This is a genomic window from Pedobacter sp. N36a, from assembly GCF_014472395.1.
Classification (GTDB): Bacteria; Bacteroidota; Bacteroidia; order Sphingobacteriales; family Sphingobacteriaceae; genus Pedobacter.
This window is the reverse complement of record NZ_JACSZW010000003.1, coordinates 403699-461369: the sequence shown is the minus strand read 5'-3', so window position 1 is coordinate 461369 and position 57671 is coordinate 403699. Positions and strand designations below refer to the sequence as shown.

Below are 57671 nucleotides of genomic sequence, written 5' to 3'. Positions count from 1 at the left end.
AGATGGTCTGCATTTCGGTCTGTTTTCAGGCGACCAGCTCGTGTCTGTGGTTTCTCTTTTTAATGAAGGCACCGTTTACCAGTTCAGAAAGTTTGCCACTGTTCCCGAATATCAGGGGAAAGGTTACGGCAGTTTTTTACTCCAGCACCTGATTGATTATGTGCGTCCTTTGGGAGCAACCATGCTCTGGTGTAATGCCAGGACTACAGCAGCCTCATTTTACGCGAAATTTGGCTTTTCCGAAACCGATGAACGCTTTGCCAAACAGGGCTTAGAATTTGTCATCATGCAGTTACAACTCAACAATTAACTTGTTGCTTCCACCCTAGTTTATATATTTGTTCGGGTAAAGCAAAATACAGCTTATTATACGTTTTAAAGAAACATCAAATGGCAAAAAAGAAAGACGATAAACAGAAACACGTTTCTGTAGTTACTAAAAAGTCACTCCAATTTTTTGAAGAATATATCAATAATCCATCGCCAACTGGCTTTGAATATCCTGGTCAGAAGCTATGGTTAGACTACCTAAAGCCTTATATCGATGAAAGTTTCATCGACAATTACGGAACAGCAGTCGGTGTAATCAACCCTAAAGCAGAATATAGAGTAGTAATTGAAGCACATGCTGATGAGATTTCCTGGTTTGTAAATTACATTACTGCAGAAGGATTAATCTATGTGATTCGAAATGGTGGTTCTGATCACCAGATCGCCCCCTCAAAAAGAGTCAACATCCATACCGATAAAGGAATGGTGAAAGCAGTATTCGGATGGCCGGCAATTCATACCAGAAGCGGCGAAAAAGAAGAAGCTCCTGCGCTAAAAAACATTTTCCTGGACTGCGGCTGTACTTCTAAAGATGAAGTAGAAGCTTTAGGTATCCATGTAGGTTGTGTGATCACTTACGAAGACGAATTTATGGTATTGAACGACCGTTACTATGTTGGAAGAGCATTAGACAACAGAGCTGGTGGTTTCATGATTGCCGAAGTGGCCCGTCTGTTAAAAGAGAATAATCAAAAACTTCCTTTCGCATTATACATCGTAAACTCAGTACAGGAAGAAATCGGACTACGCGGTGCGGAAATGATCGCTCACAGAATTAAACCTCATGTGGCTATCGTTACAGACGTTACGCACGATACAAGTACCCCAATGATCAATAAAATTACACAGGGTGATTTGGCTTGCGGTAAAGGACCAGTAGTTTCTTATGCACCAGCAGTACAAACCAATCTGAACAAATTACTGATTAAAACTGCAGAAAAGAATGACATTCCATTCCAGCGTCAGGCTTCATCAAGATCTACAGGTACGGATACGGACGCATTTGCGTATTCTAATGGTGGCGTTCCTTCTGCTTTAATCTCCCTTCCATTGCGCTACATGCACACTACGGTAGAAATGATACATAAAGAAGATGTCGACAATGTGATCAGCTTGATTTACCACTCTTTATTAAGCATTGAGAAAGACCAGGATTTCAGGTATACTAAATAATTCCAGTGTCAACACATACGCCTATAAGAAGGGTATCTGCTAAAACAGATACCCTTTTCTTTTGCTTTTAATTTCCTATTTTTAGGAAAGTATCTGAGCATATACAGCTCATAAACCTATAATTTTTCCTTATGAGTGATCAAACCCAAAGTTTTATAGAAAAAGTGAAAGCAGCATATCCACCTAAAGGTGCCTATATTTATCTGGGTGCCGGAATATTGGATGGAGAGGTGCTGGCCGATGCCGAAGTAAACCTGTATTTACACATGATGAACCGCCACGGACTCGTTGCAGGTGCTACCGGAACCGGAAAAACCAGAACCTTGCAATTGCTGGCGGAACAGCTTTCAGATGCCGGTGTCCCAGTGTTTATGCTGGATGTAAAAGGCGACCTTTCCGGGCTATATGAAGCGGGAGATAGCAATGCTAAAATCGAAGAAAGGGCAAAAATGCTGAATAAACCTTTCGCGCCAGCGGGCTACCCTATAGAACCTTATTCACTTTCCGGGAAATTAGGTGCACAAATGCGGGCAACCATCCTTGAGTTCGGTCCAACCCTGCTCGCTAAAATCTTAGACCTCAACGATACACAAACCGGGGTATTGTCTGTGATTTTCAAATATGCAGACGACAACAAACTACCCCTCATCGATCTGAATGACCTGAAAAAGCTCATTTCATACCTCTCTGATGGTCCGGGAAAAGAAGAAATAAAAGCAGATTATGGTAGCATTTCATCTTCCACGTCAGGAACTATTCTAAGAAAGATCGTCACCATAGAACAGCAGGGATTGAGTCCGATGTTTGGGGAACCCTCTTTTGAAATAGAAGATTTGATGCTCAGAACAGATGGAAAAGGCACAATTTCTCTTTTGAATATCTCCGATGTACAAAATCAACCGAAGCTATATTCCACATTTTTACTCAGTTTACTGGTCGAACTATTTTATAACTTGCCAGAAGTAGGTGATTTGGATGAACCAAAACTGGTGTTCTTTATAGATGAGGCACATTTGCTCTTTAAAGACTCCTCTAAGGCGTTTCTGGAACAGATTGAAACCATCATCAGGCTGATCAGGTCTAAGGGCGTAGGCGTCTTCTTTTGCACGCAATCACCCACAGATATTCCCGAAAGCGTACTTTCCCAATTAGGAAATCGAATCCAGCATGCCTTAAGGGTATTTACACCGAATGATGCCGATGCCTTGAAGAAAACAGTCAACACCTACCCCACGTCCAGCTTTTACAAAATCGATAAGGTACTGACTTCCCTGGGAACAGGCCAGGCACTGATCACGGTGTTAAATGAAAAAGGGATTCCTACGGAAGTTACCGCCACCATGCTTACTCCTCCTAAAGCAGTAATGGGCCCTTTAAGTACACCAGATTATGATAAATTGGTGCAATCCAGTCCGATGAACAAAAAATATGGAGCCACTATTGATCCGGAAAGTGCCTATGAAATCTTGACTAAAAGACTCAATGACCAGCTAAATAGGGAAAGTACTGGAACTGAACCGAGTACTCCTCAAATTCAGAAACAAGAAAAGAGCATCATGGAACAAGTGATGGGGGCCACCATCACCCGGCAAATTGGCAAGGAAATTGTACGGGGCCTGTTCGAAATGTTAACCGGCAAGAAAACCCGAAATACTGGCGGAAAAGGAATATTTGGGTTTTAAATCTGGAATATTCTACCTATAATTCGGGATATTGCTGTTTAAATTGCAAAAAACACCTATTATTTTACCTTGAATTTAAACATATTAATTATTTTAGTCCCATGAAACCAACCTTATTAATCTTAGCAGCTGGGATGGCAAGTCGCTACGGCAGCATGAAACAAATTGACGGGTTCGGCCCGAACAACGAAACTATTATTGATTATTCTATATATGATGCCATTAAAGCCGGATTCGGTAAGGTTGTATTTATTATTAAAGAAGAGTTTCTAAAGGATTTCAAAGAAATTTTCGAAGCAAAGTTAAACGGTAAAATAGAGACCGATTACGTTTTCCAAAACTTTGATATTAAACAATTCGGTGTAGACATTGATATTGAGAGAGCAAAACCATGGGGAACTGCACATGCGATTCTTTCAGGTAGAACAGCGATCAATGAGCCTTTCTGTGTGATCAACGCGGATGATTTCTACGGCTTAGATGCTTACCAGAAAATGGTTAAGTTTTTAACTACAGAAGTGAGCGACAGCAACTACTCTATGATAGGGTACGAAATCGGTAAAACATTATCTGAATACGGATCTGTTTCCAGAGGTGTTTGTCAGGTAGATGAAAACGGTGTCCTGCTAGAAGTAGTAGAACGTACTAAGGTATTAAAGAACGGTGACTCGATTGTTTTCGAAGAAGGCGATACTCAGTATCCATTAACACCAGATACACGCGTATCGATGAACTTCTGGGGCTTTACACCTGCTGTATTCCAAATCACAGAACAACTATTCAGAGATTTCGCTGTACAAAATAAAGAAAACCCTAAATCAGAATTTTTCATTCCATTGGTAGCTGAATATTTGGTAAAATCTAGAATTGCTGATTTCCAGGTAATTCCTACAGATAGCCAATGGTTCGGTGTAACTTATAAAGAAGATAAACCTATCGTTCAGGCCAGCATTGATCAATTGATCAAAGACGGTGCTTATCCAGAAAATCTTTGGAACTAAGGTAACTGCATATGATAAACAAGAAAGGGATTCACATTGTGGATCCCTTTTTTGTTTATAGGCCAATTTGAAGCCATTTAAGGCTGAATAACACACTCTACAAACCAAAGCCTGGCCATATAAAAAAAGGTGCTCTGAACGAACAGAACACCTTTTTACTTTCAAATGAGCTTGCGCTTATTTCTTGTCGTCTTTTACTTCTTCGAAGTCTACATCGGTAACGTCGTCACCACCTGCAGGCTGAGCATCTTGAGGAGCACCAGCATTACCTTCTGGTTGTGCACCATCTTGTCCTGCTTTGTACATTTCTTCAGAAGCTTCATTCCATGCATTCTGTAATTCAGCTTGAGCAGCATCGATATCAGCGAAACTTCTTGATGCATGCGCATCTTTCAGTTTTTGTAAACCTGCTTCGATTGGTGCCTTTTTATCAGCTGAAATTTTATCACCGAATTCTTTTAATTGTTTCTCAGTTGAGAAGATTAAAGCATCAGCACCGTTGATTTTTTCCGCTTCTTCTTTAGCGATTCTATCAGCATCTGCATTTTGTTCTGCTTCTTCTTTCATCCTTTTGATTTCTTCGTCAGTTAAGCCTGAAGAAGCTTCAATACGGATTTTTTGCTCTTTACCAGTAGCTTTATCTTTGGCACTTACGTGTAAGATACCGTTTGCATCAATATCAAAGGCTACTTCTACCTGAGGAACTCCGCGTGGAGCTGGTGGAATACCATCTAAGATGAAACGACCAATCGTACGGTTTTGAGCAGCCATTGGACGCTCTCCTTGTAAGATGTGAATCTCTACTGAAGGCTGGTTGTCAGCTGCTGTAGAGAAAGTCTCTGCTTTTTTAGAAGGAATAGTGGTATTGGCTTCAATTAATTTAGTCATTACACCACCCATAGTCTCAATACCTAATGAAAGAGGAGTAACATCTAATAACAATACATCTTTAACTTCACCTGTTAGTACACCACCTTGGATTGCAGCACCGATAGCTACTACCTCATCCGGGTTAACACCTTTCGAAGGCTCTTTACCGAAGAAAGCTTTAACTGCTTCCTGGATAGCAGGCATACGAGTTGAACCACCAACTAAGATAATCTCATCGATATCGCTAGTTTTCAAACCTGCATTTTTCAATGCTGATTTACATGGGTCAATAGTACGTTTGATTAGATCAGCAGCCAATTGCTCAAATTTAGCACGGCTTAAGTTTCTAACTAAGTGTTTAGGGCCAGTTGCATCAGCAGTGATGTAAGGCAAGTTGATCTCTGTAGAAGTCGTGCTTGAAAGCTCAATTTTAGCTTTCTCAGCTGCTTCTTTCAGACGTTGTAAAGCCATTGGATCTTGATTCAAGTCCATGCCATACTCGGTTTTGAATTCAGCTGCTAACCAGTCAATAATCACGTGATCAAAGTCATCACCACCTAAGTGAGTATCACCATCAGTTGATTTTACTTCGAATACACCATCACCTAATTCCAATACTGAAACGTCATGAGTACCACCACCACAGTCAAACACAACGATTTTCATGTCTCTTTGTGATTTATCCAAACCGTAAGCTAATGCAGCGGCAGTTGGCTCGTTGATGATACGTTTCACTGTTAAACCAGCGATTTCACCAGCTTCTTTAGTCGCTTGACGTTGAGCATCATTGAAATAAGCAGGAACAGTAATAACTGCTTCAGTTACCTCATGACCCAAAAAGTCTTCAGCTGTTTTTTTCATTTTCTGCAAAATCATTGCAGAAATTTCTTGTGGAGTGTATTTACGGTCGTCAATTTCTACACGTGGTGTATTGTTGTCGCCCTTAACTACTTTATAAGGTACACGACCAAGTTCTTTAGAAACCTCAGCAAAGCTGCTGCCCATGAAGCGTTTGATCGAATAAATTGTTTTTGTAGGGTTTGTAATTGCCTGGCGTTTTGCCGGCTCACCTACCTTGCGCTCACCATTCTCTGCAAAAGCAACAATGGATGGCGTAGTACGCTTACCCTCACTGTTGGCTATAACTACAGGTTCGTTACCTTCCATTACGGATACGCAAGAGTTTGTTGTTCCTAAGTCTATACCAATAATTTTTGACATGCTATTTATCTCTGTTTATGTTTATGAATCTTATTATTTATTTCTATTATTTCTTGTTTAACAAGCAATGTGCCAATTGAGTTTTGGCAGAAAATTATGTTATTTTAGCGGGATAAAGTAATCTTCTGTCCGAATGTTGTTACAAAAATGTGACAGGATGACAGAATTGTGATACCTTCTATTGATCCAGCTTCAACAAACGTTCTAAATGTTGGTAACCAATTCCAAAATAGGACTTTGTCTCCGCTAACTTTTGTTTAATCTCTCCTTGTTTTACTTCCAAGGCCTTCCCAGAAAGCTTACTGGTCTTCACACCTACTACCAATACATTCTTTGGTGTATGCGCATCTGAGATAAATTCAAACACTTTAGTCTTATAGCCATAATATTCTAAAATCAAGGCACGCATGGCATCAGTTACCATTTCTGCCTGGCGCTCCATGAAAATACCATATTTAGTCAATACGGAAACTTCATTCTTTACTTTAGCCCTATCCATCTCGCGTCTGACCTGTTTATGACAGCAAGGTGCCACCACAATTAAACTGGCATTGGCTTTTATACCTTTGAAAATCGCATCATCAGTTGCCGTATCACAAGCATGCAGGGCGATCAATAAATCAATGGCCTCTACCTGATAATCCTGAATCGTACCCGGTACAAAATCCAGTCCATCAAAAGCTGAACGCTTGGCAATGCCATTACATAACGTCACCAAGTCGTCCCTGAATTCTACCCCAGTTACTTTCGTATCCAGTTTCAGTACTTGCTGTAAGTAATCATATAAAGCAAAGGTCAGGTACCCCTTTCCGGAGCCCATATCCACTACCTTCTTGATACTATTTTCTGGCAGTTCTTTAATCAAAGAACTTAAAATCTCTACATACTGATTAATCTGTTTGTATTTATCCTGTGCGTTTTTGAAAACATTACCTTCAGCATCTGTAATCTTCAGCTCTTGTAAATAAGGTTTTCCGGCAGGCTGAATCAAACGTTTCTTTTCTTTATTATGTGACACTGCAGGTGCTGTTTTACCATCACTATTCAATAGCCTTTCACGAATCGAGATCACATGATTCTTTGCATGCTCTAAAATCACTTCCTTTTCAGTAGTAAACAAGGTACAGGCTTTAAAATCATTACTGATAAAATGCCCCACCACGGTGATGCCTTCAGAAATAGGAAAGTTCTTTACAATATCTCTGGTTTTGTTACGGTAGGTAAAAGAAAGCATATCGGCTCTCTTGATCTTCACCTTGCGGACATAAACATTTTTTAATTCTTTATCATTTCCCTGATAATTACCCAGGGAAACTTTTAGAAAAGTATTCGAAGAAATACTTTCAGCGAGTTGTTCTTGAAAACGCTGTAACTGGAGTTGATTTGACATGAAATTGGATTACGATGCAAAGATACCCTTTTGAAAAAGGAATAGTAAATTAGCTTTATGAAACAGCGTTATTTAATTGCCATTCTTCCACCAGCATCTCAGCTACAAAAGAAATAGAAAATTTATTCAGGCAAATAAAAGCATGTACAAAAGAATTTAGTAAATATTCATTTGGAAGCTTAACCCCTCACCTGACCATTGCTTACAGAGATGTCGCTGCTGATGTTTATACAGAGATATTAGCCCATTATAAAAATGAAAACTTCCATACCGAATTTGCAGTTAATCATTTTAGTTTGTTAAAGCACGACGGCAGTCGTTGGAAAGTCTTAAAACATTATAAAAGCCAACCAGGCCCCGAGCAATTAGAAATACCCATGTAAAGAAAAAACCCCATCCGAAACGGACAGGGTTTTCCTTATAATGATAAGGAAATAAATTATTCGCCTTTATCTTCAGTTTTAGTTTCAACTGGAGCTTCTTCAGTAACTGGAGCAGCTGCAACTGTAGTATCATCAGCTTTCTTAGCTTTAGTTCTACCACGACGTGTAGTTTTCTTCTCAGCAGATTCCACTTCTTTACCGTAAACTTCATTGTAATCAACCAATTCGATTAAAGCCATCTCAGCGTTATCACCTAGACGGTTGTTTAATTTAATGATCCTTGTGTAACCACCTGGACGGTTTGCAATTTTAGCTGCAACATCACGGAACAATTCAGTAACGATTTCTTTGTCTTGTAAATAACTGAAAACGATACGACGTGAGTGCGTAGTATCAGTTTTAGATTTAGTCAAAAGAGGCTCAACATACATACGCAAAGCTTTTGCTTTAGCTAAAGTAGTTTGAATTCTCTTGTGCTTAATTAACGATGAAGCCATGTTAGCCAACATCGCTTTACGATGTGAATCTGTTCTTCCTAAGTGGTTATTTTTTTTACCGTGTCTCATTTTGATTTTATTCAGTGTATACCGTCTCTTTGATGTTTATCTGAGGGAATTATACACGATTAACAATATTGTTATTTAAGGGTAGTATTGATTACTCTTCGTCAAGTTTGAATTTCGATAGATTCATACCGAAAGATAAGCTTTTAGATTTCACCAATTCCTGAATCTCAGTTAGTGATTTTTTACCGAAGTTTCTGAATTTTAACATATCAGCAACATCATAAGAAACCAGGTCAGCTAAAGTACGGATGTCAGCTGCTTTAAGGCAGTTTAATGCACGTACAGAAAGATCTAAATCAACCAATTCAGTTTTAAGGATTTTACGCATATGTAAAATTTCCTCATCTACTTCTTTAGTCTCTTCTTTAGCTTGAGATTCTAATACTAAATTCTCATCAGAGAACAACATAAAGTGCTGGATTAAAATTTTCGCAGCTTCTTTTAGTGCTTCTTCAGGATGGATAGATCCATCTGTAGAGATATCTAATATTAATTTTTCATAATCTGTCTTTTGTTCAACACGATAATTTTCAATCGAGTATTTTACATTTTTCATTGGAGTAAAAATCGAATCGATTGCGATTACACCAACTACAGCATCATTGATTTTATTTTCTTCAGCTGGAACATAACCGCGTCCTTTATTGATAGTTAATTCTACCTCTAAAGTCACTGTTTTTTCCATGTTACAAATAACGAAATCAGGGTTAAGAACCTCGAAGTTGTTAGAGAATTTTGTAATATCTCCAGCGGTAAACTGATCTTGCCCGTTTACTAAAATGAAAACTTTTTCAGAATCACCAGAATCACCAACTTTCTTAAAACGTACTTGTTTCAAGTTAAGGATGATTTCCGTCAAATCTTCTACAACACCTTTCATTGTAGAAAACTCGTGAGATACGCCAGAAAAACGAATACTTGTAATGGCATAACCTTCTAAAGAAGAAAGTAAAATTCTTCTTAGGGCGTTACCAATTGTTACACCGAAACCGGGCTCTAAAGGACGAAATTCAAATATACCATCGAAATCTGTTGATTTCTGCATGATTACCTTATCGGGTTTCTGAAATGCTAAAATTGCCATTTATAATGTTTTTAGATCGTTATTAAAATTATGTAATGAAATAAAGTGAATTGCCCAAAAGGCAATTCACTAAATATATTACTTAGAGTATAACTCTATTATAAGGTTCTCTTTGATATTTTCTGGGATCTCATCACGGTTAGGATAAGTTAAGAACTTACCTGACAATTCACTTGCATTCCAGTCTAACCAATTGAATTTATTGATTACTCTGCCTGCTACTGAATTAGTAATCGCTTCTAAAGTCTTAGACTTTTCGCGAACTGCAACAACATCACCAGCTTTTAATTGATATGAAGGAATGTTTACTACTTCACCGTTAACTGTTACGTGTTTATGGCTAACTAACTGACGGGCAGCTGAACGTGTTGTAGCAATACCTAATCTGTATACTGTGTTATCTAAACGAGCTTCTAATAATTGCAATAAGTTATCACCTGTGATACCTTCACGAGAAGATGCTTTGGTGAATAAGTTACGGAACTGACGTTCTAATACACCATAAGTATATTTAACTTTCTGTTTTTCCATTAACTGTACTGCGTACTCGGATTGTTTTCCTCTTCTTTTGGAAGCACCGTGCTGTCCAGGAGGATAATTTTTTCTATCTAATACCTTATCAGGGCCGAAAATTGGCTCTCTGAATTTACGGGCGATTTTGGACTTTGGTCCTGTATATCTTGCCATTGTTTTTTGTTTAAAGTATCGTGCAGCCTTAAGCTACAGACTCTTAGCTTTAAAATTAATTATTATACTCTTCTCTTTTTAGGAGGACGACATCCGTTGTGCGGAAGCGGAGTGATATCTTTGATAGAGGTTACTTCGATACCTGAAATCTGCAATGTTCTAATTGCTGACTCACGACCTGAACCTGGACCTTTAACAAAAACTTCTACTTTACGAAGACCTAAGTCAAATGCTACTTTACCGCAATCAGATGCTGCTTGACCTGCTGCATAAGGAGTGTTCTTTTTAGAACCCTTGAATCCCATTTTACCTGCAGAAGACCATGAAATAGTTTGACCGTTGTTATTTGTTAAAGTAACAATGATATTGTTAAAAGTAGCATTGATGTGTGCCTGACCAACAGGCTCAATTACAACAATACGCTTTTTGGTAACTTTTTTACTCTTAGCCATAATTCTTATTCAGTACTAATTTTATTTAGTAGCTTTTTTCTTGTTAGCAACTGTTTTTCTCTTGCCTTTACGTGTACGAGAGTTGTTCTTAGTACGTTGTCCACGTACCGGCAAACCTTTTCTGTGACGTAATCCACGGTAACAACCGATATCCATTAAACGTTTAATGTTCAACTGAACTTCTGAACGTAAAGCACCTTCTACTTTTACGCCGTCGTTGATGATGGTACGGATAGCCGATAACTCATCGTCAGACCAATCCTGTACTTTCTTGTTAAAATCGATACCTGCTTCCGTTAAAATACGTTGAGCAGTTGATCTACCTACTCCGAAGATGTATGTTAGACCAATTTCGCCTCTTTTGTTTCTTGGTAAATCAATACCTGATATCCTTGCCATATTTGTACTAAATGTTTGATTAACTGAATGAACGAGATTGAGTATCCTGTACATTCAATCTTCATCACAATCAATAATTTCTTAACCTTGACGTTGCTTATATTTTGGATTTTTCTTGTTAATCACGAAAAGTTTACCTTTACGACGAATAATCTTGCAATCAGCGCTACGTTTTTTAATTGATGACCTAACTTTCATTTTATTTATATCTATAAGTAATCCTGCCTTTTGATAAATCGTAAGGCGACATCTCTAATTTGACTTTGTCTCCAGGTAAAATTTTGATGTAGTGCATCCTCATTTTACCCGAAATATGAGCTATTATCTCATGACCATTCTCTAGTTCCACTCGGAACATGGCATTGGATAGTGCTTCTCTTATTACACCGTCTTGTTCAATTGAGGCTTGTTTAGCCATATAATATTGATATTTACTTAATTAGCTGCTACTAAACAGGGTTGCAAAATTAAATAAAAAAATTTAATAAATTACCTTTTTTTATTTAAAACTTCTTCAATAACTGAAAAAGTCGATAAAACGTCTGCCTTACCCTTTTTAACTGCCACCGTATGCTCAAAATGAGCTGATGGCCTATTGTCCTTACTGGTTACTGTCCAGCCGTCTGACCAGAACTTAACACCCGCTGTACCTGCATTGATCATAGGCTCTATAGCGATCACCATTCCCTCTTCCAGTTTAATTCCAATCCCGCGTTTACCATAATTTGGTACTTCAGGTTTTTCATGTAATTGAACGCCAACTCCGTGACCTACTAATTCCTTCACTACACCAAATCCATTCGCCTCCGCATGCGCCTGTACAGCATAGCCTACATCTCCGATCCTTGATCCTACGACAGCCTTCTCTATGGCAAGTCTTAAACATTCCTTAGTCACCTCTACTAACTTCTGTTTTTCCGCGTCTATTTCCCCGATGGAGAAAGTATAAGCTGAATCACCAAAGTATTTATTTAGAATGACCCCACAGTCGACAGAGATCAAGTCTCCCTCCTGTATCACATATTCACCTGGAAAGCCATGAACAACCTGCTCATTTGGCGAAATACATAGTGAATACGGGAAGCCGTTATAGTTTAAAAAAGCTGGGATTGCTCCGTGGTCTTTGATAAACGTTTCAGCCAGGTCATTCAATTTTTTTGTAGTGATGCCCGGACCAATCACCTTAGCTACTTCAGCTAAAGTTTTAGATACAAGTAAAGAACTTTCTCTTATTAACTCGATCTCCTCTGGAGATTTGTAATAGATCTTAGACATACTATATTTTAGATCACTGCGTTGCTACCTGTGGTTGCAGCAGGAATTCCTGTGCGACCGGTAACTCTACCTGTTTTCATTAAACCATCATAATGACGCATTAACAAATAACTTTCAATTTGTTGCAATGTATCCAATACCACACCTACCAGGATCAATAAAGAAGTTCCACCATAGAAATGGGCAAATTCTGACTTGATACCAAATTTAACAGCTACTGAAGGAAGTACAGCAATGATGGCTAGGAAAACTGCACCTGGGAAGGTGATCTTCGAAATTACATCATCTATGAAGCTTGAGGTAGCCAAACCTGGTTTGATACCAGGAATGAATCCACCGTTCTTCTTCATGTCGTCCGACATTTGAGTAGGGTTAACGGTAATTGCAGTATAAAAGAATGTGAATGCAATAATTAAAAATCCAAAAGTTAAGCTATACGCTAATGAAGTATAGTCACTGAACTGAATCAACCAGGTGTTCTGTAAAGAAGGAAAGAACTGAGGAATGAATCCAGGGATAAACATCAATGCCTGAGCAAAGATGATCGGCATTACACCGGCAGCATTCACTTTTAAAGGAATGTACTGTCTTACCCCACCAAACTGTCTGTTACCAACAATCCTTTTTGCATATTGAACCGGCACTTTACGTACACCCTGAACAATCATGATGGTAAACATCACTACTGCAAATAAAGCCACAATCTCAAGAACAAGGGCAATTAAGCCACCGTCCCCAACAAACCTAGAAGTAATCTCCTGGTATAAAGCAATTGGCAATCTAGCAATAATACCAACCATAATGATTAATGAAATACCATTTCCAATGCCTTTATCGGTGATTTTCTCACCCAACCACATCACAAACAGTGTACCAGCTGCCAACACGAATGTTGCCATCACATAGAACAAAGCATGATCAATAACGATTGCTTCAACAGGAACTTGTGTTTTAACATAACCAACGGCTTGAACAGCAGTAATGGCTACGGTTAGATAACGCGTAATCTGATTTAGTTTCTTCCTGCCACTTTCACCCTCCTTTTGCATTTTCTGGAATGAAGGAACAGCAATACCTAATAGCTGAACTACAATTGAGGCAGAAATATAAGGCATAACACCCAAGGCAAGGATAGATACCCGTGAAAACGAACCTCCGGCAAACATATCCAAGAGACCTAAAAGACCAGACTTTTCATTATTGCCTAAAAGAGTTGCGTCAACACCTGGTAGCACCACATGAGATACAAATCTATAAACCAAAAGAATCATGAGCGTAAATACAATACGCTCTTTCAATTCTTGAATTTTCCAAATATTACTTAAAGTAGTAAACAGCTTCTTCATTAATTACAATTAATTACAATTTTTCGATTGAGCCTCCAACAGCCTCAATAGCTTGTTGTGCGGTAGCAGAAAAAGCATGAGCTTTCACTTCTAACTTAGATTTAACTTCACCACGGCCTAGTACTTTTACCAGGTCATTTTTGTGAGCTAAACCATGGTCTTGCAATGTAGCAAAATCAATTGTAGTTAGATTAAATTTCTCAGCTAATGCTTGAATTACGTCTAAGTTTACACTTACGTACTCTACACGGTTAATAGGTTTGAAACCAACCTTAGGTACGCGACGTTGTAATGGCATTTGACCACCTTCAAAACCGATTTTGGTTTTGTGACCAGAACGAGATCCAGCACCTTTGTGACCACGTGTCGATGTTCCGCCACGTCCAGAACCGGTACCACGACCAATTCTCTTAACATTCTTTGTAGAACCTTTTGCAGGTTTCAGATTACTTAAGTTCATTTTTTGAAACTTATGTTGCCCTTCGCTTTCACTAATCAGGGACAACGGTTAAACATATTTAAAGGTTGCAAATGTAATTATATAAACCACATTTACAACCTTTAAAAATTTATATACTCTCTATAGCAACTAAGTGATTCACTTTTCTCACCATTCCGATGATGGCAGCGTTAGCTTCCACTTCAACACTTTGGTTCATTTTAGTTAAACCTAATGCTTTCATCGTTCTTTTTTGGCGTTCGCTTCTATCGATAATGCTTTTTACCTGGGTTATTTTGATCTTAGCCATAATATTATCCGTTAAAAACTTTATTTAAATCAATACCACGTTGCTGAGCGATGGTATAAGCATCACGCATTTTAGTTAAAGCATCTACTGTTGCTTTTACCACGTTGTGAGGATTTGATGAACCTTTAGACTTCGCCAATACGTTGTGTACACCGGCACTCTCTAATACTGCACGCATTGCACCACCTGCAATAACACCTGTACCTACTGCTGCTGGTTTGATTAAAACAAAACCACCAGAGAATTTACCGATTTGCTCATGAGGAACAGTACCGTTCAATAGAGGAACTTTTACCAAGTTCTTTTTAGCATCATCGATACCTTTAGCAATCGCTTCAGTTACCTCTTTTGCTTTACCTAATCCATAACCTACAATTCCGTTTTCATCTCCAACAACCACGATGGCTGAGAAGCTGAAAGTACGTCCACCTTTGGTTACTTTGGCAACACGTTGTATGCTAACTAAACGATCTTTTAATTCGATCTCGCTAGTCTTTACTCTTTTTATATTGATAGTTGACATTCTTACCTATTTTCAGATTAAAATACTAAACCAGCTTCGCGAGCACCTTCTGCCAACGATTTAACACGTCCATGGTACAAATAACCATTTCTGTCGAAAACTACTTCTTTAATCCCAGCTGCAATAGCTTTTTCAGCTACTAATTTACCAACAGCTACTGATTGTTCAGATTTGTTTCCAGTTCCAGAAAAGTCTTTTGATAAAGACGAAGCTGATACAATTGTATTACCGGTTACGTCGTTAATGATTTGAGCATAAATTCCTTTATTGCTTCTATATACCGATAGACGTGGACGGCTTTCAGAACCTGTTAATCTTTTTCTGATTCCCTTTTTTATACGATCTCTACGAGATAATTTTTTTCCTGCCATTTTGATTATTTTTTAGAAGCTGATTTACCTGCTTTTCTTCTTAACACTTCACCTACAAACTTGATACCTTTACCTTTATATGGCTCAGGAGTACGTAACGAGCGGATTTTTGCTGCTACTTGACCAATCAATTGTTTGTCAATACTTTCTAAAATGATTTTAGGAGTCTGACCTTTTTCTGAGGTAGTTGTTACTTTAATTTCTTCCGGCAATTGGAATACATAGTGGTGAGAATAACCCAGAACTAAGTCTAAAGTGTTTCCTGTGTTTGTCGCACGGTAACCAACACCTACTAATTCCTGAGAAATTTTATATCCTTCTGTAACACCAACAACCATATTGTTTAGCAATGAACGATATAAACCGTGTAAAGCTTTGTGTCTTTTCTGCTCTGAGGGACGAGTTACAGTAACTACGCCATCTTCCTGACTTACAGTGATATCAGAATCAACTGCTTGAGTCAATTCTCCTTTTGGTCCTTTAACAGTTACTACGTTATCGTTAGATACAGTAATTGTTACACCTGAAGGTACATTAATTGGGGCTTTTCCTATTCTTGACATTTTGTTATCCTCCTTTAATTAATAAACGTGACACAAAACTTCGCCACCAATGTTCAGTTTGGCTGCTTCTTTATCTGTCATTACACCTTTAGATGTAGACAAGATGGCAATACCTAAACCGTTTAATACTCTTGGCATATTTTCTACGCCGGCATATTGCCTTAAACCTGGTTTGCTGATACGGGTTAATGTACGGATTGCAGGAATTTTAGTGATCGCATTATATTTCAAAGCGATTTTAATTGTTCCTTGAACCGTAGTATCTTCAAACTTGTAGTTAGCAATGTAACCTTTGTCAAAAAGAACTTTAGTAATTTCTTTTTTAAGATTTGATGCAGGAATTTCTACAATTCTGTGATTTGCCTTGATGGCATTTCTTACTCTTGTAAGGTAATCTGCTATTGGATCTGTATTCATTTTTATTTAATTGTGACGGTGGTTTCCTTCCTATTTCATTCGGGACGACCTTCCATCGGTTAATTTTTTTGTTTCTAGCCGCGGGTCTGAGCCCTTAGCATAAAGAAAGCTGTTTTACCAGCTTGCTTTTCTTACTCCAGGGATTTTACCTGCTAATGCCATATCACGGAACAATACCCTTGATATACCGAAAGTACGCATGTAACCACGAGGACGTCCAGTTAATTTACAACGATTGTGTAAACGTACTGCAGATGAGTTTTTTGGTAACTTATCTAATCCTTCATAATCACCAGCAGCTTTAAGTTCTGCACGTTTGTCAGCATACTTAGCTACCAATTTTTGGCGCTTAATTTCGCGAGCTTTTACACCTTCTTTTGCCATTATGAATTTGTGTTATTTTGGTTTTTAAATGGTAATCCGAATTGTTTTAAAAGTTCTAATGCTTCAACATCAGTAGTAGCACTAGTAACAAATGTAATATCCATACCTAAAATCTTGCTGATTTTGTCGATGTTGATCTCTGGGAAAATGATTTGCTCAGTAACTCCTAATGTGTAGTTACCTTTTCCATCAAAACCTTTATCATTGATACCTTTGAAATCACGGATACGAGGTAAAGCTACAGAAATTAAACGATCTAAAAACTCATACATGTTGTTGTCACGTAAAGTAACACGTACACCTACTGGCATACCTTTACGCAATTTAAAGTTTGAGATATCTTTTTTAGACTTAGCGCCTACTGCTTGCTGACCAGCGATTGTGCTCATCTCTAAAATAGAGGAGTCCATGATCTTCTTATCAGTTACAGAGAAACGTCCAACACCTTGGTTGATCGCGATTTTCTCTAACTTAGGAACTTGCATAACGCTCTTATAGTTGAACTTATCTTTAAGTGCAGCTACGATTTCCTCTTTATATTTACTTTTTAATCTTGGTACGTAAGTCATTATTTGATCTCCTCTCCTGATTTTTTACTAACCCTAACTAATTTCCCATCAGCATTAAGCTTTCTGCCAACGCGAGTAGTTGCACCTGTTTTAGGATCAACTAATGCCACGTTAGAAATATGAAGAGCAGCCTCTTTTTTAATGATACCTCCGTTTGGATTAGCAGCATTTGGTTTTGTATGTTTTGATACAAGGTTCACACCTTCTACAAGAATTCTACTTTTAGTAATTAATACAGAAAGCACTGTGCCTTGTTGGCCTCTTGAATCGCCAGCGATTACCTTTACTAAATCTCCTTTACGGATTTTAATCTTTGGTGTAGTTACTTTATTTTTCATTTTATAATACCTCCGGTGCTAATGACACAATTTTCATGAATTGTTTTTCACGCAGTTCTCTTGCTACCGGGCCGAAAATACGTGTACCACGCGGCTCATCTTGTGCATTTAATAATACTGCTGCATTGTCGTCGAAACGGATGTAAGAACCATCTTTACGTCTGATCTCTTTTCTCGTTCTTACAACTACTGCTTTAGAAACTGTTCCTTTCTTGATGTTACCAGAAGGCAACGCGCTTTTAACGGTTACAACGATTTTGTCACCAATAGAAGCGTATCTCTTTCCAGTACCACCAAGCACACGGATAACCAATACTTCTTTAGCGCCGCTATTGTCGGCTACGTTTAATCTTGATTCCTGTTGTACCATGTTATTTAGCTCTTTCTAAAATTTCCACTAATCTCCAGTTCTTATTCTTACTCAGCGGACGAGTCTCCATGATCAGTACTGTATCACCAATACCGCAATCGTTTTTCTCGTCATGAGCCATAAATTTGGTAGTTTTTTTAACAAACTTACCATAGATCGGGTGTTTCACTTTACGTTCAACCGCTACAACAACAGACTTATCCATTTTGTTGCTTACTACCAACCCGGTTCTTGTTTTTCTTAATTGTCTTTCCATTTCGACTCTAAAGTTATTTTGTTTCAGTAGCAGACTCCGCTAATTTGCGCTTCGTCACTTCAGTGTTTAATCGGGCGATATCTCTTCTTACCTTTTTAATACGGGTAGGATTCTCGATAGCCGAAATTGTATGTGCAAATTTCAACTTTACTAAATTTTCAGTTTCTTCTGCAATCCTGGCTACTAGTTCTTCTTTTGAAAGCCCTGTGATTTCTGAGTTCTTCATTTTATTAATTTTAATGCCTTGGGTCTAGCGGTTGTAATAACAAGTTACTTACAACATTGAACCCAAGAACTTTTTTTATGCTTCTACGTAATCTCTACGTACTACAAATTTTGTTTGAATCGGCAATTTTTGAGCCGCTAATCTCATGGCTTCTTTAGCAATTGCTAATGGAACACCTTCGGCTTCAAAAATAATACGTCCAGGTCTAACAACGGCAACCCAGTATTCTGGAGCACCCTTACCTTTACCCATACGAACTTCAGCTGGTTTCTTAGTTACCGGTTTGTCCGGGAAAATTCTAATCCACACCTGGCCTTCACGTTTCATGAAACGAGTTACCGCAATACGGGCTGCCTCTATCTGGCGACTTGTAATCCAAGTCGACTCTAAAGATTTGATCCCGAAAGACCCGAATGACAATTCAGCACCGCGTGTTGCTAAACCCTTCATTCTGCCTTTTTGCATCTTTCTGAACTTCGTTCTTTTTGGCTGTAACATCTTATTCTAATATTATCGTTAAACGATCTGTTAACTAATTATTTACGAGGACCTCTGTTAGGAGTATTTCCGCCTCTATTATCTCTTCCTGCACCAGGAGCGCCTTGACCTGGACCTCTTCCGCCACGACCTTTATTGTCGTTTCTTCTGTCTCCACCGCCACGGTTATCTCTGTCTCTTCCACCACCGAAAGCACCTTCTGGTCTGCCACCTTTACCTGGAGCATTGCTCACAGAACCGATGTTTGGAGAAAGATCACGTTTACCGTAAACTTCACCTTTACAGATCCATACTTTAACACCTATTTTACCATAAGTAGTCAAAGCTTCTGCTAATGCATAGTCAATGTCAGCACGGAAAGTATGCAAAGGAATTCTTCCTTCTTTATACTGTTCGCTACGAGCCATCTCAGCACCACCTAAACGACCAGAGGTCATAATTTTGATACCTTCAGCACCCATACGCATCGTTGATGCAATAGTAGATTTCATTGCTCTACGGAATGAGATCCTTGCTTCTAATTGTTTTGCAACACCTTCTGCAACTAATTGTGCATCAAGCTCAGGACGTTTGATCTCAAAAATGTTGATTTGAATTTCCTTTTTAGTCAATTTCTTCAACTCTTCTTTGATCTTGTCAACCTCAGCTCCTGCTTTTCCGATCACAATACCCGGACGTGCAGTGTGGATAGTTACCGTGATACGTTTTAACGTACGCTCGATTACTACTTTCGCTACACCGCCTTTTGCGATACGTACAGAAAGGTATTTTCTTATTTTTTCGTCCTCAACTAATTTATCAGCATAGTTGTTGCCACCGAACCAGTTAGAATCCCAACCTTTGATGATTCCTAACCTGTTTCCTATTGGATGTGCTTTTTGTCCCATTTCTGTTAATTAGTTTGAGTTTCAACGTTTTTACTATCTACTACCAAAGTTACATGGTTAGAACGCTTACGGATTCTGTAACCACGTCCTTGAGGTGCTGGTCTAAGTCTTTTTAATTGACGACCACCGCCTACCATTATCGTTTTCACGTATAACTGGTTTTCTTCAGGGCGAGAACCTTCATTTTTAGTTTCCCAGTTTTTGATAGCCGACAATAAAAGTTTCTCAACTCTGATTGCTGCTTCTTTGTTGGTAAACTTTAAAATACTTAAAGCTTTCTCTACACGCTCACCTCTGATAAGATCTACAACCAAACGCATTTTACGTGGTGAGGTTGGACAATTGTTTAATTTCGCTACTGCTTCCATCTCTTAATTATTTTTTCTTTTCAGAGTGACCCCTAAATGTTCTGGTTGGAGCAAACTCTCCCAGCTTGTGACCAACCATGTTTTCTGTTACGTATACCGGAATAAATTTATTTCCGTTATGCACTGCAAATGTATGATTCACAAAATCTGGTGAAATCATTGATCTGCGAGACCAAGTTTTAATTACAGACCTTTTGCCTGAATCATTCATAGATACTACTTTCTTCTCTACGTTATGGTCAATATAAGGTCCTTTTTTTATCGAACGAGCCATTATTTCTTCCTTTTCTCTATGATGAAACGATTTGAGTATTTTTTAAGTGAACGAGTTTTGAATCCTTTCGAATACAATCCGTTTCTTGAACGAGGCTGACCTCCTGATGAGCGACCCTCACCACCACCCATTGGGTGATCCACAGGGTTCATCGCTACCGGACGTGTTCTAGGACGACGTCCTAACCAACGTTTACGACCTGCTTTACCTAATACTTCATTTGCATGATCCGAGTTCGAAACAGCTCCGATTGTTGCTAAACAAGTCACTAAGATTGCTCTTACTTCACCTGATGGCATTTTAACAGTTGCATATTTACCATCACGTGCTGCTAATTGAGCATAAGCGCCTGCGCTACGTGCCATTTGAGCACCACGACCTGGTTGAATTTCAATGTTATGTACAATCGATCCCAATGGGATTTTTGAAAGTGTTAATGCATTTCCAACTTCTGGAGTTGCTGTATCACCCGAAACTACTGTTTGTCCTACTTGCAATCCTTCCGGTGCAATAATGTAACGCTTCTCTCCATCTGCGTAATGCAATAATGCAATACGAGCGGTACGGTTTGGATCGTACTCAACAGTAGCTACTGTTGCAGGAATGTTAAACTTATCACGTTTAAAGTCAATTAAACGGTAAGATTTTTTGTGACCACCACCCATGTAGCGCATAGTCATCTTTCCTGTATTGTTACGTCCTCCTGATTTCTTAGAAGATACAACCAATGATTTTTCGGGCTTGGTTGCTGTAATCTCCGAAAAGCTGGCACCTACTCTAAAGCGGGTTCCCGGAGTGACTGGTTTAAATTTTCTTAAGCCCATAGTTATAAATTATTCACTTTATTAAATATTCGCGTAATAATCAATTGTTTCGCCTGCTGCCAGGGTTACAATCGCTTTTTTGTATTTTGGGCTACGACCCGTAACTAATCCACCTTTAGTGTTTCTAGACTTCACTTTACCATTTACAACCATTGTATTAATGGCTAAAATGTTAACGTTGTACATCTTCTCTATGGCTTGCTTAATCTGCAATTTATTTGCTTTGTGTTCTACTTTAAAAGTAAAGCGATTAGACTTTTCTGTTAATGCAGAAGCTTTTTCGGTTAATATTGGTTTCTTTAAAAATTCCATATTACTTGGCAAATGCCTCCTCGATTGTTTTAAGAGAATCAGCAGTCAACAAAAGTTTGCCACAGTTTAATACATCATATGTATTCAACTGATCTGCAGTAATTACTTTCGCTTTCTGAATGTTTCTGCTTGATAAATAGATATTGTTATTTTGTGAAGGTAAAACCAACAATGTCTTTTCGCCAGCGATGTTTAATGCGCTAACTAAATCTAGGTAGTTTTTAGTTTTGATAGAATCAAAAGCAAAGTCTTCTAAAACAACAACGTTGTTATCCTGAGCTTTGTAGGTCAATGCTGATCTACGAGCCAGTTGCTTTAACTTTTTGTTCAATTTGAAACTATAATCACGTGGTTGAGGACCAAACACACGACCACCACCATTAAACAATGGAGATTTAATACTTCCGGCACGAGCACCACCAGTACCTTTTTGTTTGTAAAGTTTGCGGGTTGAACCTGCAATTTCATTACGTTGCTTAGACTTGTGAGTACCTTGACGTTGATTAGCCAAATACTGTTTTACATCTAAATAGATCGCGTGGTCAACAGGCGTAATGCCAAATACTGACTCAGGAAGTTGCACCTTGGCACCTGTCTCTTTTCCTGAAATGTTTAATACTTTAACTTCCATCTGCTTACTTATCTAAGATTACGTAAGAACCCTTAGCTCCTGGAATGGAACCACTAACTACAACAAGGTTTTGATCAGCATAAACTTTCAAAACTTGTAAGTTCTGAACTTTTACTCTGTCACCACCCATTCTACCCGCCATACGCATACCTTTAAATACACGAGCTGGATAAGAAGCAGCACCCAATGAACCTGGTGCACGCATTCTATTATGCTGTCCGTGAGTTTGTCCACCAACACCAGCGAAACCATGACGTTTTACAACACCCTGGAAACCTTTACCTTTAGAAGTACCAACAACATCCACGAAATCACCTTCATTGAAAATGTTCACAGTTACCGTATCACCTAAGTTCAACGATTCTTCGAACGGTTCAAATTCAACCAATTTACGTTTTGGGGTTGTGCTTGCTTTCGCAAAGTGGCCTTTAAGAGGCTTGGTAGTGTTCTTTTCTTTGGCTTCGTCGAAACCTAACTGAACGGAAACATAACCGTCTTTCTCTTCGGTCTTTACCTGTGTAACCACACAAGGTCCAGCTTCAATCACCGTACATGGAATGTTCTTTCCATCGGCGTCGAATATGCTGGTCATTCCTACTTTTTTTCCAATAATACCTGACATTTTCTTTTTTTAATTTAACACCCATCGAAGCAGTAGGGCTTCGTTCAAGGTGGATACAATTCCCTTTAAGGGAGGGCAAAAATACGAAAGAAATCTTAATTTTCAAATAGTTAGCTAATTATTTTTTCAAATAACCGCTATTTAGTTTTTATCCAACCAACTTGTCACTCAGACTGTACAGGATCACGAGCAAAACAAAAGACCCGATCAAAACATATAAGTAATCCCGCTCGATGAGAAAGCTGAAGATCGAGAAAACGACCCGCGCAACCGGAGTAAAAATCAATAATAAAGTCCCAAACTGGATAATTGCCTTAGGATCTAATTCTCGCAATCCGACAAAAATAGAGGCAATAGAAGATAATCCAGACTTGTTTGGGTTAAAAGTACGGTAATCGATGGGCGCAGCATGATTAGCCAGCAAATAAAGGAAGCCTCCTACCAATACCACAGACATAGATGCGATGACACCAACGCGAAGTAAAGTCCCTAAAATCACCTGAATATCGCGATCCGCAAAGAAGTTTTTTCTTGTCCCGTTCATAGCTTTCCTGATAAACCGTTATAAATCATCTGCAGGGCGAGGAAGGTCACCACTACCGCAAATACTACTTTTAACTTGTCGGTATTAGTACGAACCAGGATTTTTGAACCAATAGTTGCCCCGCTGAGTACCCCTATCGTCACCGGCATCGCAATTCCTGGGTCAATCTGACCCCGGTGTAAGTACACAATTGCACTGGCAGCAGCAGTTACCCCCATCATGAAATTGCTGGTCGTAGTGGACACCTTAAAGGGTATCCGCATGATGTTATCCATCGCAATCACCTTTAAAGCCCCAGAACCAATCCCCAGTAAACCAGAAATGATCCCTGCAAAAAACATCATTACAAAGCCTCCTACTACCCGATGAACCGCATAATTCTTCGGGCCATGTGCTGTAGGATAAGTCCCATTCAGCTTAAAAAATAAGGCCAGCTTTCCGGAAGTATCATTATCCGACCGATCGACCTTCTTAATCACCATCATCGCTGCAGAAAAAAGTAGAATAAGGCCAAAAACCACGGCAATAAAACCAGGATTCAGGTAAACGGTCAGCACAGCACCGATTACGGCACTAATAGTAGTGGCCACTTCCAGGAACATACCAATACGGATATTGGTGATCCCTTCTTTCACATAAGCGGCGGCTGAGCCGGAAGAAGTTGCAATTACAGAAACAATAGAGGCACCGATAGCATAATGAATATCTACCCCCAAAACCAAGGTAAGCAAGGGGATAATAATTACCCCACCACCTAAACCAGTCAGCGATCCAACCAATCCAGCTAAAAAAGCACCTGCTAAAACTATAATTGTAAATAGTAATACCGACATTGCTGCAAATATAGGATCTATACTTAGAACACAATAAATTTGGCAATTGAATGTTAAATTAAACCAGACCTGATCATATCTTAATTAAATCACACTCCTTAACTAAAGATTATTCCTTAAAACCAATCATTTATGAAAAAACTGATATTCGCGATTATAGCTATCCTCTTCTTCCAATTCCATACACAGGCACAATTACCAGCAGACAGTGCAAAGGCCGATCCAAGTTTAAGAGGGCAATACGAGTTCATGTTAGCAAAATCGAAAACCATCAATGGCTACAAACTGATCAACCCAGCCAGGTTAGCTGGATTTTGGAAAAGCGTATCCGATTCCATCAATCAGAACCGCAAACAGCTGAGCGCAGTAAAAGTAAAACTCGCAGAACAGGAAAAAGCAGTAACTGCCTTAAAAGCACAGATCTCTGGTGCAGAAAGCTCCCTGGCCAGCTCAAATGCGAAGTTAGATGAGATCAATTTTCTGGGCATGTCGTTTACAAAAGGCAAATACAATACCATCGTATGGTCGCTCATCCTGATCTTGGCTGCGGCACTGGCCATTGTCATCATCCGTTCCGCAAAGTACATTCATGAAGCCAAATACAGAAGCTCACTATATGAAGAAATTGCTCAGGAATACCAGAACTATAAGACAAAAGCAAACGATAAAGAAAAGAAACTAGCCCGTGAATTGCAAGACGAACGCAATAAACTGGAGGAGTATAAAAACAAAGGGAATTAATTCCCTCGTTTTTTTCGAGACTTCTGCTAAAACAAAAAAGCCTTCCGAAATAAATTCGGAAGGCTTTTTTGTTAATCGTATAAAAAGTTAAACTTTGATTTCAACTTCAACACCGCTAGGTAGTTCAAGTTTCATTAAAGCGTCAACCGTTTTAGAGTTAGAGCTATAAATGTCTAACAAACGTTTGTAAGCGCACAATTGAAACTGCTCACGTGCTTTTTTGTTAACGTGTGGAGAACGCAAAACAGTGAAGATTTTCTTTTCTGTAGGCAATGGAATTGGACCACTAACTACTGCACCCGTAGGTTTAACAGTCTTAACAATTTTCTCAGCAGATTTGTCTACCAAGTTGTAATCGTAAGATTTTAATTTAATTCTGATTCTTTGGCTCATCTTATTTATGTATTAAGGCTGCCGGTTAGAGCTATTAATAACCGGCTGCCGATGTATTATTATTCTGCAGATTTAATTCTACCTTTTGATTTAGCAACTACTTCATCCTGTACGTTTTTCGGTGCTGGTGCGTAGTGATCAAACTCCATAGTTGAAGTTGCACGACCAGAAGTGATGGTACGTAACTGAGTTACATAACCAAACATCTCAGAAAGAGGTACAGTAGCTTTAATTACTTGAGAACCATTACGTGTGTCCATACCTAAAAGCTGACCACGACGACGGTTCATGTCACCGATAACATCACCCATGTTTTCTTCAGGGGTTAAGATTTCGATTTTCATGATTGGCTCCATCAATACTGGGCTACATTTTGGTAATGCTTCACGGTAAGCCATTTTAGCTGCAAGTTCAAATGATAAAGCATCTGAATCGACTGCGTGGAATGAACCATCAATTAAGCGAACTTTCATGTCTGGTAGTGGGTAACCAGCCAATACTCCATTAGCCATAGATGCTGCGAAACCTTTCTCAACTGAAGGGATAAACTCACGAGGGATTGAACCACCTGTGATTTCATTCACAAATTGTAAACCACCTTTTTCGTAATCCGAATCGATTGGAGAAATAACAACCTGGATATCCGCGAATTTACCACGACCACCTGATTGTTTTTTGTAAGTCTCACGGTGTTGAACCGAACCATTAATCGCTTCTTTGTAAGCAACTTGTGGCGCACCTTGGTTAACCTCTACTTTAAACTCGCGTCTTAAGCGGTCAATCAAGATATCTAAGTGAAGCTCACCCATACCAGAGATTACAGTTTGGCCAGTTTCCTGATCAGTCTGAACTCTAAATGTAGGATCTTCTTCCGCTAATTTAGATAAACCAATACCTAATTTATCAATGTCAGCCTGAGTTTTAGGCTCGATTGCTAAACCGATAACTGGCTCTGGGAAATCCATTGATTCTAAAATAATTGGATTTTTCTCATCACAAAGTGTATCACCTGTTTTGATATCCTTAAAGCCTACTACTGCAGCAATATCACCAGCGCCTACTTTAGGAATTGGGTTTTGCTTGTTCGCATGCATTTGGAAGATACGAGAGATACGCTCTTTGTTCTCAGAACGTGCGTTGTAAACGTATGAACCAGCGTCTAAATTACCTGAGTATACACGGATAAAGCACAAACGACCTACGAAAGGATCGGTTGCAATTTTAAACGCTAATGCTGCAAATGGCTCATTAACATCTGGTTGACGAATTACTTCCTCACCTGTTTCTGGGTTGGTACCAGTGATACCTTCCACATCCATTGGCGATGGTAATAATTCCATTACTAAATCCAACATGGTTTGAACACCTTTGTTTTTGAAAGATGAACCACAAACCATAGGAACGATTTTAGCATCTAAAGTCGCTTTACGCAATGCATCAAGAATCTCACGCTCAGTGATTGAATTTGGATCCTCAAAGAATTTCTCCATTAGGGACTCATCATAATCAGCAACCGCTTCTAATAAATTCTCTCTCCATTCCGCAACTTCTTCAAGCATATCTTCTGGAATTGGAACTTCAGTAAAGGTCATCCCTTTATCTTCTTCATTCCAAACGATACCACGGTTGTTGATTAAATCAACTACACCTCTAAAGCTATCTTCACCTCCGATTGGCAATTGTAAAGGAACCGCATGGCTACCCAACATTTCTCTTACTTGCTTCACAACTTTTAAGAAGTCAGCTCCTGAACGGTCCATTTTGTTAACGAAACCAATACGTGGAACTGCATAGTTATTAGCTAAACGCCAGTTAGTTTCAGATTGAGGCTCAACACCATCAACTGCTGAAAATAAGAATACCAATCCGTCTAAAACACGAAGTGAACGGTTTACCTCTACGGTAAAATCCACGTGTCCAGGAGTATCGATAACGTTTACCTGATATTTATTGCCACGGTAAGGCCAGAATACAGTCGTAGCTGCAGACGTAATCGTAATACCACGTTCTGCCTCTTGTATCATCCAGTCCATCGTAGATGCACCTTCGTGTACCTCACCAATTTTGTGATTTACTCCGGCGTAATAAAGGATACGCTCAGTTGTTGTGGTTTTACCCGCATCAATGTGAGCCGCGATTCCAATATTTCTTGTAAATTTTAAATCTCTTGACATTTTATAATCTTCTATAAATTAGAAACGGAAGTGAGAGAACGCTTTGTTAGCCTCAGCCATTTTATGCGTATCTTCTTTTTTCTTAACTGCTGCACCCTCACCTTTAGCTGCTGAAACGATTTCACCTGCTAATTTTTCTTTCATGGTTTTTTCACCACGTTTACGAGCGTAAGAAATTAACCATTTCATGCCTAAAGCAATCTTACGGTCAGGTCTTACCTCTGTAGGTACCTGGAAGTTTGCACCACCTACACGACGAGATTTAACCTCTACTGCAGGCATTACATTTGTTAAAGCACGTTTCCACACTTCTAGACCGTTCTCACCTGCTTTTTTCTCAGCAAGTTCAACAGCGTCATAAAAAATACTATATGCAATGGATTTTTTTCCATCATACATCATATTGTTTACGAAACGGGTCACCTGAACATCGTTAAATTTTGGATCAGGAAGGATAATTCTTTTCTTTGGTTTTGACTTTCTCATTTGTTTTTCCTCCTAATTATTTCTTTTTACCTTTTGTTGGTGCCGCTACTACTTGACCTGGTTTAGGACGTTTAGTACCGTATTTTGAACGACGTTGGTTACGACCAGCAACTCCTGAAGTATCTAAAGCTCCACGGATGATGTGGTAACGTACTCCAGGTAAATCTTTAACACGACCACCACGGATCAATACAATGGAGTGCTCCTGTAAATTGTGACCTTCACCTGGAATATAGGCATTCACCTCTTTACCATTGGTTAAACGTACACGGGCAACTTTACGCATTGCTGAGTTTGGTTTTTTAGGGGTAGTGGTATATACACGTGTACATACACCTCTTCGCTGTGGACAGCTGTCCAACGCAGGAGACTTACTCTTGAACTCCAGTGCTACTCTACCTTTTCTAACTAATTGTTGAATGGTTGGCATTGTTCTTTTTGTTTTCTATTAATATTTAAAAACTTTACCCCTATAATAAGGGACTGCAAAGGTAGGATATTAGAATTTATAAATCAAGGGCTTAACACAAAAATAATTCTAAGTTCAGATTGCCTAAAATCAATAGAATCAGAAGGGTTAGCCATAGACCATTGCCCTTGAATTTACAGTATACACTAGGTGTAGTGTCCGTCCCTGAAAGAACTTACTGATATTAATGGAAGGTGTCTAAGTAAAGCTTCTCTACCTTCTTCCGCGCCCAATCTGTTTTACGTAGAAATTTCAAACTGGACTTTAAACTCGGATTATTTAAAAAACAATCAATACGGATCAATCTGCCCATTTCCGGCCAATCGTAATGCCACACCAATTGTTTCACAATAAATTCCAGTGTTTTACCATGTAAAGGATTATTTGGCTGTCCTGATTCTGTCATACTGCAAAAATAATAAGAATTTCCGGCTCCTAAATGTCATCGGAATAAAAAGACTCTAATTAGTAATGACTAAATTTGTCGTATTCAGTTTTACTTAATCCCTGCCTCATGAAATTTAAATTAGGAGAGTTTGTTCGTTTCGTTGACGAAAATATAGAAGGTTACATCACCAGAATCATTGATAAAGATACCATTGGCGTAACCGATTCCAATGATTTTGAGATTCCAGTGCTCGCTTCAAAGGTAACTTTGGTTCATGACGAAATCCCTGAAAGTGACATCGTTTCCAACCGCCCGGCGATCGTGATTCCTGAAGCACAGTTTATTAAAGATGGCGTTTATCTAGGTCTGATCACCGATCAGCACAGCACTTCTGTAGCCCATTTTCACCTGCTGAACGAAACTTCATTCCAATTGTTAGCCAGCTTAACCACACAAAAAGGCGACCATTATAAAGGAGAATTTGCAGCTGTGATCCCTGCCCACTCTACTAAAAAGATTTACTCTGCACAATTAGCGGACATTCAGATCTGGCCAAAATTTAAACTGGAAATCCTATTCCATACGCCGGCAAATGTGGAGCCTAAAGCGCCTATTGTTTATCATGAACGCATCAAAGGCAAAGACCTTTCTGTTGCCAAAGAAGACATCGCCCTGCTGAAACAAAAAGGATGGCTGATCCGATTAGACGCCGCAGAAGCACTGATTGACGCTGAAAAATTAAAAGAAAGCTTTTTTAAAGCACCATAAAATTCCGCATTAGGCCGCTAACCTATATAATTACCAAACAATTACAGGAATTCAGGCGTTATTCATACTCACCATTCCCTGATCAGATGAAATACTTATTCCCTGTTTTCGGCCTAATGCTATGCATTCCACTGCTGGCGGTTACCTGTAACCGCCCCATGGAAAAACTAGATGAACCCAGACTTAATGACATCAAACTACCTGAAGGCTTCAAAATTGAAGTTTTTGCAAAAGTAGACAATCCAAGATCCATGGCGATGGGGGCCAACGGAACCGTATTTGTAGGCAATCGCAGTGGCGATAAAGTCTATGCCCTCGTAGATGAAAATAAAGACGGCATTGCCGATAAAACCTATATCATTGCACAAGGCTTAAAAGACATGCCCAATGGCGTAGCCTTTAAAGATGGCAGCTTATATGTAGCAGAAATCAGTAAGATCTGGCGCTACGACCATATTGAAGATCATCTAGCCAACCCTCCGAAACCTGTCCTTATATATGATAAACTCCCAACAGATACCCACCATGGCTGGAAATACATCGCCTTCGGGCCTGATGGAAAACTATATGTACCCATTGGTGCACCCTGCAATATTTGCGACAATACAGATAAAGATAAAAGATATGCTTCCATTACCAGGATGAATCCTGATGGAACTGGCTTCGAGATTTTTGCCAATGGTGTCAGGAATTCTGTTGGTTTCGACTGGAATCCTCTAACTAAAGATCTTTGGTTTACCGAAAACGGAAGGGACATGCTGGGAGAAGACATTCCCGCAGATGAACTCAATCGTGCAGAAAAACCAGGAATGCACTTCGGTTACCCTTTTGTTCATGCCGGAGATATTTTAGACCCGGAGTTTGGCAAAGGGAAAAACCCTAAAGACTATACCCCTCCTCAAGCAAAACTTGCTGCACATACTGCGTCATTGGGTATGAAATTCTATACCGGTGATCAGTTTCCTAAAACCTATAAAAATCAAATCTTCATTGCCGAACATGGGTCATGGAACAGAAAGGAACCAATGGGGTACCGGATTACCCTGCTGAAACTTGATGGCAATAAAGTGATCAGCTATGAACCATTTGCAAGCGGCTGGCTTAAAAATGGAAAAGCCTGGGGAAGGCCGGTAGATGTATTGCAGCAAAAAGATGGCTCCCTATTGGTTTCTGACGACTTTGCCAATCTCGTTTACCGTATTTCCTATGATAAATAATTTTAGCACCCTCGATAATTGTCTTTCCGATATTTTTTTTGTAACCTGCCAAAATCAGTAAAAACATCGGAAATGAACTTTAAAGATTACGAATTTGACCTTGATGATATTAGCCGCAGTACCTACAAGATTCTTGTAAAATGGGGCGTACCACAAAGCCTTGCGACTTTTGTGAACCTGTTTGCTCTGCTGACTGTGCTGATCATCGCGGTATATTTATTACATAACGTACTCAGGCGCCTATTGAGGATTGCATTAATACGCATCGTAAAAACCACAAGAATTGACTTTTTCCTGCACCTGCTGGAAAATAGATTCGCACATTATATTGCATTATTGGCTGCCGTTTCATTGATCAGGAATACCCTGGAAGCGATCTTCCATTCGTTTCCAACCATAACAAAGGTTTTGATCAAGCTGACCGACGCTTACCTGGTGATTCTAATCATCTGGGTGATCATGACGCTGATCAAATCCGGTGCAGAATCTTTAAGAAAACGAGCAACTTTCCGTTCTAAACCTATAGAAAGCTATCTGCAGGTGATCCGGATTATATTCTACCTGATTGCCACGGTCATTATATTTTCTATCCTGAGCGGGCAAAATCCTACAGTCGCTTTTACCGCCATGGGTGCCGCCTCGGCAGTCCTGCTGTTGATGTTTAAGGATACCATTATGGGATTTGTAGCCAGTATCCAAGTGAGCACAAATGATACGGTTCGGATTGGCGACTGGATCACGATGCCGAAATATGGTGCTGATGGAGATGTGATGGAAATCAATCTGACCACCGTAAAAGTCCAGAACTTTGACAAAACGATCACCACCATCCCTACTTATTCTTTAGTATCTGATTCTTTTCAAAATTGGAGGGGCATGAGCGAATCCGGAGGGAGAAGGATCAAAAGAGCGATCTTTATCCGGCAGTCGACCATCCGTTTCATCGGCCCCGATGAACTGGAAGATTTCAGAAAGATTCAATCGCTCACTGCCTACATCGACCACCGCCAGAAAGACATCAATAAAAACAATGAACGTGTTGGTGCCGACAAAACTTTACTGATCAACGGAAGGAACCTGACCAATGCAGGCCTTTATAGAAAATATATAGACAACTATATTTCCAATCATAGCGGCATCCATAAAAAGATGACCATGATGGTGCGGCAGCTAGCCCCTACCGCCACCGGACTCCCAATAGAAATCTATGCATTTACCGGAACTACAAAATGGATTGATTACGAGTACATCATGGCAGATATATTTGACCATCTCTTGGCTTCCGCCAGGTTCTTTGATCTGGAGATTTATGAAATGGAAGTGCTCAGCCACGAAAAAATCTAAAAAAAGAGGGTGCCGATCTGGACACCCTCTTTTTTTTGCATTTGTTAGCTTAATGTTGAAACTTGTTTTCTTTGCTCAGCGCAAGACTATTTCTTCCAGCTATTGTTATCTGGGTTTGAATCAGGAAGCACCTGCGCTGGATCCAGGGTGACTGAAACTACTTCTTCCGTAGTTGGGTAATTTACCGTCCAGCTGGTATTTCTCATCCAGATGTCTACTGGCAATCTGATGACATCCGTCTTTCCACTTTTCGTTTTCACTTCCAGAATGATCGGCATTGGCATCTTTTCAAGATTGGCAATCTGAATATTGTATCCTGTAATTGCCCCATCTTTGGTCACTTCTTTCACCTCTGCAATGGCCTGATCTGTTTTCCAGTTTTCCAGGAACCAGCCTCTCCAGAACCAAGAAAGATCTTCCCCAGCTCCATTTTCCATAGAACGGAAAAAATCGAATGGTGTTGGATGTTTGAAAGCCCAGTTCTCAATATACTTCTTGAAGGCATAGTCAAAACGATCTGCACCTAAAATCTGATTTCTTAGGATGTTTAAACCGTAACCAGGCTTATAATATAGATTGATGCCGATATTTGCTTCTTTCATTGCATCTGGTGTTAGCATCACATATTCCAATTTATCATTGGCCAAAGATTTACCAACTGCCTGCATGTTGTCTGGTTTACGTTTATACTCACCATTGTTAAATTCAGCAGCAGATAATCCGTTGATAAAGGTATTAAAGCCTTCATCCATCCAGCCGTATTTACGTTCGTTACTGCCTACAATCATCGGGAACCAGGTATGGCCAAATTCATGGTCAATCACGCCCCATGCACTTGCATTTTTGGCTTTCCAGCCACAAAAAACAATGCCTGGATATTCCATACCACCTACATTACTAGCCACATTAATCGCCATTGGGTAAGGATATTCGAACCATTTTTTAGAATAGTATTCGATAGAAGCTTTTACATATTCAGCACCGCGGCCGTAACCATCTTTACCATTGCTTTCTACAGGATGTGCAGAAACCGCTAAAGATTTTTTACCGCTTGGCAGGTTAATTCTAGCCGCATCCAACACAAATGCTTTTGAAGAAGCCCAGGCCACGTCACGTGTATTTTTGATCTTGAATTTCCAAGTTAATTTTCCGGCTGCCAGGCGCGACTTCGGATTGATTACGTCTTCTTCAGAACGTACAGTCACCGTTTTATCGCTTAGTTTTGCAGCATTCCAGCGCGATAGCTCCGTTGGAGTAAATACTTCCTGAGGATTTAAAAGTTCCCCAGAACCCATTACAATATGGTTTGCAGGAGCAGTAACGGCAAAATCCACATCCCCGTACTCACAGTAAAACTCTCCGGCACCCCAATAAGGAAGGGTATTCCATCCGATCACGTCATCATAAACCGCCATTCTTGGAAACCATTGTGCAATCGCAAATATCTCCCCGTTTTTAGTGGTTAAATGACCCATACGGTCAGATCCGTTAATCGGAATAATAAACGAGAAGTTCATTTTGATGGTGACCTGGTCTCCGTTTGCAGCCAATGGCTGATCTAAACGGATCTGCATTCTGGTGTCTTCAGTAATGGAACTGAATTTTACCGGTTTCAATTTCTGACTTACGCTAAGTCCGTCAATTTTATAACCGCCCTCTACTTTTTCTCCTCTGGCTCCGTAACGACTGCCAGCAGCGATCAACGAATTTCCTCTGGAGTTTTCCGCAAAAAGATTTTGGTCCAACTGCAGCCATAAGTAAGGGAGCTTATCCGGACTGTTATTCTTATAAGTAATGGTAACGGTACCCGTTACCATATTTTTAGTTTCATCAAGATTTGCTGTAATCTGGTAGTCCGCACGGTTCTGCCAGTATTTAGGACCTGGATAGCCGATTGCAGAACGGAACTCATTTCCATTCTGAGTGTAAAACAGCGGGTTAAATGCAGCATGAGGGTCGTAGTTACCAGTGGCTTGCTGCGCCATGGAACTGAAACCAAATGCGCATAACAATACCCCTAAAAAGGTAAACTTATTCATCATCGTATTTATTGGTTATAGATTCGAACTAAAGATATAAAATGAATATTTATACCAAACCATTGTAACGGTTTTAATAGTTCGACTATAACTTAGGCATCGGCGGTAATCTCCGCTGATCTGCAGGAAGTTTTTTCCAGCTATTGTAGGCTTTTGCGATATAGTACCTATAATTGAATGGACGTTCGCTCATCACCAGTGCGACATTTGGACGGTACATGACCATAAAGTCTTTCAATTCCTGAGCATCAAGCTTCACTAAATCAGTGATGGTTTTTTCATTAAAATTATCTCTGATTTCCGTCTCGAAAGCATCTCTCTCTTCCAGAAAGCGAACTTTCTCTCTATCTCTTTTCATTTTACCATAGCCGAGGTTCAAAACCACGCCTCCTGCCCTGTCGGTATTCTTTTTACCTTCCAGGCCATCAGTCATGACTCTTTTGATCGGCCTACCCGTTCCATCTACCATTACAGAAGGATTTACCTTGGTACTGGTAATCTCTACTCCCTTTAAATCCGTAGATTTTACGGGCAGATAAACCATTTTTGGCTTCAGGTCAATCAGGTATAAAGTATCCGTATGATATCCTGGATGAGAAAATTCGATTAAATCTCCCACTTTAGCGGGTAGGCTAAACTGTCCGGCAGCTTTTGTTTTTATAGTCTTCTTACTATCCAGGTTTCTAACGAGCACATCCTGCATTGGGAAAGACTTGTTGTCGAAGTCGTAAACCGCACCAGTTACTGTTGTCGTTTGTGCCCACAAACCCAAAGGAGCAATACTCACGAAGAATAAAAATAAATATTTAACCATACCCAAATGTAACACTGTTTGTTTCTTTATAATACTTTTTAACAAAAATTAACCCTAAAAGATTTAACTATTTCAAGATAGTTTCGTAGGCAGCTTCGTCGAAACCAATCAGCACTGCTTTTCCACCTAATTCTACTACCGGCCTTTTGATGGCGCTGGTATTGTTCAATAAGATCTGAACAGTACTGTCCTGATCTACCACACGTTCTTGCTGATCAGGACTCAGCTTTTTCCAGGTCGTTCCTTTCTTATTCAATACTTTTTCCCAGCCAAAAGTAGTACACCATTCCTGCAGTTTCTCAGAGGTAATGCCTTGTTTTTTGAAATCGTGGAAGGTTGGATTAAATCCCTGTTCTAACAGCCAGGTTCTGGCCTTTTTTACTGTGTTACAATTTGGTATTCCGTATATGATCATAAGCACAAAAATAAAATTTATTATCGTTAATATTGTGGTGATTTTGTCTAGCTCTGTGGGGGAGCTAAATGATTTTGCAAAAAAAATAACAGTATGCCCGATTGCGGTCTTATTTCTTCGAAATACAGACAGTAAAAGGGTATGTTATGGGTGTTTTGTAATTCTACCTTCCCCCACCATTGCGGATGTTTTCCTTATACTTAATAGTTCGCATCTATGTTTAAACTAACTTTCAAACAACAGGTATTAACTGGCTTTGCTGTTTCCTTATTGTTTGTGCTCGTCTCTGCCATTACTTCCTACTTAAGTGTGGAGAAGTTGAAGGATGATACGAAATGGCAAAGCCATACTTACGAGGTTATCAATCTACTTAAAAATACAGAAATCCAAGTACTCAATTCGGAAAGCGCTTTAAGAGGTTTTATCTTATCGAATAAGAGTAATTACCTCCGACCTTATAATAAAAATGCACCATTGATACTGGAGACTGTTCAAGATTTAAAAAGGTTGATTTCCGACAACACAGATCAACAGGAACTGGCGGATTCCCTGGATTATTATACCCATAAAAAAGTAGCGGAGATGCAGGAAGTGATCCGCATTTATGATAGAGAAAGCTCCGAGGCTGCCGCTACCCGTGTATTAAACGGTAATGGGCAATTCTATAAAGATAAAATACTTTCCGTTAGTAAAAAGATGATTGATGAGGAATTCAAACTCCTGGCCAAGCGAAAAGAGAATACCTCAGTGAGCAGTCAGCGAAGTACCATCATTATTTCGCTGAGTGCGCTGATTATTTTTGGATTAATTTTATTCCTGTTCAGCTATATCAAAAAGACTTTTGACCAGCAGAAGGAAACGGAAGGTCGCATTAGGGAGTCTAATTTACAACTGGAAAAAATATCAGGGGAAAACGAGCAAAAGAATTGGCTGCTTTCTGGAGCATCTGAAGTAAATGATGCCATGCGTGGCGAACAGCAAGTAGAAGAGCTTTCTGCGAATATCGTGAGCCGGATCAGTAATTATATAGGTGCACCGGTTGGCGCATTCTTCTTACTTAGCAAGTCTAGAAATTTATTCCGCTATACCGGTGGTTACGCTTATCAACCAAAAAAGGGAGATCACAATCAATACCATTATGGAGAAGGTTTGGTGGGGCAAACCGCTTCCGAGCAGCAGCCTAAATTGTTTAAGAATGTACCATTAGATTACCTAAAGATCAGTTCTGGATTGGGCAGCACACTACCTCAGTGTATTTATCTGGTACCTATCGTGTTTGAAGATGAAACATTGGCCGTGATTGAACTCGGCTTACAGGTGGAACCGGATGAAAAAACAGTACTTTTCTTAAGTACCATTAGTGAAAGTATTGGTTTAGCAGTCAACAGTGCGGTGGCTAGGGTAAAACTAAGGGCTTTATTTGAGCAGACACAGCAGCAGGCAGAAGAATTAGAAAGCCAGCAGGAAGAATTGAGGACTACCAATGAGGAATTGATGTATAAAACCGATCAGCTGCAATCTTCTGATGAAGAACTAAGGGTACAGCAGGAAGAGCTGCGTCAGACCAATGCAGAGCTGGAAGAGAAAGCACAGCAATTGGAAGAACGCAACATTTCTATTAATCAGGCCAGAGAGGCCATTAGCCTGAAAGCCGAAGAACTGGAAGTTTCCAGTAAATATAAATCGGAGTTTCTGGCAAACATGAGTCATGAGCTCCGGACGCCTTTAAACAGTATCCTGATCCTAGCCAGAATATTAAAAGAAAACAGACCAGAAAATCTGAATGAAGACCAAGTAAAATATGCGGGAGTGATCCACAATGCGGGTAATGACTTGTTAAGCCTGATCAATGATATACTTGATTTATCTAAAATTGAATCTGGAAAGGTAGACCTAAATATAGAAAAGGTAAAACCAATCGCCATCAGTCAGCATATGGAATCATTATTTATGGAGTTGGCTAGAAGCAAAAAGATCGACTTTGAGACCGTCTTGGCGGATAACCTACCAGAGGATATTGTAAGTGATCAGTCCAGAGTAGAACAGATTGTGAAAAACTTATTGTCTAATGCTTTCAAATTTACACCGGAATACGGTCATATTACTTTAAACATCAGCCGACCGGAAAAGGGCACCTCATTTTTCTCTGAACGACTTAGAAATACAACGGAACAAATCATCGGTATTACCGTTAAAGATTCTGGAATTGGTATTCCGGAAGATAAACAGAAACTCATCTTTGAAGCGTTCCAACAGGCAGATGGTTCTACCAGCAGAAAATTTGGTGGCACTGGCTTAGGCTTATCGATCAGTAAAGAACTCGCCTACCTGCTTGGCGGAGAAATCCAGGTGAGCAGCAGACCTAATGAAGGCAGTACCTTTACTTTATATATCCCAAGAATCAATGAATTCCAATTACCAGAGCAGGTAGCCACAGTTCAAACTGAAGCTTACAGCCCTAGCCCTGTTGTTTTTGAACCAACGGAACAACCAATGAATCAAGGAAAGGAATCGCAAAGAATCCTGATTATTGAAGATGATGAGGTATTTGCCGATGTATTGAACGACTATGCCATAGAAAAGGGCTTTCAACCACTGCTGGCACATAGTGGAGATACTGGTTTAGCCATGGCATTTGAACAGCTGCCGGACGCCATTGTATTGGACATCATGCTGCCAGTAATGGATGGATGGACAATTCTTAAAAAGCTAAAAGCAGATCCAAGGACCAAACATATCCCAGTACACATGATGTCGGCAGGAAATGAAAAAGCAAGTAAAGCCAAAAAAGAAGGGGCAATTGGCTTCCTGAAAAAACCAGTGGAGAAAGAACAGCTCGATGAAGCCTTTAACGTGTTAAGCGCGGCCTACCTGAAATATCACTTCAAAAGTGTACTCCTGATCGAGGATCAGGAGTTACAAAGCAGAGAATTGACGGAACAGCTGAGAGAAAAAGGAGTAGCGGTGAAACAAGCCTTTACCGGTAAAGAAGCCTTAGACCTTTTAAATGATCAGGTATTTGACTGCATCATTCTGGACCTCAAACTTCCAGATATTTCAGGCTTTGATTTATTGGATCAGATCAAATCGCAGGCAGAGCATGCACACATTCCGGTGATCATCAATACCGCCATGGAATTGGATCAGGAAAAAATGGCGGAAATCATGAGGTATACGGATGCGATGGTATTAAAATCAAACAAGTCCAACGACCGTCTGATCGATGAAGTCAGCCTGTTTATCAATAAACTGAAACAAGACGGACCAGCAAAGCCAAGCACCTCAAAAGGAAAAAGTGTGTCTACGATGGAGAAGGTATTGAAAGATAAAACCATCCTGATCACTGATGATGATATGCGTAATATATTCGCGCTTTCCAGTGCCTTACAGGTGTACGACTTAAAAATCGTGATCGCTACCAACGGCCGGGAAGCTTTAGAAAAGCTGGAGGAATCTGAGCAGATTGACCTGGTATTAATGGACATCATGATGCCGGAAATGGACGGCTATGCGGCCATGAAAGCCATCAGACAAGAGAAACGCTTTGCCAAACTCCCAATCATCGCTTTAACTGCAAAAGCAATGAAAAATGATCGGGAGCGTTGTATTGAAGCCGGAGCAAACGACTATATTTCTAAACCTGTTGACATGGATAAATTACTATCCATGTTAAGAGTCTGGTTAAGTTAATATGGAGAGAGAAGAAGATTACATCAGTTACGATCAGTTAGCAGAGCTAATTGATTTTATAAAAAACATACATGGTTTTGATTTCAGCGATTATTCCCCGGCCTCTTTGAAAAGAAGGGTCACTAGAATCATGCAGCTGCAAAAACTGAGTCTTTTTGACTTACGTACTTTATTGACCAACGACCATGATTATTTTGAGTCTTTCCTCATTGAAATTACGGTTAACGTCACTGAAATGTTTAGAGATCCTTCATTTTACCGTTCCGTTAAGGAAAATATTATTCCCTATCTACGCTCCTATCAGCGCATCAAGGTATGGAATGCAGGTTGCTCTACCGGCGAAGAAGTTTATTCATTTGCCATCCTTTTTTCGGATGAGGAACTGTACGAGCGAAGCTTCTTTTACGGAACGGACATTAACAATGATGTACTTGATTTCGCAAAAGATGGCATCTATGACTTACAGAAGATGAAACAGTTTTCAGAAAACTACCAGAAGACCGGTGCAATACAAACACTTTCTGATTATTACACGGCCAGATATGAAGCGGCATCGATCAACCATTCTTTAAAAAAGAACTTACTGTTTTCTGCACATAACCTGGCTTCTGACGGCGTCTTTAACGAGTTTCAGCTGATCTCTTGCAGGAATGTCCTGATCTACTTCAATACAGATCTACAAAAGAAAGTAATTGAATTATTTTACAACAGTCTGGCGAATTTCGGCTTCCTATGTCTGGGGGCCAAAGAAACACTGAGGAGCACCGAAACCGGTCGCTTCAAAATCATTGACAAGAAAAATAACATTTACCAAAAAATAGCTTAAGGGCCTTTATCATCACCCCATCACCAAAGACCTATGGAAAAAATTAATATACTCATTGTTGATGACCGGCCTGAGAACATCATTGCATTAGAGGCATTGCTGCAAAGGACAGACATCAATATCATTACCACCACCAACCCAAATGAGGCGTTGAGGATATCCTGGGAAATGGATATTGCAATTGCAATGGTGGATGTTCAAATGCCGGAAATGGATGGCTTTGAACTGGTGGAAATCTTAAAAAGTAATCCCCGTACCAAAGATATCCTGATCATATTCGTAACCGCGATATCGAAGGAAACCAAATATGCCGTCAAAGGATTGAATACCGGTGCCGTAGATTATTTATACAAACCACTGGATCCGTATGTTACTTCTGCAAAAGTGGACTCCTTTATCCATCTGGTGAGGACAGAAAGGGAGATCAAAAGAAAAAATAAAGAGTTGCTGGAGTACCAGAAAGAACTGATCAAAGCGAAAGAACAGGCGGAACAGGGCAAGCGCATTAAAGAAAATTTCCTGGCCAATATGAGCCATGAAATCCGTACCCCGATTAATGGGATCATCGGTCTGGCCAACTTACTGGGAAAAACCAACCTGACTCCTGAGCAGAAGGAAATGGTGAGCCTGCTGGAAATCTCCTCAGACTCTCTTTTAGGGGTGATCAATGACATCCTGGACCTATCGAAAATTGAGTCCGGCAAATTTAAAATTAACCGTTCTGAGACAGACCTGCCAAAGATCTGCCATTCCGTAGTGAACTTGCTCCGCATTCGTGCGCTGGAGAAAGAATTGGATCTGACCATAGAGTTAGACCCTGATCTACCGGCTTTTATTTTGGCGGATTCACTGCGCCTGAACCAGATCCTGATGAACCTGATTGGAAATGCGATTAAGTTCACCATTCAGGGCAGCGTCCATTTAAAAACGGAGATCCTCGATAGAAAGGGAAACAACTTACTGATTAAATTTTCAGTGAAAGATACCGGCATCGGCATTGCCAAAAACAACATCGACAAGATCTTCGAAACTTTTGAACAGGCTGATGAGCAAACTACCGTCAAATTTGGAGGTACAGGATTGGGCTTGTCTATTGTGAGAAACCTGGCAAAACTAAAAGGCGGTACCTTGGAAGTTTTCAGTGAAGAAGGAGTTGGCAGTACATTCGCTTTCAGCAACTGGTATGAAACTATAAAAGAAACGGTGGTCATTAAATCAATCAGCAAACCCACTTTAGATCATTTTCCAGGATTAAGAGTTCTAGTGGCAGAAGACAATCCGATCAACAAATTTCTGATCATCAAAATATTGAAAGACTGGCAGGTATTTCCAGACGTAGTGGAGAACGGCAAAGATGCCCTGGATAAGTTAAAGGAATCTGATTACGACCTGATCTTAATGGATACTTTTATGCCGGTGATGAATGGCTTAGATGCTATAAAACTCATTCGCGAAGGATTTGTATCTGGAAAGGAAAACATTCCAATCATCACTTTCTCCGCTGCCGTATTAGAAACCGACAAGCAAACAGCAATTGATGCCGGTGCAAATGATGTGGTGAGCAAACCGTTTGAATTGGATGTGCTGCACCATAAAATCATGAAATACGCAGTTAAAGAAGGCTAAACTATTTGTTAAAGGCAGTCATTGTTAAAGCTGGACCGATGGTCACGAAACTTTTGACCAGGTCCACGCTTTTACTAATCAGCGCTGGAAGTTCCAATTGCTCGTCTTTATCAAAATGGCCCAATACATAGTCCGCCTGTCTGCCTTTAGAAAAATTGTCACTGATGCCGAAACGTAATCTCGGATAAGCCTGTCCGCCGCAAAGCTCCTCAATACTTTTCAAGCCATTATGTCCGGCACTGCTGCCCTGCATTTTCAGTCTGAGCTTACCCAATGGCAAAGCAAGGTCATCCACGATCACCAATACATTTTCCAATGGAATTCTCAATTCCCTCATATAGTAATTCACGGCCTTTCCACTCAGGTTCATATACGTGGTGGGTTTGATGACGTGCAGTTTTTTCCCTTTAAAAGAAACTTCCGCATAATAGGCCAGACGAACATTAGAAAAAGAGCCATCAAGCCCCTTTACCAGCTCATCAGCGATATCAAAACCAATATTATGACGGGTATGCGCATATTCAGGACCTATGTTCCCTAAACCAACAATTAAGTATTTCATCTGCTGCAAATATAATAGTTTAGCTGAAAACAGCCATTGAATCATTTTATTCCATAAAAAAAGCAGTACCGTTGCCGATACTGCTTTTCTAGATTGGACTAAAAGAAATTATTTCTTGTTAGCTTCGTTCTCAGCTTGTTTTAAAGCTCTTGACATACCAACAGATACGATAGTATCTTCTGGAGTGTTAGTGATTGTGTAATCAGCTTTCGCGATATCACGTACACGGAACAAGTTACCAACTTCTAATTTTGCAATGCTCACTTCAACTGTTTGAGGCATATCTTTAGGTAATGCTTTAACACGAAGTTTACGTAATTTCTGAACTAATTTACCACCCATTTTAACACCTGGAGAAGTACCGGTTAATTTAACTGGGATTTCCATTAAGATTTCTTTGTCATCAAATAACTGAAGAAAATCTACGTGTAACAATAGGTCAGTTAATGGGTGAAATTGTAATTCTTTAATGATAGCTTTAGTTTTAGTACCATTAATGTCAATTTCAACGAAGTTTGCTTCTGGAGTGTAAATAGCATCCTTTAATTCGGTTGTAATTACAGCAAAGTGTTTTTGCTCTGTACCACCATACAATACTGCAGGAACTTTACCTTCATAGCGAAGCTCTTTAGCATCGCGTTTCCCTACGTTCTCTCTTGGAGAACCGCTAATTGCGATTGTTTTCATTTTATATATATTTATTATTAATATTAAACTCTAAACAGGTCACTGATAGAACCGTGTTCATTTACATTGGCAATTGCTTTTGCAAATAATTCAGCAGTACTCAATACCCTGATTTTGTCGCTCTGACGTTTCAATGGAATGGTGTCTGTCACGATCAACTCTGCTAACATAGAGTTTTCTACCGTTTCATAAGCCTTACCTGATAACACCGGGTGTGTACAAACTGCACGCACACTTTTCGCTCCTTTTTCCATGATCAGCGCTGCTGCTTTGGATAAAGTACCTGCGGTGTCGCAAATATCGTCAATTAAAACCACATCTAAGCCAACTACATCACCGATGATCGACATCGACTCAATTTCATTGGCACGTTTACGTCTCTTATCACAGATCACCACCTCTGCATTGAAGAACTTTGCAAAGGTACGGGCTCTATAAGAACCACCCATATCCGGGGAAGCAATCGTTAGATTCTCCAGGCCTAAGCTTTTGATATAAGGCACGAAAATTACTGAACCATCTAAGTGGTCTACAGGAATATCGAAGAAACCTTGGATCTGAGCAGCATGAAGGTCCATCGTCATGATTCGGTGGATACCGGCTGATTTTAACAAGTTCGCTACCAATTTGGCACCAATCGCAACACGTGGCTTATCTTTTCTATCCTGTCTGGCCAAACCATAATAAGGAACTACTGCAGTGATGTAATGAGCAGATGCGCGTTTAGCGGCATCAATCATTAACAGCAACTCCATTAAGTTATCATTAGGCTGGTAAGTAGAATTGATGATGAAGACATCGCAGCCGCGTACTGTTTCATCGTAAGAAGGTTGAAATTCGCCGTCGCTAAACCTGTTCAAGGTGACATCACCTAAAGGTTTGCCGTAGCTCTCGGCAATTTTGATTGCTAATTCTTTTGTACCTGTTCCGGCAAAAAGTTTAACTGGATTAAACTGCAATGGCATGATTAGAGGTGTATCAATGCTGGTTAAAAAAAATCGGATTGTGAAATAAACCACAATCCGAATATGTTTTGTTGCCCGACCAGGATTCGAACCTAGACAAACGGTACCAAAAACCGTTGTACTACCTTTATACTATCGGGCAATCTTTCAATTTTAATTTCGAAGCGGATAATTGTTGCTCTGAAATCTGATGCAAATGTACGCACATTTTTGATATCTGCAAATCCTGCTGCAAAAAAAGTTTAAAAAATATTGGCTTTATAATTCAGAAAGGAAATAAACTATTTAAAATGAGGAAGTTGCTCAGCATAAAAAAAATTACTTTTTTTTTATAAAAATTTAGTGTTTTACTTTTAAACGGAAAAAGCACCTGCATTTATGCCTCAGGCAAGATTAAAATATTTTAAAATAATATAAAACAGGACAAATTTTAGATATTCCGGGGAATAGAAAACTGCAGAATATCCTCCCGCTGAAATCAAACCACAGAAAAGATACTTTAATATTGGTGGTTAAATATGTTAAACTCCCCTTACTTTATGAGTTTATCAATCTTATTCTTTATTTTCGGCTGCATTTTATTAGCGCGAATCAATAACTATTTTACTTAAGAAATGAATTATTCAAAAATCAACAACCTTACCGGCTGGCTTTGTTTTCTGATTGCTACTGTAACGTACATTCTAACACTAGAACCCTCTGTCAGCTTTTGGGATTGCGGTGAGTTTATCGCCTCAGCCTTAAAAATGCAGGTAGTTCACCAACCGGGAGCGCCATTATTCTTAATGATACAGCGGTTCTTCTCCCTTTTTGCTTTTGGTGACCTGACTAAAATCGCTTACTTTATGAACGTAGGTTCCGCTATTGCCAGTGCTGCCACCATCCTATTCTTGTTCTGGACCATTACCGCATTGGCGAAAAAAGTGCTGATTAAAGAAAAAGAAGAAGTGAGTCAAGCCAACCTCATCACCATTATGGGTGCAGGTATCGTAGGTGCTTTAGCTTATACCTTCTCCGACAGTTTCTGGTTTTCAGCAGTAGAGTCTGAAGTATATGCACTTTCTTCCCTATTTACCGCCATCGTATTCTGGGGTATTTTAAAATGGGAAGCTGTTGCCGATGAGCCGCGTGCAGATCGCTGGTTGTTGTTTATCGCTTATATCATGGGTTTATCCATCGGGATTCACCTATTGAACTTATTGACCATTCCGGCAATCGCCTTTGTATATTACTTCAAGAAAGTTAAAAACCCAACCACTGCCGGCATTATCAAAGCAGGGATTGTAGGAATCCTGATTCTTGCCGTAGTTCAGTATGGTATCATTCAATACGTCGTATCCTTCGGTGCTTACTTCGATTTATTCTTTGTGAATACTTTAGGAATGGGCTTCGGTACCGGCGTAATGGTGTTTGCCATCCTATTGATCGGTGGTTTCGTATGGGGAATCAGATACTCTATTCAACATGAGAAAAAGATCCTGAACCTTTCTTTACTTTCAGTAGTCCTTATTTTGTTTGGATACAGCTCTTTCTCGATGATCATCATCCGTGCAAAAGCAAATCCTAACTTAAATAACAGTGCTCCAGACAATGTATTCTCCTTCTTAGGATACCTGAACAGGGAACAATATGGAGACAGACCTTTATTATTTGGTCCTAACTACAATTCACAGGCTGTAAATTCTGTAGAAGGAAAAACATTATATAGAAAAGGTGCAGAAAAATATGAAGTAGCCGGTAAAAAGTCGGACTACGAATATGATAGAATTACGCCTTTCCCTCGTATGTACAGTGATGATGCTGGACACGTAGCTTATTATAAAGACATGATGGGCTTTAGTGATGATCACTTCCCAAGCTTAATTGATAACATCGGATTCCTACTATCGTACCAAACCGGACAAATGTACATGAGGTATTTCTTGTGGAACTTTGTCGGCAGACAAAACGACGACCAGGGACAAGGCAGTCTATATGAAGGTCAGTGGCTGAGCGGTATTAAGCCAATTGATGCGCTTCACCTGGGTAGTCAGAAAAACCTCCCTCCTTCTATTACAGAAAGTAATGCTTACAACCGTTTCTTCTTCCTTCCACTAATCCTGGGCTTATTGGGTGCCATCTGGCATTTCAAAAGAAATCAGAAAGATGCAGGAATTGTAGCCCTATTGTTCTTCTTCACCGGTATGGCAATTGTTTTATACCTGAATCAGAAACCAATGGAACCAAGGGAACGTGATTACGCTTATGTGGGCTCATTCTATGCCTTTGCCATCTGGATTGGATTTGGTGTCCTTGCCCTGCGTGAATGGCTATTTAAGAAATTAACCCCTGCCACCGGCGGTATGCTAGCTACAGTGATCGGCTTATTTGCAGCTCCAGTAATTATGGCTGCTCAGGGATGGGATGATCATGATCGTTCTACTAAAATGGTAGCACATGACATTGCCGTAGATTACCTGCAATCCTGTGCGCCTAATGCGATCCTCTTCACCTATGGTGATAATGATACGTATCCACTATGGTATGCACAAGAAGTAGAAAATATCAGACCTGACATTAGGTTAGTCAACCTGAGTTTATTTGATACCGATTGGTACATCAATGGTATGAAACGTAAAATGAACGAATCTGAGCCACTGCCAATCTCTATGAACGAGTCACAGTATGTTCAGGGCGTTAGAGACGTGATGTATTACCAAAATGCGGATATCGCAGGGAATATTGAACTGAAGAACATTTTAGAATTGCTGCTTTCTGAAAACAGCGAAGATAAACTGCCATTAAATGATGGTAGAAAAGTAAACTTCATTCCTACCAAGAACTTTAAGATCACAGTAGATAAAGCAGCAGTACTTAAAAATGGTGTGGTGAGCCCTGCTGATTCTGCCAAAATCGTTCCTGCAATAGAATGGACGTTCAATAAAAACTACGTAACTAAAGGAACCTTGGCGATGTTTGACATTCTGGTTCATAACAACTGGAAAAGACCGATCTATTTCGCAAGCACAGTACCTTCAGAGCAATACAATGGTTTAGACAAATATCTTTACAATGAAGGTCTGGCTTTACATTTAATGCCATTAAAAGTAGATACCGCAGCCTCTAGAAACGAACTGATCAATACGCCTGTTTTATACAATAATGTGATGAACAAATTTGTATGGGGTAATGTGAAGAATGCTAAATACCTGGACCCACAGTCTTCTGATGACATCTCTATCTTCACCAATGTATTCAACAATACCATCAGCGGGCTATTGAAAGAAGGTAGAAAAGAAGATGCTCAGAAAGTAGTGAATCGTTATTTTGAAGTGATGCCAGAGAAATTCTACGGTATGCGTTCAATGATGGGTGCTTACTTTATGGCAGAAAACCTATACCAATTAGGAGACAGCAAAAGAGCAAATGCTCTGATTGAGAAATCAGCAGATTATATTATGAAAGAGCTGACTTACCTGGCTGATGTTTCTGAAAGCAAGAAAAGGTTTGTAGGTGGACAAAATGTACAGTTAGGACTATCCTTCCTGAACTCTATGGCCAGAACTACTACCGAAAACAAGCAAGATAAACTGAGCAAAGAGCTTGCTGATATGTTTAACGTATTAGAAGCAAGGTTCTCTCCTTTCTTCCCGGCACAATAATAAGTTCCGGACCTAAAAAGGAGCATTCGTTTTTACGGATGCTCCTTTTTTTATGTTTAAAATTTGAGGTAGCTCAGGTACTGAAATAAATGGAATGAGGTCTCAGCTTATTCCAGGATCTGATCGTAAAAGAAAAGGGCTGCAATTTTTAAATTGCAGCCCTTTTCTTTTATGTCTGTTATTTTATGATTCGTTTACCACACCCATTGCACAGAATTTATCAATTCTCTTGGTAATCATGGCATCCGTTTTTAATTTCTTAATCTCTTTAAGGTCGCTGATGATCTGTTCTTTGATCGTTGCGCCCATTAACTCAGGATTTTGGTGTGCACCCCCTAGCGGTTCTTTAATGATGCCATCAATCAATTGATTTTGGTACATGTCATCAGAAGTTAGTTTTAGACATTCTGCTGCTCTTTCTTTGAAGTCCCAGCTGCGCCATAAAATAGAAGAGCAGGATTCAGGAGAAATTACAGAATACCAGGTATGTTCTAACATGTATACACGATCGCCGATACCGATACCCAATGCACCACCCGATGCACCTTCACCAATTACGAAACAAAGGATCGGTACTTTTAGAACAGACATTTCTAACAGGTTACGCGCAATCGCCTCCCCCTGTCCGCGTTCTTCTGCTTCCAGCCCGGGATAAGCACCCATCGTGTCAATAAAAGAAATCACTGGTTTATTGAATTTTTCTGCAAGACGCATTAAACGCAATGCTTTTCTATAACCTTCAGGATTTGCCATACCGAAATTACGATATTGACGCTCTTTAGTATTTTTACCTTTCTGGTGTCCGATCACCATTACCGTCTGACCGGCAATTGTAGCGAAACCACCAATAATGGCTTTATCGTCTTTTACTGTTCTGTCGCCATGCATCTCGATGAAATCATCACAGATCATACTGATGTAATCCAAGGTTTGAGGCCTTTCCGGATGACGGGACATTTGAACTTTCTGCCATCCTGTTAGATGGGTATAAAGCGTCTGCTGAGTATCAGCTAACTTCTCTTCCAGTTCAGTCAAGGTAGCAGACATATCTACTTTCGTTTTATCGGCAACCTGTTTAACCTTTTCAATCTGCTGAGCTAATTCAACTAAAGGTTTTTCGAAATCAAATGATGTTTTTATCTGTTCCATAAGTGGGCTGTAAAAATAGGCATTTTATTTAAAACTTTGCAGACCGCCCGGGTTTAGGTAAAAATTTTAATATAAATTCTATAATAACGTCGTATTTCTGGTGTTCAAGCAGAATTTTCAGCCGATTCTTACCCTGCATTTTCTTTATTGCGCTGAATATAAAGCACAGATATCGCACCTAAAATCATGAAAATCCCTGCCAATACAATTGCATAAATCGCCTTTCCGTCGTAAAATTTCTCTACAATCATCCCGCCAAAAAAGCCGTTTATAATTTGAGGCATCGTGATGAAGAAGTTGAAAATCCCCATGTATACGCCCATTTTCCTTGCAGGAATAGAACTCGATAAAATGGCATAAGGCATAGATAGGATGCTTCCCCAAGCCAGTCCTACTCCAATCATAGAAAAGATGAGGTCTTGTGGATCTGTGATAAAATAAATAGACAATAAGCCCAATCCACCCGCGGTTAAAGAGAAAGCATGAGCAATTTTCCTACTGGTGGCCCTTGCAATAGCTGGTAATAAGAGTGCATAAATCGCGGAAACACCGTTATAAATCCCGAAAAGAATACCAACCCAGTTTCCTGCATCCGCAAACTTTACCGAAGAGGTATCCCCAGGCAGTACCTTATAGATGTGCTGCGCGATGGCTGGCGTCGTAAATACCCACATCGAGAACAGCGCGAACCAGGAGAAAAACTGCACCAATCCCAATTGACGCATAGTGATGGGCATATTAGAGAAATCGGTGAAGATAGACATGATGCCCTTCGTTTCTTCCTCCTGAGCACCGTCATGGTACTTTTCCATTTCTTCCGGTGGATATTCGCTGGTAGTGATTACCGTCCAAAGAATGGTGCCGACCAATACCGCAGCTCCCACATAAAAGGAATAAATTACGTTGAGCGGAACATGTCCGGCGGCAGCGACTTTAGAAACACCCATATATTCTGAAAGAATATAGGGCAGCCAGGAACCAGTAATGGCTCCAGCGCCAATCAAAAAAGTTTGCATGGAAAACCCGAAGCTCCTTTGGCTTTCGGGCAGCTTATCCGCCACCAGTGCGCGGAAAGGTTCCATCGCCACATTGATCGAAGCGTCCATGATCATCAGCATTCCGGCACCAATAATAATGGGTGGCAGCAGACTGGCCATTGCCGCAGAATTCGGCATTAAGATTAACGCAATCGCCGTCAACACGGCTCCGATCAGGAAATATGGCCTTCTCCGGCCAAATTTATTCCAGGTTTTATCACTATAATAACCAATGATGGGTTGAACTATCATCCCTGTTAAAGGGGCTGCCAACCAAAAAAGCGATAAATGCTCCACATCTGCACCATAAGTTTGAAGTATTCTGGAAGCATTTCCATTTTGCAATGCAAATCCAAATTGAATCCCGAAAAAGCCGGCACTCATGTTAAAGATCTGCAGGGAGGATAATCTTGGTTTACTAAGCGCGATTTTCTTTTCCATCAGGTATTAATAATTAAAATTGAATGATTTGAGCAGTCCCGGGCAGCACTTTTAAATATAGGGATTGCGAGGTATTTTCTACTTTCTGCTTAGACAATAAATCTATGCTTTCTTTAATTTCCCGGTTTTTCAACAGCAGACCTGGGATCTCCAGGTTTTTCTCCAGTGTTTGTGTCCGATCGAAATTAGCAACAATCAGTAAACGCTGACCTTCAGTATACCTTAAAAAGGCATACATACGCTGTTCTCCAAGCGGAACATCCAGGATGTCTCCTTTGGTAATCGCTGCTGAATTAGCCGAAATGTACATCAGTTCTTTATAAAAACGACGTAGATTTTGCTGCTTCTGGTCTAATAACGCGCCATCAAAAGCACCATTATTCATCCATTTCTGATGTTCCGGGACACCCCAGTAGTCAAAAATCGTGGTTCTATGGTCTTCTTTTCCAAAACCTTCTATTCCTTTTCCTGGCTCCCCTACTTCCTGTCCGAAATACAGCATCACAGGTCCTGCCGATAAAGTAGCAGAAACAACCATCGCTGGGATAGCATGAATCGCATCTCCCGCAAAACCTGCAGAGGCGATGCGCTCTTCATCATGATTTTCAAGAAAGCTCAGCATCCTTTGTCCAAATCCGGCAGTCTGTACCTGCCATACTTTTGAAATGTCTTGTACATTCCCTTCCGGCTCATTTCTGATCAGTTTTTTTAAGCCATCATATAAACCTACTTTATCATATAGGTAATCAAAATGACCCCTGCTCAGATAGGTATAATAAACCGCCGGATTATAAGCTTCACCAATAAAGATCAGTCCTGGGTGTTTCTTTTTCAATTCCGGAATCACCCATTCCCAAAATTCTACAGGCACCATTTCTGCCATATCACAACGAAAACCATCCACACCTTTTGCCGCCCAGTAACTTAAAATATTTTTCATTTTAAGCCATACACCAGGAGTTGGGATAAAATGCTGCTGCTCACCATTGGCATCATCTAATCCGTAGTTCAGTTTCACCGTTTCATACCAATCATCTTTTGAAGGATTGGCAGAAAACACGTTATTTCCGGTTGCTTTAGCCGGACTTTCCTTAAATGTCTGGTGTTCAAGCGGGATTAAAGCATTTACGGCTGATCTGATGGTACCATTTACAGCGGAAGTTTCCGTCAGGATAACCGCTGATACCGGAACCACAAAGTCCTTTCCTGGCGTGTAGTAATAATCATTAGCCGGGCTGAAACTTTTATTGTGGTCGTCCTTTGCACCAAAATCGAATACGCCTTTCGGCTTCGCTAAAGAATGGTAGGAACGCGCCACATGATTGGGTACAAAATCAATGATCACCTTCATGCCCTTCTGATGGGTTCTTGCGATTAAGCTTTCAAACTCTTTCATTCGGTTTTTCACATCCACCGCCAGATCAGGATCTACATCATAGTAATCACGAATCGCATACGGAGATCCTGCACGGCCTTTTACCACCTCTGCATTATCCACAGGGATGCCAAAAGCACGGTAATCAGTTAGGCTGGCATGGGCGATCACGCCGGTATACCAAACATGGCTCACGCCTAATTCTTTAATTCCATCCAATGCCTTGTTGTTGATATCGGCAAACTTACCGGAACCATTTTGCTGAATAGTTCCGTAAGGGAGGTTCAGACTCTGCTTATTCCCAAATAACCTGGGCAATAATTGATAAATAACAGGTTTACTCTGGGCCATACTGTAACTTGAAAATCCGAAAAACGTGCATCCTGTTAAAATAATACCGAGGAACATTCCTCTATTAACCATCAGCCCCTGTTTCCTATTACCGAATGCCTTTCTCATACCAATGAGGGCTTGTAAGCAATTGTTTTTTCTCCCGGTGGCACAGCACATTCCTGTTCGAATACCCTTAATGTTAAGGTTTCCTCCGAATTGTTTCTAATGATCAGTTCCGATTCATTGATCTGTACCTTCAGCTGTAATCCCCTGAAACCGATGGTAAAGGAGAAAGCAGCCCAGTTTTTCGGTAAGAATGGCTGGAAAGATAATTTGCCATCCTTCACACGCATCCCTGCAAAACCCTCTACCACACTCATCCAGGTACCTGCCATTGAAGTAATGTGCAAGCCGTCTTCTGTATCGTTGTTATAATCATCCAGATCTAAACGTGCGGTGCGCAGGTAAAATTCATATGCTTTTTCCTCGTCGTTCAGTTTTGCCGCAAGGATACTATGGACACACGGCGATAAAGAACTTTCATGAACAGTCCTGCTTTCATAGAAATTGAAATTCCTTCTCAGGGTTTCCAGGTCGAATTCTTCCTCAAAGAAGTACATCCCCTGCAATACGTCAGCTTGTTTAATATAGCAAGAACGTAAAATACGATCCCAGCTCCATTTTTGGTTCAGCGGACGCTGATCTGCCGGCAAATCTTTAACCAGGATCTGCTCTTTGTCCATAAAACCATCCTGCTGCAAGAACACATTTTCCCCTTCATGGTAAGGATAATACATCTGACTGGCTACCGAATTCCAGTCCTTGAACTCCGAAAATTCCTCCAGTTTTGTCTGCGCTACAATTTTTAAATATTGTTCCGGAGCCTGCGACTTTACTTTCTCCGCAGCTTCCATTGCATAGGTTAAACACCAGGCAGCTAGTTTATTTGTGTACCAGTTGTTGTTGATGTTGTTCTCATATTCATTCGGACCAGTTACGCCAAGTATTACAAATTTGTTCCGCTCTGCGCTCCAGTTGACCCTTTGTTTCCAGAATCTGGCAATGCCGATCAATACCTCCAGCCCATATTCTGCCAAGTAACTCTCGTCGCCAGTATAACGGATATAGTTGAAAATCGCAAAGGCGATTGCTCCGTTTCTATGGATCTCTTCGAAAGTGATTTCCCATTCATTATGGCATTCTTCGCCATTCATAGTCACCATCGGATACAAGGCTGCACCATTGTTAAAGCCTAATTTAGCGGCATTTTCTATCGCTTTATCCAGGTGTTTGTAGCGGTAAACCAATAGATTTTTAGCCACTTCCTGCGGCGCTACTGAAAGGTAGAAAGGAATGCAGTAGGCCTCGGTATCCCAGTACGTAGAACCTCCATATTTTTCTCCTGTGAAACCTTTAGGTCCAATATTTAAGCGGGCATCTTTACCAGTATAGGTTTGGTTCAGCTGAAAGATATTGAATCGGATGGCTTGCTGAGCAGCCACATCACCTTCGATCACGATGTCGCCTTCTTCCCATTTCTGAGCCCATGCCCTTGCCTGCTGATGTTTCAATTGTTCGAAACCTTTCTCCAAAGCCTTCGAAATTGTTGCTTTTGCAGCGCTCATTAAGTCTGATTTATCATAGTTCTGCGAAGATAAATTAGCCACGATTTTATACAAATCAATCGTTTCATTCGGGGCCAGGACAAAGGAAGCCTGTTGTCCCAGATATTTATCTTTTGCAATTGGATTTAGGGCTTGTAAATGATCGTTTTTGAAAATACGGGTGTTACTCACCGTACATACGTCAAATTCGGTTTTTTTAGTCCTTAGCACTAAGTAATCGGTATGCTCTTCTTGTTGCTGCGCAACCTCCTCCCAGAATTTCTCGTCATAATTTGAGTCCTGGTTTTTTACATCTCCATCAATAAAAGAAGTGATGCTGATCTGAGCCTCAAAATTAAGGGCCTCAATGCGGTAATGTAAAGCGGCCACCTCATCATCAACGATGCTGCAAAAACGGATCGACTCCACCTTTACCATTTTACCACTTTTCAATTTGGCAGTAAACTGGCGGCTCAGCGTTCCTGCTTTCATATTCAGTACCCGCTTAAAATCGGTGACTTCGGCAGTATTCAGGTCTAACGTTTCTCCCTCAATCTGGATGTTTAAACCGATCCAGTTTGTGGCATTCAATACTTTGGCAAAATACTCAGGATAACCGTTTTTCCACCAGCCGACACGGGTTTTATCCGGATAGTAAACACCTGCTACGTAATTTCCCTGCAGCGTTTCTCCTGTATAATCTTCTTCAAAATTGGCGCGCTGACCCATTCTGCCGTTTCCAATACTGAATAAACTCTCTGATATTTTATTTAAGTGAGGATCAAAACCTTCCTCAACAATGTTCCATTCGTCTGCTTTTATATAATTTTTCATGGTATATGCTGCTCCAATTTTCCGGCAGTTGATGTAGCCGGAATATGTTTTCATTTATTTATCTATTCGATTCGCCTGTTCAGCGTTTTCGATTCCTATCTTTTCATTTGTGCTAATTCGGCTTAGCAATTAAGGCCCTAAGTAATATGAGGAAGGTTTTATTAGTAACTGCTCAAGGCTTCAATCTCAGTGATCGTAATTTCCGAAAGGTCATTGATCACTACTTGTGCCCCGGGTAAATTTTCGGGTTTACCGATGCCTACCACCATCATGTCTGCTGCCAATGCCGCCTGTACCCCTGCTAGTGCATCTTCAAATACCACACAATTTTCTTTAACGGTATGCAGCAATTCCGCAGCTTTCAAAAACACTTCGGGATCTGGCTTTGAAGTCGTCACAGAATTTCCGTCCACGATGGCATCAAAAAAATGAGCGAGTGCTGTCCGTTCCAAAATCAGGGAAGAATTCTTGCTGGCAGAGCCTAGGGCGATTTTAATTCCGGCTGCTTTCAAAGCGGTCAGCAGTTCCAATGAACCTGGCAATACTTCCTGCACCGTCATTTTACTGATCATGGCCACATATTGTTCATTCTTCTTCGCGGCTAATGCTTCTTTTTCTGAGGCTGATTGCTCCACACCACCCCATTGCAGGATCATATCCAGGGAGCGCATTCTATTTACGCCTTTCAGCTGTTCATTTTGCAGCTCCGTAAAGTCAAAGCCTAAGGAGTTAGCCAGCGCTTTCCATGCTTTATAATGATAAACGGCGGTGTCTACCAATACGCCATCCAGGTCGAAAATACAGGCGATAGGTTCTGTAGTATGTTGCATCTATGTATTTATAATCTTAGTTTAATTCTAACACCAAGGTGGTCTTTGCAGGCACAGTAATGTTTTTTAAAGTGTTAATTTTTTCCTTTGTGATCACGTTAATGGCGGAACTGGCCTGACCGATGCGTTCTTCAAATCTGGAGGTTTCCAGGCTTTTCGTCAGATCGTCGATATTAACCACCACCATGACGGTTTTTCCACCTTCCGGCAAGTACCTGAAATAAGTATAGATGCCATTTTCAGGCACATACTGCATCATTTTTCCGCTTTGTAAAGCCGGACTATTTTTTCTGTAATTGGCTAATGTTTTCACAAAGTTCCAGGCTTCATTTTCCTGTACAGTACGACCTGCAGCAGTAAACTTGTCTGTTTTATCTCCTGGCCATCCACCTGGGAAGTCCGAGCGTACCAAACCATCAGGATCCGAGTAGTTCTTCATTAAAATCTCTGTTCCGTAATACATTTGAGGGATACCTCTTAACGTTAACAGTAAAGCCATTCCAGATTTATACTTGTCGAAATCTTCTTTCACCATAGAATAGAACCTGCTCATGTCATGGTTGTCCATGAAAATCACATTACGATTGGCATCCTGATATAGGAAATCCTGTGCTATGGTAGTATATAGTCTGAATATCCCATCTGTCCAGCCAGATTTTCCATTCAGGGCTTCATAGATTGCGTTTTTAAGTACGGCATCTGTTACCCCTGGCAGTTCGGTATCGAAGCCTCTGCTTACCGTGTTTCCACCAGTAAAATAGGCCTGTGCGGCTGCCGAATTCACCAATGTTTCTCCAAAAACGGAAAGCGTTGGGAACTCTGCTTTTATCTTGATCGCCCAGTCTCTCATGTAGTCCGGGTCGTTATATGGATAAGTATCTAACCTTAGTCCGTCGATTCCTGCATCTTCTACCCACCAGATGTGGTTTTGTGTCAGGTAATTCTGCACATAAGGATTTCTTTGGTTAAGGTCGGGCATACTAGGTACAAACCATCCGTCCAGCATTTTCTTTTGATCGGCTTTCGAAGCATGGGGATCCATCACCGGCTCATCGCGGTAGCTGGTCTGCGTATACACTGGCCATTGGTTTACCCAGTCTTTCATCGGCATATCTTTATAGAACCAATGTCCGGTGCCCACATGGTTGTGTACAATATCTTTCACTACTTTCATTCCTTTTTCATGTACTTTATCTACGAAAGATTTGTACAAAGACAGGTTTCCGTAGCGTGGATCTATCTTATAGTGATCCGTTACCGCATAGCCATGGTAGGAAGCATTAGCCATGTCATTTTCAATTTCCGGAGTCATCCAGATGGCGGTGACGCCTAAATCTTTCAGGTAATCTAACTTATTGATCAATCCCAGTAAATCTCCGCCATGACGGTAATACATAGAATCTCTGTTCAATTTAGTTTCCTGCATTCCTTTAATTACATCATTTTTCGGGTCGCCATTAGAGAAACGATCCGGCATGAGCAGGTAAATCAAATCTTTGCTGCTTACGCCTTGTATGCGGCTTGCGTTAGCTGCTCTATTTTTCAGTTCATAAACATACTGCAGCACCTTCTTCCCTCCTTTGGTAAATGCGATAGGGAATTTTCCCGCAGCGGCGGATTCCCCAATTTCCAGGTCCAGAAATAAATAATTCGGATTTTCCACCTTATTTACGCCTACCAGTTTTACACCTGGATAATTCAGTTCTACACCCAGCTCAGCGATGCGATCGCCATGAACTAACAATTGAAGTTTAGGGTTTTTCATGCCTACCCACCAATACATTGGTTCAATGCGCTCCAGTTTTTGGGCAAAGGTGGTCACAGAAATACTCAGGAGGAGTAAAAGGATCAATTTTTTCATGAGCAAAAGATTGAGGATGGATTAAAAAAAACAGGTAGTCCCGCATGCCAGAGAGAATGCAGGACTACCTGTTTGGGTATTAATTTTTAACGAGTGAGTATTTTAAATTTGGGATGTCTAATGTAATGGTATAGTTTCCTGCTGCGGCAACAGTAATATTGCCCCCATTAAATACAAGATTACCACCACCTCCACCATAATTGAAATCATAGGCACGATCCGCTCTGAACTTCAATTCTCCGGCCAACAGATTTGCGGTTACTTTATAAGTGCCTTTTCCGTCATTGATGAATTTCATGTCAATATCACTGCCCCATCCAAGTGGTGTAGCACTGCCTGTCATGGCCCATATTTTTGAATCTTCAAATTTAAATGCTTTCGTGTTCATATCTACTGTAATCAGTTGCGGACCAGCTTTTGGCGCGGTTAAATTTGCCGCATTTCCTGCACTGCTTAGCGATCCGGCAAGAACACCATAAGAAAGGTCCCAGTTTTTTACCGGCGTAATCTTGAACTCTAACTGGGCAGTTGGAAATACAATAAT

At 40.2% G+C, this 57671-nt stretch carries 64 protein-coding genes and 1 tRNA gene (2 of these 65 only partly in view); 13 read left to right on the top strand and 52 right to left on the bottom strand.

Annotated features, from left to right (window positions below):
* The 4 genes from H9X96_RS08480 to H9X96_RS08465 all read left to right on the top strand — a co-directional run.
* Positions 1-310, top strand: the 3' portion of a protein-coding gene (locus tag H9X96_RS08480) for a GNAT family N-acetyltransferase (protein WP_187665853.1). Its footprint begins 110 nt before the window's first position; 310 of the gene's 420 nt are visible here — the last part of the coding sequence; its start codon lies off the left edge, out of view; it ends in the stop codon at positions 308-310.
* Positions 311-390: 80 nt separating this feature from the next.
* Positions 391-1503 (top strand): M42 family metallopeptidase, encoded by a 1113-nt coding sequence (locus H9X96_RS08475; protein WP_187665852.1) that lies wholly within the window; start codon positions 391-393, stop codon positions 1501-1503.
* Positions 1504-1634: 131 nt separating this feature from the next.
* Positions 1635-3185: a helicase HerA-like domain-containing protein gene (locus H9X96_RS08470; RefSeq protein WP_187665851.1), complete on the top strand. Its 1551-nt coding sequence runs from the start codon at positions 1635-1637 to the stop codon at positions 3183-3185.
* A gap of 101 nt (positions 3186-3286) precedes the next feature.
* A complete protein-coding gene (locus tag H9X96_RS08465; RefSeq protein ID WP_187665850.1) occupies positions 3287-4186 on the top strand; it encodes a sugar phosphate nucleotidyltransferase in 900 nt (299 codons plus the stop codon).
* A gap of 177 nt (positions 4187-4363) precedes the next feature.
* On the opposite strand, the gene dnaK is transcribed toward H9X96_RS08465, so the two are convergent.
* The gene (dnaK, locus tag H9X96_RS08460) at positions 4364-6277 is read right to left on the bottom strand and encodes a molecular chaperone DnaK (protein WP_187665849.1); all 1914 of its coding nucleotides are present in this window, start codon (positions 6275-6277) and stop codon (positions 4364-4366) included.
* 178 nt (positions 6278-6455) lie between these two features.
* Positions 6456-7667, bottom strand: a complete 1212-nt coding sequence (locus H9X96_RS08455) for an SAM-dependent methyltransferase (RefSeq protein WP_187665848.1) — start codon at positions 7665-7667, stop codon at positions 6456-6458.
* A gap of 95 nt (positions 7668-7762) precedes the next feature.
* Between H9X96_RS08455 and H9X96_RS23075 the strand changes: the two genes are divergently transcribed.
* Positions 7763-8050 carry a 2'-5' RNA ligase family protein gene (locus H9X96_RS23075; protein WP_370576725.1) on the top strand — a complete coding sequence of 96 codons (288 nt, stop codon included), beginning with the start codon at positions 7763-7765 and terminating at the stop codon, positions 8048-8050.
* Positions 8051-8106: 56 nt separating this feature from the next.
* On the opposite strand, the gene rplQ is transcribed toward H9X96_RS23075, so the two are convergent.
* From rplQ to H9X96_RS08300, 31 genes are all read right to left on the bottom strand, one after another.
* Positions 8107-8616 (bottom strand): 50S ribosomal protein L17, encoded by a 510-nt coding sequence (rplQ, locus tag H9X96_RS08450; RefSeq protein ID WP_062550418.1) that lies wholly within the window; start codon positions 8614-8616, stop codon positions 8107-8109.
* Positions 8617-8707: 91 nt separating this feature from the next.
* The gene (locus tag H9X96_RS08445) at positions 8708-9700 is read right to left on the bottom strand and encodes a DNA-directed RNA polymerase subunit alpha (RefSeq protein ID WP_062550419.1); all 993 of its coding nucleotides are present in this window, start codon (positions 9698-9700) and stop codon (positions 8708-8710) included.
* Positions 9701-9778: 78 nt separating this feature from the next.
* On the bottom strand, positions 9779-10387 hold the full coding sequence (gene rpsD / locus H9X96_RS08440; RefSeq protein WP_062550420.1) for a 30S ribosomal protein S4: 609 nt from the start codon (positions 10385-10387) through the stop codon (positions 9779-9781).
* Positions 10388-10449: 62 nt separating this feature from the next.
* Positions 10450-10839: a 30S ribosomal protein S11 gene (gene rpsK, locus H9X96_RS08435; protein WP_041878538.1), complete on the bottom strand. Its 390-nt coding sequence runs from the start codon at positions 10837-10839 to the stop codon at positions 10450-10452.
* Between the two features lie 21 nt (positions 10840-10860).
* The gene (gene rpsM / locus H9X96_RS08430; RefSeq protein WP_062550421.1) at positions 10861-11238 is read right to left on the bottom strand and encodes a 30S ribosomal protein S13; all 378 of its coding nucleotides are present in this window, start codon (positions 11236-11238) and stop codon (positions 10861-10863) included.
* Between the two features lie 81 nt (positions 11239-11319).
* Positions 11320-11436 (bottom strand): 50S ribosomal protein L36, encoded by a 117-nt coding sequence (rpmJ, locus tag H9X96_RS08425; protein WP_073232286.1) that lies wholly within the window; start codon positions 11434-11436, stop codon positions 11320-11322.
* Between the two features lies 1 nt (position 11437).
* Positions 11438-11656 carry a translation initiation factor IF-1 gene (gene infA, locus H9X96_RS08420; RefSeq protein WP_008244555.1) on the bottom strand — a complete coding sequence of 73 codons (219 nt, stop codon included), beginning with the start codon at positions 11654-11656 and terminating at the stop codon, positions 11438-11440.
* Between the two features lie 71 nt (positions 11657-11727).
* The gene (map, locus tag H9X96_RS08415) at positions 11728-12513 is read right to left on the bottom strand and encodes a type I methionyl aminopeptidase (protein WP_187665847.1); all 786 of its coding nucleotides are present in this window, start codon (positions 12511-12513) and stop codon (positions 11728-11730) included.
* Positions 12514-12521: 8 nt separating this feature from the next.
* Positions 12522-13859 (bottom strand): preprotein translocase subunit SecY, encoded by a 1338-nt coding sequence (secY, locus tag H9X96_RS08410; protein ID WP_062550423.1) that lies wholly within the window; start codon positions 13857-13859, stop codon positions 12522-12524.
* Between the two features lie 13 nt (positions 13860-13872).
* Positions 13873-14319 carry a 50S ribosomal protein L15 gene (rplO, locus tag H9X96_RS08405; protein ID WP_062551181.1) on the bottom strand — a complete coding sequence of 149 codons (447 nt, stop codon included), beginning with the start codon at positions 14317-14319 and terminating at the stop codon, positions 13873-13875.
* A gap of 109 nt (positions 14320-14428) precedes the next feature.
* Entirely contained in the window at positions 14429-14608 is a 180-nt protein-coding gene (gene rpmD / locus H9X96_RS08400) for a 50S ribosomal protein L30 (protein ID WP_062550424.1), read from the bottom strand.
* A 4-nt stretch (positions 14609-14612) separates the two neighbouring features.
* Complete coding sequence (gene rpsE, locus H9X96_RS08395; RefSeq protein ID WP_062550425.1) at positions 14613-15131, bottom strand: 30S ribosomal protein S5; 519 nt, start codon at positions 15129-15131, stop codon at positions 14613-14615.
* A gap of 17 nt (positions 15132-15148) precedes the next feature.
* Positions 15149-15502 (bottom strand): 50S ribosomal protein L18, encoded by a 354-nt coding sequence (gene rplR / locus H9X96_RS08390; RefSeq protein WP_062550426.1) that lies wholly within the window; start codon positions 15500-15502, stop codon positions 15149-15151.
* 5 nt (positions 15503-15507) lie between these two features.
* The gene (gene rplF, locus H9X96_RS08385; protein ID WP_062550427.1) at positions 15508-16065 is read right to left on the bottom strand and encodes a 50S ribosomal protein L6; all 558 of its coding nucleotides are present in this window, start codon (positions 16063-16065) and stop codon (positions 15508-15510) included.
* Positions 16066-16083: 18 nt separating this feature from the next.
* Positions 16084-16482: a 30S ribosomal protein S8 gene (gene rpsH / locus H9X96_RS08380; RefSeq protein ID WP_062550428.1), complete on the bottom strand. Its 399-nt coding sequence runs from the start codon at positions 16480-16482 to the stop codon at positions 16084-16086.
* A 114-nt stretch (positions 16483-16596) separates the two neighbouring features.
* Positions 16597-16866, bottom strand: a complete 270-nt coding sequence (gene rpsN, locus H9X96_RS08375) for a 30S ribosomal protein S14 (RefSeq protein WP_055130472.1) — start codon at positions 16864-16866, stop codon at positions 16597-16599.
* The gene (gene rplE / locus H9X96_RS08370) at positions 16866-17435 is read right to left on the bottom strand and encodes a 50S ribosomal protein L5 (RefSeq protein WP_187665846.1); all 570 of its coding nucleotides are present in this window, start codon (positions 17433-17435) and stop codon (positions 16866-16868) included. Before rplE ends, rpsN begins: the two co-directional genes overlap by 1 nt.
* Positions 17435-17773, bottom strand: coding sequence for a 50S ribosomal protein L24 (gene rplX, locus H9X96_RS08365; protein ID WP_062550430.1), 339 nt, complete (start codon positions 17771-17773; stop codon positions 17435-17437). The genes rplE and rplX overlap by 1 nt, the downstream gene beginning before the upstream one ends.
* A 1-nt stretch (position 17774) precedes the next feature.
* Positions 17775-18143, bottom strand: coding sequence for a 50S ribosomal protein L14 (gene rplN, locus H9X96_RS08360; protein WP_062550431.1), 369 nt, complete (start codon positions 18141-18143; stop codon positions 17775-17777).
* Between the two features lies 1 nt (position 18144).
* Positions 18145-18399 carry a 30S ribosomal protein S17 gene (gene rpsQ, locus H9X96_RS08355; RefSeq protein WP_037442595.1) on the bottom strand — a complete coding sequence of 85 codons (255 nt, stop codon included), beginning with the start codon at positions 18397-18399 and terminating at the stop codon, positions 18145-18147.
* Positions 18400-18412: 13 nt separating this feature from the next.
* The gene (gene rpmC, locus H9X96_RS08350) at positions 18413-18625 is read right to left on the bottom strand and encodes a 50S ribosomal protein L29 (RefSeq protein WP_062550432.1); all 213 of its coding nucleotides are present in this window, start codon (positions 18623-18625) and stop codon (positions 18413-18415) included.
* Positions 18626-18700: 75 nt separating this feature from the next.
* Entirely contained in the window at positions 18701-19123 is a 423-nt protein-coding gene (rplP, locus tag H9X96_RS08345; RefSeq protein ID WP_062550433.1) for a 50S ribosomal protein L16, read from the bottom strand.
* Positions 19124-19161: 38 nt separating this feature from the next.
* The gene (gene rpsC, locus H9X96_RS08340) at positions 19162-20010 is read right to left on the bottom strand and encodes a 30S ribosomal protein S3 (protein ID WP_062550434.1); all 849 of its coding nucleotides are present in this window, start codon (positions 20008-20010) and stop codon (positions 19162-19164) included.
* A 5-nt stretch (positions 20011-20015) separates the two neighbouring features.
* A complete protein-coding gene (gene rplV, locus H9X96_RS08335; RefSeq protein WP_062550435.1) occupies positions 20016-20378 on the bottom strand; it encodes a 50S ribosomal protein L22 in 363 nt (120 codons plus the stop codon).
* A gap of 7 nt (positions 20379-20385) precedes the next feature.
* Positions 20386-20652 carry a 30S ribosomal protein S19 gene (gene rpsS, locus H9X96_RS08330; protein ID WP_062550436.1) on the bottom strand — a complete coding sequence of 89 codons (267 nt, stop codon included), beginning with the start codon at positions 20650-20652 and terminating at the stop codon, positions 20386-20388.
* Positions 20652-21476, bottom strand: a complete 825-nt coding sequence (gene rplB, locus H9X96_RS08325) for a 50S ribosomal protein L2 (RefSeq protein WP_187665845.1) — start codon at positions 21474-21476, stop codon at positions 20652-20654. Before rplB ends, rpsS begins: the two co-directional genes overlap by 1 nt.
* A gap of 21 nt (positions 21477-21497) precedes the next feature.
* On the bottom strand, positions 21498-21788 hold the full coding sequence (gene rplW / locus H9X96_RS08320; RefSeq protein WP_062550438.1) for a 50S ribosomal protein L23: 291 nt from the start codon (positions 21786-21788) through the stop codon (positions 21498-21500).
* A gap of 1 nt (position 21789) precedes the next feature.
* Complete coding sequence (rplD, locus tag H9X96_RS08315) at positions 21790-22419, bottom strand: 50S ribosomal protein L4 (RefSeq protein ID WP_187665844.1); 630 nt, start codon at positions 22417-22419, stop codon at positions 21790-21792.
* Positions 22420-22423: 4 nt separating this feature from the next.
* Positions 22424-23041, bottom strand: a complete 618-nt coding sequence (gene rplC, locus H9X96_RS08310; protein WP_182957310.1) for a 50S ribosomal protein L3 — start codon at positions 23039-23041, stop codon at positions 22424-22426.
* Between the two features lie 148 nt (positions 23042-23189).
* The gene (locus tag H9X96_RS08305) at positions 23190-23585 is read right to left on the bottom strand and encodes a DUF1634 domain-containing protein (RefSeq protein WP_187665843.1); all 396 of its coding nucleotides are present in this window, start codon (positions 23583-23585) and stop codon (positions 23190-23192) included.
* On the bottom strand, positions 23582-24418 hold the full coding sequence (locus H9X96_RS08300; RefSeq protein ID WP_187665842.1) for a sulfite exporter TauE/SafE family protein: 837 nt from the start codon (positions 24416-24418) through the stop codon (positions 23582-23584). Before H9X96_RS08300 ends, H9X96_RS08305 begins: the two co-directional genes overlap by 4 nt.
* Before the next feature lie 132 nt (positions 24419-24550).
* Here H9X96_RS08300 and H9X96_RS08295 point away from each other — a divergent pair, with 132 nt between their 5' ends.
* The gene (locus H9X96_RS08295; protein ID WP_187665841.1) at positions 24551-25159 is read left to right on the top strand and encodes a hypothetical protein; all 609 of its coding nucleotides are present in this window, start codon (positions 24551-24553) and stop codon (positions 25157-25159) included.
* A gap of 87 nt (positions 25160-25246) precedes the next feature.
* Here the strand turns inward: H9X96_RS08295 and rpsJ are convergent, their stop codons facing one another.
* The 5 genes from rpsJ to H9X96_RS08270 all read right to left on the bottom strand — a co-directional run bounded on the left by rpsJ (position 25247) and on the right by H9X96_RS08270 (position 29087).
* Positions 25247-25552 (bottom strand): 30S ribosomal protein S10, encoded by a 306-nt coding sequence (gene rpsJ / locus H9X96_RS08290; RefSeq protein WP_008244591.1) that lies wholly within the window; start codon positions 25550-25552, stop codon positions 25247-25249.
* Positions 25553-25611: 59 nt separating this feature from the next.
* Positions 25612-27726, bottom strand: a complete 2115-nt coding sequence (fusA, locus tag H9X96_RS08285) for an elongation factor G (RefSeq protein ID WP_187665840.1) — start codon at positions 27724-27726, stop codon at positions 25612-25614.
* An 18-nt stretch (positions 27727-27744) separates the two neighbouring features.
* Positions 27745-28212 carry a 30S ribosomal protein S7 gene (gene rpsG / locus H9X96_RS08280; RefSeq protein WP_062550444.1) on the bottom strand — a complete coding sequence of 156 codons (468 nt, stop codon included), beginning with the start codon at positions 28210-28212 and terminating at the stop codon, positions 27745-27747.
* Positions 28213-28228: 16 nt separating this feature from the next.
* A complete protein-coding gene (gene rpsL / locus H9X96_RS08275; RefSeq protein ID WP_029278631.1) occupies positions 28229-28642 on the bottom strand; it encodes a 30S ribosomal protein S12 in 414 nt (137 codons plus the stop codon).
* Positions 28643-28865: 223 nt separating this feature from the next.
* Positions 28866-29087 (bottom strand): VF530 family DNA-binding protein, encoded by a 222-nt coding sequence (locus H9X96_RS08270; protein ID WP_187665839.1) that lies wholly within the window; start codon positions 29085-29087, stop codon positions 28866-28868.
* 108 nt (positions 29088-29195) lie between these two features.
* Here H9X96_RS08270 and H9X96_RS08265 point away from each other — a divergent pair, with 108 nt between their 5' ends.
* The 3 genes from H9X96_RS08265 (at position 29196) to H9X96_RS08255 (ending at position 32398) form a co-directional block, all read left to right on the top strand.
* On the top strand, positions 29196-29837 hold the full coding sequence (locus H9X96_RS08265; RefSeq protein WP_187665838.1) for a hypothetical protein: 642 nt from the start codon (positions 29196-29198) through the stop codon (positions 29835-29837).
* 158 nt (positions 29838-29995) lie between these two features.
* A complete protein-coding gene (locus H9X96_RS08260; protein ID WP_222943852.1) occupies positions 29996-31054 on the top strand; it encodes a sorbosone dehydrogenase family protein in 1059 nt (352 codons plus the stop codon).
* 72 nt (positions 31055-31126) lie between these two features.
* Positions 31127-32398, top strand: a complete 1272-nt coding sequence (locus tag H9X96_RS08255; protein WP_187665836.1) for a mechanosensitive ion channel family protein — start codon at positions 31127-31129, stop codon at positions 32396-32398.
* A gap of 86 nt (positions 32399-32484) precedes the next feature.
* Here the strand turns inward: H9X96_RS08255 and H9X96_RS08250 are convergent, their stop codons facing one another.
* The 3 genes from H9X96_RS08250 to H9X96_RS08240 form a co-directional block, all read right to left on the bottom strand.
* Positions 32485-34440, bottom strand: a complete 1956-nt coding sequence (locus tag H9X96_RS08250) for a M1 family metallopeptidase (RefSeq protein WP_255431052.1) — start codon at positions 34438-34440, stop codon at positions 32485-32487.
* 82 nt (positions 34441-34522) lie between these two features.
* Positions 34523-35251, bottom strand: a complete 729-nt coding sequence (locus tag H9X96_RS08245) for a hypothetical protein (RefSeq protein ID WP_187665835.1) — start codon at positions 35249-35251, stop codon at positions 34523-34525.
* A gap of 67 nt (positions 35252-35318) precedes the next feature.
* Positions 35319-35666, bottom strand: coding sequence for an arsenate reductase (locus tag H9X96_RS08240; protein WP_187665834.1), 348 nt, complete (start codon positions 35664-35666; stop codon positions 35319-35321).
* Between the two features lie 216 nt (positions 35667-35882).
* Between H9X96_RS08240 and H9X96_RS08235 the strand changes: the two genes are divergently transcribed.
* From H9X96_RS08235 to H9X96_RS08225, 3 genes are read left to right on the top strand one after another with little or no spacing between them, the layout of a single operon-like run.
* The gene (locus tag H9X96_RS08235; protein ID WP_187665833.1) at positions 35883-39356 is read left to right on the top strand and encodes a response regulator; all 3474 of its coding nucleotides are present in this window, start codon (positions 35883-35885) and stop codon (positions 39354-39356) included.
* Position 39357: 1 nt separating this feature from the next.
* Positions 39358-40182 (top strand): protein-glutamate O-methyltransferase CheR, encoded by an 825-nt coding sequence (locus H9X96_RS08230; protein ID WP_187665832.1) that lies wholly within the window; start codon positions 39358-39360, stop codon positions 40180-40182.
* 33 nt (positions 40183-40215) lie between these two features.
* The gene (locus tag H9X96_RS08225; RefSeq protein ID WP_187665831.1) at positions 40216-41808 is read left to right on the top strand and encodes a response regulator; all 1593 of its coding nucleotides are present in this window, start codon (positions 40216-40218) and stop codon (positions 41806-41808) included.
* Between the two features lies 1 nt (position 41809).
* On the opposite strand, the gene pth is transcribed toward H9X96_RS08225, so the two are convergent.
* The 4 genes from pth to H9X96_RS08205 form a co-directional block, all read right to left on the bottom strand.
* Entirely contained in the window at positions 41810-42370 is a 561-nt protein-coding gene (gene pth / locus H9X96_RS08220) for an aminoacyl-tRNA hydrolase (protein ID WP_187665830.1), read from the bottom strand.
* A 108-nt stretch (positions 42371-42478) separates the two neighbouring features.
* A complete protein-coding gene (locus H9X96_RS08215; protein ID WP_187665829.1) occupies positions 42479-43057 on the bottom strand; it encodes a 50S ribosomal protein L25/general stress protein Ctc in 579 nt (192 codons plus the stop codon).
* Between the two features lie 23 nt (positions 43058-43080).
* Complete coding sequence (locus H9X96_RS08210) at positions 43081-44022, bottom strand: ribose-phosphate pyrophosphokinase (protein WP_187665828.1); 942 nt, start codon at positions 44020-44022, stop codon at positions 43081-43083.
* Between the two features lie 71 nt (positions 44023-44093).
* Positions 44094-44164 (bottom strand) — tRNA-Gln (locus H9X96_RS08205).
* Positions 44165-44636: 472 nt separating this feature from the next.
* On the opposite strand from H9X96_RS08205, the gene H9X96_RS08200 reads away from it, so the two are divergent.
* The gene (locus H9X96_RS08200; RefSeq protein WP_187665827.1) at positions 44637-47663 is read left to right on the top strand and encodes a DUF2723 domain-containing protein; all 3027 of its coding nucleotides are present in this window, start codon (positions 44637-44639) and stop codon (positions 47661-47663) included.
* Between the two features lie 183 nt (positions 47664-47846).
* On the opposite strand, the gene H9X96_RS08195 is transcribed toward H9X96_RS08200, so the two are convergent.
* The 7 genes from H9X96_RS08195 to H9X96_RS08165 form a co-directional block, all read right to left on the bottom strand.
* The gene (locus H9X96_RS08195; RefSeq protein WP_187665826.1) at positions 47847-48812 is read right to left on the bottom strand and encodes an acetyl-CoA carboxylase carboxyltransferase subunit alpha; all 966 of its coding nucleotides are present in this window, start codon (positions 48810-48812) and stop codon (positions 47847-47849) included.
* A 128-nt stretch (positions 48813-48940) separates the two neighbouring features.
* Positions 48941-50290, bottom strand: coding sequence for an MFS transporter (locus H9X96_RS08190; protein ID WP_187665825.1), 1350 nt, complete (start codon positions 50288-50290; stop codon positions 48941-48943).
* Positions 50291-50303: 13 nt separating this feature from the next.
* A complete protein-coding gene (locus tag H9X96_RS08185) occupies positions 50304-52124 on the bottom strand; it encodes an alpha-amylase family protein (RefSeq protein WP_255431051.1) in 1821 nt (606 codons plus the stop codon).
* Positions 52121-54490, bottom strand: a complete 2370-nt coding sequence (locus H9X96_RS08180) for a glycoside hydrolase family 65 protein (RefSeq protein ID WP_255431050.1) — start codon at positions 54488-54490, stop codon at positions 52121-52123. The genes H9X96_RS08185 and H9X96_RS08180 overlap by 4 nt, the downstream gene beginning before the upstream one ends.
* Positions 54491-54597: 107 nt before the next feature.
* A complete protein-coding gene (gene pgmB, locus H9X96_RS08175; RefSeq protein ID WP_187665824.1) occupies positions 54598-55266 on the bottom strand; it encodes a beta-phosphoglucomutase in 669 nt (222 codons plus the stop codon).
* Positions 55267-55282: 16 nt separating this feature from the next.
* Positions 55283-57127: a glycoside hydrolase family 13 protein gene (locus H9X96_RS08170; RefSeq protein WP_187665823.1), complete on the bottom strand. Its 1845-nt coding sequence runs from the start codon at positions 57125-57127 to the stop codon at positions 55283-55285.
* 79 nt (positions 57128-57206) lie between these two features.
* Positions 57207-57671: the 3' portion of a SusE domain-containing protein gene (locus tag H9X96_RS08165; RefSeq protein WP_187665822.1), read on the bottom strand. It continues 549 nt past the right edge of the window; only the last 465 of its 1014 coding nucleotides appear in the window; its start codon lies beyond the right edge, outside the window; its stop codon occupies positions 57207-57209.

Coding starts and splice junctions, on each gene's coding strand:
- rplR (WP_062550426.1), bottom strand. CDS start 15,502: ATGGCAGGAAAAAAATTATCTCGTAGAGATCGTATAAAAAAGGGAATC.
- H9X96_RS08265 (WP_187665838.1), top strand. CDS start 29,196: ATGAAATTTAAATTAGGAGAGTTTGTTCGTTTCGTTGACGAAAATATA.
- rplE (WP_187665846.1), bottom strand. CDS start 17,435: ATGACTTACGTACCAAGATTAAAAAGTAAATATAAAGAGGAAATCGTA.
- dnaK (WP_187665849.1), bottom strand. CDS start 6,277: ATGTCAAAAATTATTGGTATAGACTTAGGAACAACAAACTCTTGCGTA.
- H9X96_RS08305 (WP_187665843.1), bottom strand. CDS start 23,585: ATGAACGGGACAAGAAAAAACTTCTTTGCGGATCGCGATATTCAGGTG.
- rplN (WP_062550431.1), bottom strand. CDS start 18,143: ATGGTACAACAGGAATCAAGATTAAACGTAGCCGACAATAGCGGCGCT.
- H9X96_RS08470 (WP_187665851.1), top strand. CDS start 1,635: ATGAGTGATCAAACCCAAAGTTTTATAGAAAAAGTGAAAGCAGCATAT.
- H9X96_RS08180 (WP_255431050.1), bottom strand. CDS start 54,490: ATGAAAACATATTCCGGCTACATCAACTGCCGGAAAATTGGAGCAGCA.
- rplC (WP_182957310.1), bottom strand. CDS start 23,041: ATGTCAGGTATTATTGGAAAAAAAGTAGGAATGACCAGCATATTCGAC.
- H9X96_RS08210 (WP_187665828.1), bottom strand. CDS start 44,022: ATGCCATTGCAGTTTAATCCAGTTAAACTTTTTGCCGGAACAGGTACA.
- rplV (WP_062550435.1), bottom strand. CDS start 20,378: ATGGAAGCAGTAGCGAAATTAAACAATTGTCCAACCTCACCACGTAAA.
- fusA (WP_187665840.1), bottom strand. CDS start 27,726: ATGTCAAGAGATTTAAAATTTACAAGAAATATTGGAATCGCGGCTCAC.
- H9X96_RS08255 (WP_187665836.1), top strand. CDS start 31,127: ATGAACTTTAAAGATTACGAATTTGACCTTGATGATATTAGCCGCAGT.
- rpsL (WP_029278631.1), bottom strand. CDS start 28,642: ATGCCAACCATTCAACAATTAGTTAGAAAAGGTAGAGTAGCACTGGAG.
- rplF (WP_062550427.1), bottom strand. CDS start 16,065: ATGTCAAGAATAGGAAAAGCCCCAATTAATGTACCTTCAGGTGTAACA.
- rplP (WP_062550433.1), bottom strand. CDS start 19,123: ATGTTACAGCCAAAAAGAACGAAGTTCAGAAAGATGCAAAAAGGCAGA.
- pgmB (WP_187665824.1), bottom strand. CDS start 55,266: ATGCAACATACTACAGAACCTATCGCCTGTATTTTCGACCTGGATGGC.
- H9X96_RS08260 (WP_222943852.1), top strand. CDS start 29,996: ATGGAAAAACTAGATGAACCCAGACTTAATGACATCAAACTACCTGAA.
- H9X96_RS08230 (WP_187665832.1), top strand. CDS start 39,358: ATGGAGAGAGAAGAAGATTACATCAGTTACGATCAGTTAGCAGAGCTA.
- rpmC (WP_062550432.1), bottom strand. CDS start 18,625: ATGAAGAACTCAGAAATCACAGGGCTTTCAAAAGAAGAACTAGTAGCC.
- rpsQ (WP_037442595.1), bottom strand. CDS start 18,399: ATGGAAAGACAATTAAGAAAAACAAGAACCGGGTTGGTAGTAAGCAAC.
- H9X96_RS08195 (WP_187665826.1), bottom strand. CDS start 48,812: ATGGAACAGATAAAAACATCATTTGATTTCGAAAAACCTTTAGTTGAA.
- rpsM (WP_062550421.1), bottom strand. CDS start 11,238: ATGGCAAGGATATCAGGTATTGATTTACCAAGAAACAAAAGAGGCGAA.
- H9X96_RS08235 (WP_187665833.1), top strand. CDS start 35,883: ATGTTTAAACTAACTTTCAAACAACAGGTATTAACTGGCTTTGCTGTT.
- H9X96_RS08295 (WP_187665841.1), top strand. CDS start 24,551: ATGAAAAAACTGATATTCGCGATTATAGCTATCCTCTTCTTCCAATTC.
- rpsD (WP_062550420.1), bottom strand. CDS start 10,387: ATGGCAAGATATACAGGACCAAAGTCCAAAATCGCCCGTAAATTCAGA.
- rpsJ (WP_008244591.1), bottom strand. CDS start 25,552: ATGAGCCAAAGAATCAGAATTAAATTAAAATCTTACGATTACAACTTG.
- rplB (WP_187665845.1), bottom strand. CDS start 21,476: ATGGGCTTAAGAAAATTTAAACCAGTCACTCCGGGAACCCGCTTTAGA.
- rpsK (WP_041878538.1), bottom strand. CDS start 10,839: ATGGCTAAGAGTAAAAAAGTTACCAAAAAGCGTATTGTTGTAATTGAG.
- H9X96_RS08225 (WP_187665831.1), top strand. CDS start 40,216: ATGGAAAAAATTAATATACTCATTGTTGATGACCGGCCTGAGAACATC.
- rplQ (WP_062550418.1), bottom strand. CDS start 8,616: ATGAGACACGGTAAAAAAAATAACCACTTAGGAAGAACAGATTCACAT.
- map (WP_187665847.1), bottom strand. CDS start 12,513: ATGTCTAAGATCTATTACAAATCTCCAGAGGAGATCGAGTTAATAAGA.
- H9X96_RS08250 (WP_255431052.1), bottom strand. CDS start 34,440: ATGATGAATAAGTTTACCTTTTTAGGGGTATTGTTATGCGCATTTGGT.
- H9X96_RS08465 (WP_187665850.1), top strand. CDS start 3,287: ATGAAACCAACCTTATTAATCTTAGCAGCTGGGATGGCAAGTCGCTAC.
- H9X96_RS08185 (WP_255431051.1), bottom strand. CDS start 52,124: ATGAGAAAGGCATTCGGTAATAGGAAACAGGGGCTGATGGTTAATAGA.
- H9X96_RS08200 (WP_187665827.1), top strand. CDS start 44,637: ATGAATTATTCAAAAATCAACAACCTTACCGGCTGGCTTTGTTTTCTG.
- H9X96_RS08445 (WP_062550419.1), bottom strand. CDS start 9,700: ATGGCAATTTTAGCATTTCAGAAACCCGATAAGGTAATCATGCAGAAA.
- H9X96_RS08240 (WP_187665834.1), bottom strand. CDS start 35,666: ATGATCATATACGGAATACCAAATTGTAACACAGTAAAAAAGGCCAGA.
- infA (WP_008244555.1), bottom strand. CDS start 11,656: ATGGCTAAACAAGCCTCAATTGAACAAGACGGTGTAATAAGAGAAGCA.
- rpsS (WP_062550436.1), bottom strand. CDS start 20,652: ATGGCTCGTTCGATAAAAAAAGGACCTTATATTGACCATAACGTAGAG.
- rplD (WP_187665844.1), bottom strand. CDS start 22,419: ATGGAAGTTAAAGTATTAAACATTTCAGGAAAAGAGACAGGTGCCAAG.
- H9X96_RS08245 (WP_187665835.1), bottom strand. CDS start 35,251: ATGGTTAAATATTTATTTTTATTCTTCGTGAGTATTGCTCCTTTGGGT.
- rpsC (WP_062550434.1), bottom strand. CDS start 20,010: ATGGGACAAAAAGCACATCCAATAGGAAACAGGTTAGGAATCATCAAA.
- secY (WP_062550423.1), bottom strand. CDS start 13,859: ATGAAGAAGCTGTTTACTACTTTAAGTAATATTTGGAAAATTCAAGAA.
- pth (WP_187665830.1), bottom strand. CDS start 42,370: ATGAAATACTTAATTGTTGGTTTAGGGAACATAGGTCCTGAATATGCG.
- rpmD (WP_062550424.1), bottom strand. CDS start 14,608: ATGGCTAAGATCAAAATAACCCAGGTAAAAAGCATTATCGATAGAAGC.
- rpmJ (WP_073232286.1), bottom strand. CDS start 11,436: ATGAAAGTTAGGTCATCAATTAAAAAACGTAGCGCTGATTGCAAGATT.
- H9X96_RS08455 (WP_187665848.1), bottom strand. CDS start 7,667: ATGTCAAATCAACTCCAGTTACAGCGTTTTCAAGAACAACTCGCTGAA.
- H9X96_RS08300 (WP_187665842.1), bottom strand. CDS start 24,418: ATGTCGGTATTACTATTTACAATTATAGTTTTAGCAGGTGCTTTTTTA.
- H9X96_RS08170 (WP_187665823.1), bottom strand. CDS start 57,127: ATGAAAAAATTGATCCTTTTACTCCTCCTGAGTATTTCTGTGACCACC.
- rplO (WP_062551181.1), bottom strand. CDS start 14,319: ATGAACTTAAGTAATCTGAAACCTGCAAAAGGTTCTACAAAGAATGTT.
- rplW (WP_062550438.1), bottom strand. CDS start 21,788: ATGGAATTTTTAAAGAAACCAATATTAACCGAAAAAGCTTCTGCATTA.
- H9X96_RS08270 (WP_187665839.1), bottom strand. CDS start 29,087: ATGACAGAATCAGGACAGCCAAATAATCCTTTACATGGTAAAACACTG.
- H9X96_RS08190 (WP_187665825.1), bottom strand. CDS start 50,290: ATGGAAAAGAAAATCGCGCTTAGTAAACCAAGATTATCCTCCCTGCAG.
- rpsN (WP_055130472.1), bottom strand. CDS start 16,866: ATGGCAAAAGAAGGTGTAAAAGCTCGCGAAATTAAGCGCCAAAAATTG.
- H9X96_RS08215 (WP_187665829.1), bottom strand. CDS start 43,057: ATGAAAACAATCGCAATTAGCGGTTCTCCAAGAGAGAACGTAGGGAAA.
- rpsG (WP_062550444.1), bottom strand. CDS start 28,212: ATGAGAAAGTCAAAACCAAAGAAAAGAATTATCCTTCCTGATCCAAAA.
- rplX (WP_062550430.1), bottom strand. CDS start 17,773: ATGAAAAATAAAGTAACTACACCAAAGATTAAAATCCGTAAAGGAGAT.
- rpsH (WP_062550428.1), bottom strand. CDS start 16,482: ATGAATACAGATCCAATAGCAGATTACCTTACAAGAGTAAGAAATGCC.
- H9X96_RS08475 (WP_187665852.1), top strand. CDS start 391: ATGGCAAAAAAGAAAGACGATAAACAGAAACACGTTTCTGTAGTTACT.
- rpsE (WP_062550425.1), bottom strand. CDS start 15,131: ATGTCAACTATCAATATAAAAAGAGTAAAGACTAGCGAGATCGAATTA.